This is a genomic window from Lysinibacillus mangiferihumi, assembly GCF_003049665.1.
Lineage (GTDB): Bacteria > Bacillota > Bacilli > Bacillales_A > Planococcaceae > Lysinibacillus > Lysinibacillus mangiferihumi.
Genome location: NZ_PYWM01000033.1, coordinates 1 through 48,200, shown reverse-complemented (window position 1 = coordinate 48,200; position 48,200 = coordinate 1). Strand labels below are relative to the sequence as shown.

The following is a 48,200-nucleotide window of genomic DNA, read 5'->3' as shown; positions in this document are numbered from 1 at the left end:
CACCTGTACACTTGGTACGGCTCAAAAACAAACGAAGACGCGACACCGTGTCGTGGAGTTTACTGATTATGAAGGGGCGATTGTACGTGTTGTCACAAATCTTCGCGATGTAACAGCCGAAGAAATCGCCGGCATGTACAAAGAACGCTGGGCAATTGAATCCTTTTTTCGCTGGATTAAACAGAACTTAAATGTACCCGTGTTATTTGGCACGACAAAAAATGCCGTATGTAAGCAGCTTTTTGCGGCTTTAATTGCCTACGTATTACTAAAGTTTCTTCATACAGAAGGACACAAGAAAAATAATTGACAATTAAATCGGTAGTGCTATACTTTGATTTATAATTTCATACAATAATTGCTAGGAGAGCTGGTGTTGCCAGCTGAGAGTAGAGCCGTAAGCTCATGATCCTTTTACCTGATCTAGATTATGCTAGCGTAGGGAAGCAGATAGGATATTGTCTATTATACAAGTCCTTGTTTCCTTATTGTGGAAGCAAGGGCTTTTTTATCCTTCATTAACGGGCAGTATAACCCCCAACTCAAGATTGAGAGAAGCGAAGAGAAAGATGGGGGATAACTGCCTGTAAAAGCCGATTGGTTCAACTAACCATTAGTGGGGATGAAGAACCTCCACTGATGGAAGTTTCACTTTATTTGCTATAACATTTTAATTGAATATTGAAAAGACCACTAGGGGTGCACGGATGTGCTGAGAGAGGAAACTCAACTCTTTGAACCTGATCTAGATCATACTAGCGAAGGGAAGTGGCTTACTTTTTGTACTTCATGTACAAGATTTATAGCCATTTCTCTATGCTTGAGAGGTGGCTTTTTGTATGGAATTATAATGAAAGGAAGTGAACAACAACTTAATCTCTATTTTAGATATGAAAGAATAGGATGATTTAAGAAATGAATAAAAAAATAGCGCTCCATATCATTACAGACGGCCAGCATTCACTTCATGAAGTGGTCCATTTTGTAACTAAGTTTGAACCCTATATAAGCTATTTGCATATTCGTGAGCCAAGTTGCACTGCTTCTGAACTCTTTGATTGTATAAAAAAATTAAAATATGCAGGTTTTCCATTACAAAAGATTGTAATCAATGATCGAATCGATGTTGCACTTGCTACGGATGTTTCTCATGTGCAAATAGGTTATCGTAGTATTCCTGTAGCTATCGCAAGTGAAAAGTTCTCAAATCTTAAAATTGGTGCATCTATTCACTCTCTTGAAGAGGCTACAAATACAAAAGCCAATTGGTTACTTTATGGACATATTTTTGATACAGCAAGTAAGAAAGGAATCGCTTGTCGTGGAACAAAATTATTACAACAGCTTGTAAGCAATGTATCTATTCCTGTGATTGCTATCGGTGGAATCACTCCGCAAAATACAAAAGAAGTATGTGCGTCAGGAGTTTCAGGAATTGCAGTGATGTCAGGAATTTGGCAGGCTAATGACCCTATTGAAAAGGTAAAAGAATATGCTAGTCAACTTAAGGAGTGGGAAGATGAAAAGTTTCGATAGTATCGTCATCGGCGGAGGTATCATCGGTAGTACAATCGCACATTGCCTTGCTGAACGCGGTCTACACGTAGCAATTCTTGAGAAAAAGGTAATTGCAGATGGTGCTTCACATGCAGCTGCTGGATTACTAGGGGTTCAGGCAGAATGGGATGAATACGATCCTTTATATGAAATGGCAAGAAAAAGTCGAACATTATTTCCAAATATAGCCGAAAAAATTCGTGCAAAAACAGGTGTTGATATAGGGTACGAAGTGAAAGGGATATACAGGATTGCAAATTCAAAAGAAGAATTTGAACGTATTCAACAAATTCGCTCTTGGCAAGTATCAGCTGGAGAAGAAGCATTGTTGCTTTCTTCAGAAGAATTAAGAAATTTTGAACCAAATGTTTCTTCTGATGTGATCGGTGCAGTCTATTATCCGACAGATGGACATGTATTGGCACCTGCGCTAACAAAGGGGCAAGCGTTATCTGCAGCAGCCAGTGGTGCGGAAATATTCGAATATACGACCGTTCAACAAATTGTTATAAAAGATGAAAAGGTAGTTGGTGTACAAACAACAGAAGGTTTTTTCTCATGTAAGCAAGTTTGCATTGCGATGGGGGCGTGGAGTACACCATTTCTTAAACTATTTAACGAGGAAAGTGGAACCTATCCAGTAAAGGGAGAAGTGATTTCCTTAAAAAGTAATCGCCCATTACTTAATGCTCCTATATTCTTAAAACGATTTTATATTGCACCAAAACGTTATGGTAAATACGTCATCGGTGCAACGATGACGCCAAATTCATATCAAGAGGATGTTAAAGCAATGAGTGTTGTAGACATATTACAAAAGGCATTTTCTATTGTTCCAGCCCTACAAGATGCGAGTTGGGACCGAACATGGGCAGGATTACGTCCGGAAGCGAATGGAGGCAGACCCTATATGGAAGCACATTCAACAGTTCAAGGGCTATTTGTATCCACAGGGTATTATCGAAATGGCATATTGCTAAGCCCATTTGTAGGAGAATATATGGCAGATTTAATGGTGAAAAACTATGTTTATTAATGGAAATAAGATGGAAGTTCCAGACCATGTGAAAACAATTGAGAGCTTATTGATTCACTTAGGGCTTCAGGGAAAAATAGTTGTTGTCGAACAAAACGGCGTAATTTTGAAAAAAGAAGATTATTCTGCAGTGGTTAAGTCTACTGATTCTATTGAGATTGTTACATTTGTAGGAGGCGGTTAACATGTATCAAATTGGACCATATACATTTACTTCAAGATTATTACTGGGAACAGGGAAATTTTCAGATTTTGATATTCAAAAAGGAGCAATAGAAGCATCAGAAGCTGAAATCTTAACATTTGCTGTGCGTCGTATGAATATTTTTGAACCATCCCAGCCTAATTTGCTAGATAAAATAAATTTATCAAACTATCGATTATTACCAAATACAGCTGGTGCGAAAACAGCTGAGGAAGCAGTACGTATTGCTAATCTAGCAAAAGCATCTGGGTTATGCGATATGGTGAAAGTTGAAGTAATTGGGTGTGATGATACGTTATTGCCTGATCCATTAGAAACGTATCGTGCATGTGAAATGCTCCTAGCAGAAGGGTTTATTGTACTACCATATACTTCAGATGATGTCGTTCTTGCTCGAAAATTACAAGAACTTGGGGTACATGCCATTATGCCAGGTGCTTCACCAATTGGTTCAGGACAAGGAATTTTAAATCCATATAATTTACAAGTCATCATTGAACAAGCGACAGTACCTGTTATTGTAGACGCAGGTATAGGTGCTCCGTCTGATGCAGCACTAGCTCTTGAACTAGGTGCGGATGCAGTGTTGCTAAATTCAGCAGTTTCTGGTGCGAAGAATCCAGTGCAAATGGCAGAAGCTATGAAACTAGCAATTCGTGCTGGTAGACTAGGTTCTGAAGCAGGAATCATCGAGAAAAAAGAGCGGGCTCAAGCTAGTAGTCCTTCACAGGGGATGAGTATTGTTGACTAATCGCTATTCAAGACAGGAACTATTTTCATTTATAGGACAAGTTGGTCAAAAAAAAATTCGACAAAAACACGTACTTATTGTTGGAGCAGGAGCATTAGGTAGTAGCAATGCCGAAATACTTGTACGTGCAGGAATAGGTAAGTTATCCATAGTGGATCGAGATTATGTAGATTGGTCAAATTTACAACGCCAACAACTATACAGTGAAGAAGATGTGTTTCAACATTTGCCAAAAGCTGTTGCTGCTAAACAAAGATTAGAGAAAATTAATCGTGATGTGCTGATTGAAGCGTTTGTTCAAGACATTTCGTCATCTGAACTTTTAGCGTTTCAAGATGTAGATCTAATCATCGATGCAACAGATAATTTTGAAACACGTTTCTTACTAAATGATTTTGCAGTCAAGTATGAAATTCCATGGATTTACGGAGCATGTGTAGGTAGCTATGGTATTACATATACCATTTTGCCGCATGAAACACCTTGCCTACACTGTTTGATGGAAATCATTCCATTATTTGGAGGGACAACTTGTGATACTGTAGGAATTATTGCACCTACAGTTACACAAGTTGTGTCACATCAAATGGTAGAAGCATTGAAAATCTTAGTGGAAGATTGTGAAGCACTCCGAAAAGAATTATTGGCATTTGATTTGTGGAAAAACGAGCAAACAAAGATCAATGTAAAAGGTTTAAAAAAGTCTACATGTTTGACTTGTGGATTAAACCCAACCTATCCATATTTAACGAAAGAATCAATAACAAAGGTTGCGGTACTATGCGGTCGTAATACAGTTCAAATTCGTCCTGCAAAACCAAAGTTAGTTAATATTATTGAGTTTGAAAAGAACCTGGCTCCACATGTTCAACATTTGAAGTCAAATCCATATTTAATTCATTTTCAAGTTAATCAAAATCAGATTATTCTTTTTCGGGATGGACGTGTATTAATTCATGGGACCAATGATATTGTAGAAGCGAAGAAAATCTATTATCAATATTTTGGATGAAGGATAGGTATAAAATGTTCCATATTTCCGAGGGCAAGTACGATTTTGCGTATTCGACCTCAATATCAAGATTTACCTGATTAAGAAAAATATCGTTTAAAAGAAAAAGCAGGTAATGCAATGATTGATACGAAAGTGAAAATTGTTGATGAGTTAGGTGATGGAGTATCACATGATGGTATATCTGTTGGGGGAAGTCATCGTCAGAGGTAAGGTGTGATGAAGGGCTATTGGAAAAACGAACAAGCAATAATATTGACGATAAAAGATGAAAGACGGCGACCTTAGCCGTGTATTTAAGCTAGTTTAAATTATTTTTAATACCTCTTTTAAGTTAGTATAAAAATGAAAACTTAGAGGAGGTTTTTTTATGTACAATCAACACAATTTGTATTTCAACGTTTTCGACTTTTTCAACCTAATAATTAAGACCAGCTAGCGAGGGAGACAGGTCAATTGAACAAATGCTAATAACGCAAAAAGAAATAAAAAAGAGATAATCGGAATAGGGGTGGGAGTTCATGAATTATTAGAATAGAAAGCGGTTGTGTAAGTATCTGCAAACTTAGGATTATTTTTAAAAAGATAGGTTACAGGATAAAATCAGAGTTCCAGTTGTTTGAAACAATGATGCAAATATAGCTACTATTGAAAAGCTGTGGAAAGGTTCTGCCCAGGAGCAAGTTAATGTGATGTTAATTACGTTAGTAACAGGAATAGGTAGTGGAAGTATAGCTGAAGGGTGTGTTATAAAAGGCGAAAATGGGCTTACGGGTAAAATGGGACATATAACCTTTATATAATTTCAAAATACATTATCTATTCCCATTTATACGCTGCCAAGCAAAATTTTTCAGCTCCAATTCGCCCCAAGATTAAGTAATTATATGCATTATCTTGCACAGTTTAAAAATACGATAAACCCTTTAAAGGATTGATATGATGGGATTTTCGTTCTACCTGTTGTTGTACTTTGCATCGTTTTCACAGTATATCAGCAACGTTTATCGTTCATTGATTTAATGATTAGCGCAGTTCTTGTCCCAGTTACCTATAATCATTAACTGAATAAAGATACAAAATCCATTTCTTTTTCTTCTAAAGCATATCCATCTACTCCTTCAAGCATATCAGCAGTATTTCTAAGTCTTTCCAAAATAACTCTAACATTCATTCTTTAATTTAATAGGATAGCGCAATGCGCGTGATGTAACCCGTACAAAGTTTACAAAGAAGAGTTGTTTTTTGAAATGGATCATTCCTTGATTTTAATTCAAATTATGGATATATTAGGTTATTATACGTTTTACACTATGTATATATTTTTTATTTAAATTAAAATAATTTAGAAATTTGATTCTATTTTTGTTACAATATTTTCTAGTTATTGAAATTTATTCAAAGGGGTGGGGGTACATGTGAAAGGCTGTGCTATCTTTTTAGAGGATTCAGATGAAATAGTAAGACAAGCTAAGTTGATAGAAGATTCCTCCGAATCAATTGTTGTAAGCATTCCTCTAACGGGAAGAGAAAGAGAGTCTGTAAAATTAAGAAGTAATGAGCTTGTTAAACCTATATTTACACTACCGTGGAATAATCATGAAAATATGCTAAATGAAGTGAAGCGGACCATTAAATATTTCAATCCAAGACTAATCATTTTTAAATTGGGTATTTGGGGACATGGAGAGAGTTACTTTGATCCTAAAGGAATAGAATTACCAGAAATCAATAATAATCAAGTGAAACGCGTAGAAGAGTTTGCTAATTTGAATGAGATAAAAATTGCATTTCATCCAATTAGAACTCCTTGGCTACCAATCGCAAACTACATTAAACTTCTTAAAAATCTAAGGAGTTTAACATCAAGCAAGATTTCAATAGACCTTGCTGAGATTATGTGTGATCTGAAAAATTCGAATCTTCAACAAAATATAAATAGTTTATCTTTTAAATCTATTAGTGAGATTGTAGATATTATATGGTTAGAATCTTATCGTTTTGATGAATCGGGTATTTATATGACTTGCGCATGTACTGAGATTAAGGAAGATGTTTGGTTAACATATAAAAAGTATTTTCGAAATACCTTTCCTATTTTGAAAACAGATCATCTATCATCAGATAACCAAATTATCAATGATTTAAGAAAGCTTAATAAAATTAGAGGTGATTTATAATGGAGAAATTGAAAAAGCAAGACATACTAGTACGTTTAAGTATTGATCCTCAATGGAAAATTGATGATCCTAATAGTCCTTTTACAGAAATGATAAAACAGAATAACTATGAAGAAATATTAAATATAAATGTAGATTCATTAAATGCTGAAAAAAGAGGGCGTTGGAAGCAAATATTAAAAATGGTTGCCCCTATATTCAAAAAAACTATTGAAAAATTGAATGAAATGAATCCGACAGATGAGTTTATTTATAATAAATTTTTTCAAGAGTATTTATCTTCAGATTATTTATGGGATGTAAATTGTAGTTTAGAGCATCCAGCTGGATTTGGAAAGGGTTCTGAGAAGGGGACTTCTTTTTATAATTATATTGTTAATAATGTTGATATTCCTATTTATATTAAAGAGTTAAGTGAATTGGAGTATTGTATTTTTAAAGCTTCTTATATTCCTTCGAATAAAAAAGTCTATGATTTTAGTAAACCACTATATCTTGCTCAAAATGTTTCGTTAATAAAAAGTGAGTATGGTGTGCTGAATATCCTTGAAAATAATAACAATATTAATCGCAATATTGAATATTATGTTGTAGGGTCGAAAGGCAAAGTTTACAGAATTGATGAATCTACATACAGAGTGTTAACTTTGTTGAAGAATGAAGGAAATAGGACTATAGATAGTAGCGAGTTACAATTTTTTGAACAAGCTAATAATATAGGAATATTAACTAATGATTTAAATGTAATTGACAAAGATTTATTAAATAAATTTTTTGGTATTAAATAATTCACTTTGTTATAGCCTCACTGGACAATAAAAAAGTTGAAGAAATACTAGAAGAGCTGGAAAAAGAGATTACACCATATTTTTTCAGAAAGTGATATAAAATGAGAAGTTCCGGATTTCATTTTAGGTCTTCATTCAAGAGACTGAGTAGATAGTTAAAATGTTTAATAAAGCTTTACAAATGAGGAGGAAATTTATGATGATGGACAATAAAAAAATTGAAGAAAAACTAAAAGAACTAGAAGAAGAGATTACACCGAATTTCTTTTCAGAAAGCGATGTAGAAAGTGAAATTCCAGATTCAATTTTAGGACCGCTTTTAAGAGATCGTGTAGATAATTAAAGTGCTTAATAAAACATTACGAGAAGGAGGGAAATCATGGATAATAAAAAAGTTGAAGAAAAACTAAAAGAATTAGAAGAAGAGATCACACCAAATTTCTTTTCAGAAAGCGATGTAGAAAGTGAAATTCCGGATTCAATTTTAGGACCTCTTCTAAGAGACCGTGTTGACAATTAATAGTTAGCACCAATCAACTGTTGTCCAGTGGGTTATATATATTCATGGAGGATAACTCTATATGTATTATATTAGTTCTAGGTTACATGCTATAAAACACGAAAATAACTTAGTTTTATTGAAAAATAATCAGAATAATTTGAAGTGTTGGTTTCTAAAAGACACTTGGTATTATTTACGAGAATTCTTAGGAAAAGAATTTCCAGATTTCCTTTTAGATAAATTGGATTCCAATGAAATAAAAAAACTAATGAAAATTAATGGGGTTTTTAGGGAGTTAGATAAACCAATACAAATTTTGAATCCCATTACAATGTTTGGAGATACAGTAAATGTCTCTAATCATTCAGTTGATGGATCAATAATACTAGTTGGTTATGATAGCGGGAATAACATATCACTAGGTTCGAGAAAAGGACCAGATGTTATAAGAAGGTTAAGTGAAGCGTATGAGACTAGTTTAAACTCGAATTTAAATGGTATAGAGGGTTGGTTAGTTAATGACCTTTGGAATAGTAAATATAAACTTTTGAATGGAACTAATTTAAATAGCTTTTATATAGATGACAAATTAACAGAAAAAAATTTCTTGGAGTTATTAGCAAGAAATATTGCTCAAAATAAAGAAGTTAGTGATAAATTTTGGATGATTGGGGGAGATCATTCAATTACATATGGGGGAATAAAATCACTCATAAATACAGGTAATACTAATATTACATTAGTTTATTTTGATGCACATGTTGATGCTGGGAATAATAAAGAGTTTATTGATAACTCTAACTTTATTGCCAGAATTTCAGAATTTGATGAGGTAAAAAATATATTTCAGGTTGGAAGAAGGGGTGTACTCTCTTTAAGTAACAGCAGTTTTAATATTAATAAAATTAAGTATGTAAATTCTGTAAAAGAAATAGCATCTTCAGTCTTTAAAAATACAATAGTATATTGCTCAATTGATTTAGATTATCTCGATTTTAGCATAGCTCCAGGAGTATCAACTCCTGTACCGAAAGGAAATACGTTAGAGAAACTTGAGGAAGAATTGTATGAATTAAACAAAATAACGAATATTTATTGTGGTGATATTACGGAATATAACCCTGATAAAGATGTAGGATTTATTACTGGACAAATAGTTTTAAGGTTATTATTAATTTGTCTTGGGTTATGTTTGCGAAAATACGAAGAAAGCAGAGAAGAAATATGTGCGGAATTTTTGGAATAATAGGAAATAATGTGAAAGAAAGTATTAATTCTGATTCGTTTATTAATCTTATTGAAGAAACTTTAGCACATAGGGGACCTGACTATCAGAATTATATAATTCAAAATCACCTTATTTTATATTCATCAAGGCTAGCTGTAAAAGACCATAGGGCTATTGCAAATCAACCTTATTTTTCTAATTCTAATAATTGGATTTTGGTATTTAATGGAGAAGTAACTAATCATGAATGGTTAAGGCAAAAGTTAAAATTTAAAGATTGGAATACACTGTCGGACACTGAAACTATTTCTGTAGGTTTAGAAGAAGAAGGAATAGACTTTTTAAAAAAATTAAATGGTATGTTTGCCATTGCTGCTTTTAATGTACTTGAAAATAAAATATATCTGTACAGAGATTATCCGGGAATCAAACCACTTTATTTCTCTTTATCAATGCATGGTAATTTAGTTTTTTCATCAGAATTCCCATCTTTATTAAATGTGCTAAAAAAATGTAGTGCGGACATTTATGTGAAATCAGAAGTTTTAATAGAATACTTATTGTATCGCAATACAATTTTAGAACCACAAACTTTAATAGGAAACATAAAGAAACTTAGCCCTGGGGAATTATTAGAGTACGATTTGAAAAGTAATACAATACAAACTATATACCAGCAACGTAAAGAATATAATAACGATTCTAACCCTAATAGTACTTTAGAAGAAATTTTTGCTAAATCTATAAATAATAATATTGAAAAAGGTACTAAAATGGGGATGCTTTTATCTGGTGGTGTCGATTCAAGTGCAGTTATGGCTAAATGCATTAATGAAGGGGCGACAATAGAGGCTTTTACTTTACAGTATGAAAGTTTCGGAGAATATTCATTTTCAGAGTTACCCTTCAGCAAATATGTATGTAATCATTTTTCAATCCCTTTGCATGAAATTACATTAACTGAAAAGGAATTTTTAGAAATTTTACCAACTGCTATTTCTAAGCAAGATGGAATGTCTATGGATCCTACTATAGTAGCGTATCATCGTTTAGGGAAAGAGATGCACTCCAAAGGAATAATTACCTCATTATCTGGTACAGGGAGTGACGAAGTATTCGGTAGTTATGAGTGGTTGCATGCATCCAGTGTAGAAGAATTTGATGAATGGATGAGAATGCCATTTGTTAGTGAATTTTTAAATTTTGAAAATTGTAATGTAGATGAGATTTCTTGTAAGGCTAAGAAAAAAAGAAAAAGAATAATAGAAGAATTCACTGGGAAGAAAGAACTTAGTCATGGATTAAGACATTTTGGTATGCTTCACTTAGAAGCGGATGCTCTACCAAGAGTAGATCTTGGTACTATGTACTCGGGTGTTGAATGTCGAGTACCTTTGTTAGACCAATCTTTAATTAAAAAAGCTTTTAGCGAATTACCTGATAAGAACAAAGAGCTAATTAGAAATCTAAGCAAAGAGTATTTACCATCTGTAATTAATAATCGAAAAAAATGTGGGTTCCCTCATCCAGTATTTTTTTGGATGAAATATGGTGAATTATCAAAGGTTGCATTGAACCAAATCATTAATGGTCCTCTTAAAGAGTATATCAATACAAAGGAAATAATTGATTGTTTTGAAAGTAAACAAAATTTAATGGATAAGTCTAAAGAAAGTATTGTTTTATATGCTAAATTTAAAACTATTTGGTATATATTTTCAGTATCTCTTTGGTGTGAAAAAAATTCAATTAGAATTGTATAAAAGGAAGGTCAATTATGAATAAAAAAATTATTGAAAAAGTAAATGCAATACCGTTTTTAGGTGTAGGAGTAGCTTGGGTAGAAGAAGATGAATTTATTCATTTTGCTAAAGAACTAGATCCAACATTAAATTATTTAGAAGTACATCCTCCTTCTAATTTTGATAATGTACCATTTAATATTCCTAAAGTTGCTCATAGTAGTTTACTACCACTTGCTGATGAAAAGCATTTAAATGAGAAGTTAGTGAATCACATTTTTCAACAAGCGAAGGATTTAAATTGTCATTGGCTAGGTGATCATGTAAGCATATTAGGTACTAGTACTGGTATTGATTTTAATTATATATTCCCTCCAGTTCTAGATAGCAGCTTATCAGATAGATTAGGCGAAAGGGTATTGAATTTTATTGAAAGATTTGAAATTCCTGTTGTAATGGAAATGGGACCTCGTTATTGGTCGTTAAATAATGAAGATGGTTTAAGTGATTATAAACTCTTAAAGGATGTATCTTTAAACACAGATGTACCAATTATCTTTGATATCCCACATTGTTTAACAACAGCTAAAAATACAGGAGTATCTTTTAAAGAAATTGTTGAACTCTTAAAGGATGTAAAAGTATTAGAACTCCATATAGGAGCAGAAGGTTTCACTGACACTAACAGAACAAAGATTGATGAATGGAATGCACTTGAATTATGTTTAAATACATTCCCTACAATTAAAGGAATAACAATGGAATATAGTAATAATGATTTTAAGTCATATAAAGAAAATGTCTTAAGGTTAAGTGAGTTAGTTGCCAAATATAAAAGTTCCGGAGTAATAGCCTAAGCCAAGTAAACTTAATAATTACTCATAACTTGAAATGACCCTAAAAATTTAGAATCGCACTACGTCAAGATGAAGTAACACCTATTTTTTGAGTGTTTTACATTCCAAGTAGTCCGTCAAAGTGCAAAGAGCCTTTGACCACCTATTCTGGATGTAAAACGGAAAATGCATAGATGTTACGCTCCCAAAATGTATGGGGGTGGATTTCTTGCCCCCATGTTTCCGTTTTTGCTGAAATATTTCTCTTCTAGGCAGCAGCTTTTTCAGCTGGCAGTTAACTCCCCAATTCCCTAAATAGGAGAAGAAGTTTAATTCATTTGTAAAACATGACTTTTGATACACCGTACAGTGGTGTATGAGTAGATTAAATTTATAGTATAGGAGAGATTTAGTGACAAAAGATAAAAATAAAGTAAGACTGTTAATCGCATCAGATTCTTTTTCAAAGCTAGGTGATATGGCTGAAGGTATTGCCTTAGCAACTTTTGTCTTTACCATTACCCAATCAGGTTTTCTTTTTGGCCTTTTTTTATTTTTACGGTTTGTCCCTGAATTAATAATAGGTCCCTTTTCTGGTTATTTAGCAGACAAAGTATCGAGAAGAACTATTACAGTTAGCGTAAATTTCTCTTTAGCTATAACTAGTATATTGCTATTAATCTCTCATGAGAATTATATATTTATCCTTATAATTGCAACAATTGCTAGTTTTATTAAGATGTTGTTTAGACCTGCTTTTTTGTCAAGTATTCCACTCATTGTTGAAGAGAAAGAATTACCAAATATCAATAGGTGGTTTGGATTTTTTGGTGGATTTGCAAGAGTGATAGGAGCAACTATAGCTGCGTATGGTATTTTCCTTAATAATATAGCATTAATTTTTTCATTAAACGCAGTATCATTTCTTGTATTTGGAATAGTTTGTTGGTTTGTAATTCCCAATAAAAAACGATTAATAAACCAAGATCATGAAGAAGAAAGTAGTACACTAATCGAAGCATTAAAATTTATGTGGCATAGCAAAAAGATATTTGGGTTAGTGATGGGATCCACATTATTATGGGGATGTTTAGCATTATCGGACACATTGTTAGTTCCAACTTTAGGAACAGCTAAAGATGGCGGTGAAGAATTTTATGGAATTTATAGAATTTTATCTGCAGTAGGAATGATGATTGGTTCATATTTTTCATACAAATGGTATAAGTTATTTTTTGATAAAGGGAAACATTTAGTTGGTTTTTTTATTCCTATAATAATTATGTGTATATCAACTCTATTAATTCCATTATCACCTTTCTTTTGGGGTTACATTTTGTATTTACTGATTTGGATATCCAAAGATTTGCCTGCTAATTTATTGGATGTTGAATTACAATCAGTTCCTAATCATATAAGGGGAAAAATTATTTCGTTAGCTGATGCAATTGATGGTATTTTATTCTCTTTGATCACTTTGGTGTTACCAATTCTAACAGAATTTTATGATCCTGGATTAATATTAATATTGGCACCTATTCCTTTTCTACTTTTAACTATTTGGTTACTTATAAATTCTATTTTTCAACAATATAACAAAAATTCCAAATCTAATTAATATATAATGAAAGGCTGTGAACCTTTGGATATAAAAGAAATTGTAAATAAATATTTACCTTTATTAAATGTTGAAATAACTAATTCTGAAAAATTAGAGAAAACTATATTAGAGTATTCTGAATTAAGAGAGAGTATTAATAGGCAGTTCAATTATTTATATCTAGAGGAACAGAGAAACAAAGGTTCAACAAAAGAGATTTTAATTGATAGTAATGTGATAAATATAATTAAAGTATTGAATTTAAAAATAGAAAAAAAAATTTTAGAATCACCATACTTAATTAACTTACCTCATTACTACAATAAATTTATTTTAGAATTAAATAGTGATCACTCTGCGGATAATAAACACTTTAATTCAATTAGAAAAACGATGAGAGAATATCAACTTCTACTAGAGGGAATAACCTATAAGTATAAGAATACTAGATTTATATATAAAGACTTGGAAGAGCTTTTGTATTCTAATTCCAAAGATATTAGGCGAGAGGCTTGGTTAGCAATAAATCAAGTAAGAAATAAGTATTTAGTTGATATAGAAAAACTTTTTAAAAAAATAATTATAGAAAGAAATAATTTAGCATCAAAAAAAGGTCATGAAAATTACAAGGAATATGTATTGTCAAATAAAGATAAGCCAATAGGATTAAGAAATATAACTTTAAATTTTGTTGAAACAAATATAGTTCCACTAAAAAAAATATATGAAGAAAAGCTATGTGAATTATTAAACCTTGAATCATTAAACCCTTGGGATGTAAGAGTAGATAGTACTAATTTAATTTATAGATTTGCGAATGAAAGTGATTTTATCAATGTAATTGGTGAATCGCTGAAGGGTATCGATTTGGATATTTATCACTTTTTTCAGGATGTATTAATTGACCTAGGTAATTATGATATAAATGTAAAAGAAAACAAAGAAAATTTGAATTATTGTACTATTATTGGTGAAAAAGAGGCTGTTCCATTTGTATTTATGAACTTAAATTATAGTTATCGAGATTTGATAAGTTTTATTCATGAAATTGGTCACGCTTTTCATTTTTATTCTGCTTATAAAAAAACACCTTTGAAATTTTATAGTAAACCTCAATTAGAAATAGCAGAAATAAGTAGTATGACGTTAGAATTAATATTTATCGATAATTTAAAAAAGAATAGTTTGCTAGAAAATAATATAATTAAAGCTGTGGAAAAGTATTATTACTCAGATGTGCTATATACATTAACAGCTTCATGTATGTTTGAAGAATTTGAAAGACATATATATACTGAGCCAGATTCTATATTTTCTGATAAATTTAATATATTAATGGATAAATATAACGGTATCATAGATATGGGAAAATATAAAACTGAAATGAATCATCAATGGAGATTTTCAAAACATATATGGTTAATTCCATTTTATTCATTAGAATATGCAATATCACAGTTGATAGGATGCTTAATACTTCTAGATTATAAAAATAATCCTATTAAAACCTTGGAAAAATTTAAATTTACTTTATCTAAAGGAAATATTAACATTAATGATTTTTTAACTAGCATGAATATAGAATTTACTAAAGAAAAATTGAAGAGTGTTAAGAATTTTTTAGAATCAAAATTAGAATAATTTAATAAACAAAGTGTTGATATAAAAGTTTGAGGGAGCTGATTTTGTGATAAATTTAAAAACATTTGGTTTATTGGATTCAATATATGATCAATTCCTTCACTTTGAAAGTCAAGGATATAGTTTAGGTAGGGTAGTCTCGGAACATAAGGGGCTTTATAAAGTAATTACTGAGTTTGGTGAAGTTATTGGAAACTTACCAGGTAGTTTTTTAAATGGGATTTCTGAAAGTTCAGATTATCCAACTGTTGGTGATTGGGTATTATGTACAATAAGAGAATATGAAATGAGAGCAACTATACATAAAGTATTTGAAAGATTTAGTAAGATTTCGCGAAATGCAGTTGGAAAAGCCAATCAAGAACAGGTTATTGCTACAAATATAAATACTGTGTTTATTACTGTATCTTTAAATAGTGATTTTAATTTAAGAAGAATAGAACGTTATTTAACGGCAACATATGATAGTGGTTGTAATCCAGTAATAGTACTTACCAAATGTGATCTAGTTAGTGAAGAAGAGTTACTAAAAAGATTTGGGGAAGTTCGAGATATTGCTTTTGGCACTTCAATATATAGTGTTAGTGTCGTAACTGGAAAAGGGATTGGGGAAATTGAAAAGTACTGTGGTGAGGGGCAAACAGTAGCTCTTTTAGGTTCTTCTGGGGCTGGCAAGTCTACTTTATGTAATTATTTAACTGGTATAGAACTTCAAAAAACGCAAGATATTAGAAATGATGACAAAGGAAGACATACAACAACTCACCGTCAATTAATTAACCTTCCTTCTGGAGGGAATTTAATAGATACACCAGGTATGAGAGAGTTGCAAGTATGGGATACAAATAATAGTGTTACTAACAGTTTCACAGACATTAAAGAGCTTGCGTCAACATGTTATTTTAATAATTGTACACATATAAATGAACCTGGGTGCTCAGTACTGAGTGCAATAGAGCAAAACATACTTAATAAAGATAGATTAGATAACTATTTTAAAGTTGAAAATGAAATTAAACATTTAGAAAGAAAAAATGATAAAATAAAACAAAGTCAATTTAAAAAATGTCAAAAGAAGGAAGCTCGTTACAGAAAAAAAGTAAATTTATTTAAATGACGTTATTTAAAAATGTTTGTTTAAGAAATCGTTAGCCAATGGGTATTGGTAAGGGCTTAAAGATGTGTCTATTTGTGATAAATTTAAAATGACATGAGAAGGATTTCCTCTTATAGCCTTTTTTATTTTTTAAACACTATAACTAGTGATATAAAATCCAGAGAGAAAAATAATTTGATTTAATGCGTACAAATTAGAAGGGAAGCGTGCCCTCAATCAATAACGATATAAGTTATCAGGCACACCGGTACTGAAGTGCTCACTGTGACAGTGGAAATAATTAAAATCCTTTATACGGCTTGATCCCAAATTTTAAGGGCTCAAGCCGTTTGATGTTTTTGGTAATGACCCATTGTTGTAAAATGAAACAAATGTCTCAATGGCTGTTTTTTGGTGCAACGTACGAGCATAATTGTATTAATACTATATAATACTTTTTAAAAAGGGATCCTTCAAGTTATTCAATAAAATAGTAAATTCGTTGGCTTCAAGTATGCCACAATGTGTTTTGAAAAATTGGATTTACCAGTTACTATTCTTTATATTGATAAATTATACCTTTTTGGAATTTGAGTAGTATACTTCAGCTTGTGATCGCTTTAATCCAGCAAGCGAGAGAAGATACAAACATGGTAAACTTTTATATGTACTACCCGATAAAATATTTTTGAAGTGGTAGGGAGCAATTTAATGCTCGAGGAGCGAAATTACATAACTTCGCCCTGAAGGAAGGTGAATATTTGTATAAAATTATGATTGTTGAAGATGACAAGGCATTGTCAAATGGGATTGCTCTTGCTTTGCAAGGGACTGAAATGGACGTTCTACCATTTCACAGTATTCAATCGGCCAAAAAGCAGTTATCTAATACTAACTTTGATTTGTTGATACTGGACATTAATTTGCCTGATGGTAACGGACTCGACTTGCTATGCGAAGTGAAAAGAAACAGTACTATACCCGTAATCATGCTCACAGCAAACGATATGGAAACAGACATTGTAGCAGGACTTGAAATGGGAGCAGATGATTACATTACTAAACCATTTAGTCTTGCCGTGCTGCGTGCAAGAGTAAATACGCAGCTCAGAAAACAAGTGGTCACAAAAGGAAATCAATTTAAACAAGATCATTTTGTTTTTGACTTTGACCGCATGGAATATTTTAAAAACGGAAAGGTAGTAGAGCTGAGTAAAACCGAGCAAAAACTGCTAAAAATTTTAACAGCCAACAAAGGCGTTACTTTAGAACGCAGCGTATTGGTTGAACGTATTTGGAGCGATGGCGCACATTATGTGGACGAAAATGCTTTGTCTGTTACGCTAAAGAGATTACGGGACAAGCTTGAGGATAACCCTACAAAACCCGTATATATAAAAACAGTGTATGGTATAGGTTATTTATGGGCGGTGAAATAAATGGCGTTTTTTAAAGCGAATAAGGTCATTGAACGATTAAACAAAATGATTGACAATGCAATAGAGGGAAGACCTATTGAAAACGGATTTGATGAAAGCAAGCTGTCTGCGCTGGAAACTAAATTATCCCACTATCTTACAGCAAACAGTGCCACAAAAATACAGTTAGCTGACGAAAAATCTCAAATCAATCAACTGATTTCCGACATATCACATCAAACCAAAACGCCTCTTGCCAACATTCTGCTCTATACCCAACTTTTAGCGGAAAGTGAGCTGTCTGACTATAATCAAAACTGTGTGGCAGCTTTAACGCAGCAGGCAGAAAAATTAAACTTTCTTATTTCTTCTCTTGTAAAAGCATCTCGGCTTGAAACGGGAATTATAACGGTTACTCCTACAAACAACAACGTAGCGAACATGCTTGAAACGGTTATAGAGCAGGCTACACCGAAAGCTATGGGAAAAAACATTGCTTTAACGGTAGATAGTAGGGATGTAGAGGCATTCTTTGATCCAAAATGGACAGTGGAGGCACTATACAACATCGTAGATAATGCCATTAAATATACACCAAGTGGCCGAAGTGTCCACATATCTGTCACTCCCTATCAGCTATTTTGCAGGATTGATGTGGCCGATACAGGACTTGGTATTTCAGAGGATGAAACGGCAAAGATTTTTTCTCGTTTTTATCGTTCACAGGAGGTAACCGACAAAGAAGGCGTCGGTCTTGGTCTTTACCTTGCAAGAGAAATCATTACAGCCCAAGGCGGATATATAAAGGTCAAGTCTAGGTTGGGAACTGGCTCTGTTTTCTCGGTGTTTCTTCCAATAATAAATTGAAATCTTTCAGCACTGTTAGAATTGATTTTGCTTCAGAAAGATTCTCGAAAGATTCGAAGTTTATAATATGAATTGCAGAGATGGAAGACATATTTTTTTGGAGGAAATTTAAATGATTATACTTGAAACAAAGGATTTAATGAAAATTTACGGGAAAGGGGATACTGCCGTTCATGCATTGGATGGCGTCAGTATGAAAGTGGAGAACGGTGAGTTTGTTTCGATTGTAGGTACTTCCGGTAGCGGCAAATCCACGTTGCTTCATATGCTTGGCGGTCTTGATCGCCCGACTAGCGGAAGGGTGATTGTGGATGGTCAAGAACTTTTTAAGTTAAAGGATGAAGAACTTACGATTTTCCGCCGCCGAAAAATAGGCTTCGTTTTTCAAAATTATAATCTTGTCCCTACTTTAAATGTCTATGAAAACATTGTTCTTCCTATTGGGTTAGATGGCAATACGCCTGATAAAGCATATGTGGATGCCATTATTCACACGCTTGGTCTTGAGCGTAAACTTCAAAATATGCCCAATAATTTATCTGGAGGGCAGCAGCAGCGAGTTGCTATTGCTAGAGCTTTGGCATCAAAGCCTGCCATTATTTTAGCCGATGAGCCAACGGGAAACTTGGATACTAAAACCAGTCAAGATGTTCTGTCTTTATTTAAAGTAACAAGTAGACAATTCAAGCAAACGATTGTCATGATTACCCATGATGAGGAAATCGCACAGCTTGCAGACAGAATTGTCCGTATAGAAGACGGACAGATTGTAGATGGTGGTATCCATGCTTAAAGTAAATAGTAAAAGAACCATTCATTTGCTTGCAAAAAGTTCGTTCAAAGCAAGTAGAATGAGAAACTTATTTGCTATCGTTGCAATTATTTTGACTTCGCTCATGTTTTCGGGGCTATTTACAGTAGCTACAAGCCTTGTTGCATCGATTGAGGAAAGTACTATGCGACAGGTGGGCGGCAGTGCACATGGTAGCTTTAAATATCTGTCAAAAGCGCAATATGACGCGCTGAAAACGCATCCTGATATTAAAGATATTTCTTTCTCTGTCGTTTTGGGCGTGGGTGAAAATAAAGAGCTAGCCAAACACCCTACTGAAATTCGATACACTAGCGGTGAAAACAATGCAAAGGGTATGTTTTCTATGCCGACAACAGGAAAACTTCCACAAAATGATGAGGAAATTGCCACAGACACACTCGTTTTAAAGCAACTTGGTGTTTCTGCGAAGCTAGGTCAGAAGGTTACCTTGGACTATTCTTTAGCAGGGGAAAAAATAAGCAAAACCTTTACACTGGTAGGTTATTGGACAGGTGATAAGGTTATGCAGGCAAGTCAAGCATGGGTGAGCAAAAGCTATGTGGAGAAGCAACTTGCCAATTACAAACCAAGTAAGCAGGGCTATGATGTAGGTCTTATCAACGCTGATGTCAATTTCAAGAACAGTTTTCGTATTGAAAGCAAGCTGCAAAAAGTGATTGTAGACAGTGGGTTCAGTCTGGACGACATTGATTATGGCGTCAACTGGGCTTATACCGGAAACGGTGAATCTCTAGACATAAGTACCATCGTTGCGACTGTTGGTGCCATTTTAATGATTGCTTTTAGTGGTTATTTAATGATTGCTAATGTATTTACAATTAGTGTGGCAAATGATGTACGGTATTATGGACTGATTAAAACAATTGGTACAACTCCAAAGCAAATTCGTAAATTGATACGTAGACAGGCGATGTGGCTCTGTTTCATCGGTTTGCCAATTGGGTTGCTAGTTGGATATCTTGTGGGAATGATGCTAGTTCCGATTGTCTTGTCTATTATGAACACCGATGTCATTAAAATATCAGCTCATCCACTTATCTTTATTTTGTCTAGTATTTTTTCAGCAGTCACTGTTTTTGTCAGTGTTTCAAAGCCGTCAAAAATTGCGGCAAAAGTCAGTCCGATTGAAGCGCTTCGTGTTACAGATAACAGTGCAGGGAGTAAACGGAAGATAAAGAAAGGGACTAAAGTAAATTTGTGGACGATGGCCTATTCAAATCTTGCTCGCAATAAAAAGAAGGTTGTGCTTGTCTCCATCTCACTTTCTTTAGGGCTAGTGATTTTAAATGCTACCTATTCGATTGCAAACAGCTTTGATATGGATGAATATTTAAGCCGTTCTATCATGAACGATTTTGCAGTGGGAGACGTGTCTAACTTTAATGTCAATCTCAACTATAGCAACCAAGACACGTTAAGCGAAGGCTTTTTCTCTGAGCTGTCCTTACAAGAAGGCATCGAAAGCATCAATAACATCTATTTTACAGAATATGAAGTGCCAACAGGGCCGCGCTTTGTCGATATTCCTAAACAATTGGCGAAGGAATATGGCGCAGATAGTAAGAGAGTTGAAGCACTTAAACGCTATGCTCAAGAACCAAAACAACTATTGCACCTGTATGGTCTTGATGAGGGTGCTTTGCAAAAGTTAATCTTACTGCATGGCAAAATAGAGGAGCAAAAGCTTTATTCGGGAAAATATGTGATAGCTGCACCATTTGATGCACAAGGCAATATTTTATACTATGCAATCGGTGACAAAATTCAGCTTCCCGATCCAACCGGACAAATGCGGGAATATGAAGTGCTTGCTGTTGCGGACATTCCAGAAAGCATAAGCGCAAGACACTCGCATCCGTTAACGCCAACATTTTATTTGCCAAGCCAAGTCTTTTTAGAGCAAATTGAACAAAAAGCCCCAATGCTAAGCACGATTGATGTGCAAGATAGCGCAATGGAAAAAATGGAGCGTTTTTTAGCGGACTATAGCACTAACACCGACCAAAACATGGAATTTGAATCCAAGGCGTCTTTAGCGGCAGAATTTGAAAACTTGCAAAAAACGTTGAAAATCGTTGGGATTACCATCAGCATTCTAGTGGCTTTCATTGGCATTATGAATTTCATTAATTCTGTCATTACCTCCATCAATGCACGTCGACGAGAGCTTGCGATGTTACAAAGTATCGGTATGCTAAATAAACAGGTAATTAAAATGCTTACACTGGAAAGTACCATGTATATTCTGCTAACTATAGCTGCAACGCTTACTATTGGAAGTGCAATTTGCTATCTGGGTCTAAATGCATTTACAGCAGGGGCAGCCTATATGAAGCTATATTTTACAGTTGTTCCATCACTGCTATGCCTTCCAATACTTCTTGTCATAGCGATAATAGTTCCTGTTATGTGCCAAAAGGTCATTTCAAAAAGCAGTATTGTAGAGCGATTACGTAAAATAGAGTAGGTACCTATTACCATCAAACCCTTGAGCTAGCCAATTATAGCTCCGAATTTACACGCAAAAAGGCAACTCTTTTGGGGTTGCCTTTTGTGTATCTACTAAAGGGATAGCGAAGGGAAGTGAATGCGAGATTGTTGTTTTGCAGCATATGTTGATTTTTTACTAGTATTTTGGTAAAGGCATTAAGATATCATTTTCACTAAGGCATTCACGTTGACTTATACAATTTATACATGGCCGTTTCGTTATCAATGGATTGAGCAATTTCAAAAGCTTCCTCTTGCGTTTTATGATTATTTATCATTTCATATAAAAACCTTATAACGAACATAAAATTAGCATTACCGTCTATGTAATCATCAGGACCTATATAAGAGTGACAACCACATGCAAGAAAAGCGTTTGCTAGCTGTTCCTTGCCTAATGTGCAACCAGAGCCTATCACTTTCACATCTTTTATATCCGTATATTGTTTAATCTCTTGCTGTCCAAAAAATTCACCTCTTGGCTCATTGCCTTCATAAACATCTTCACCAAGTTCAGGCATACATAATCTACCTTCATCTCCATGAAAATTTAAAATTAAATAATCTACTTTATTATCAAGCTCTTTACCGGATAGAACATCAATCAGATCATTGGGTCTACCTATCCAATGTATATTTACCCTTACGCCAAAATACTCTAGTGCTGATCGTATAGCATACGATTCCATATCACAATTCGGTCCCACGACTAAACTGACATACATTTCAGGTCTACTCATCTTACATCCTCCTTTTTACGTCAATTCACATGCCACAACTTTACAATTAAAGGGATATTGCAGCAAGTTGAACTGAACGAAACCGCCTGTATCCCTTTGACATGTCTTTTCAATTTCCGTTTGGTGAATCTATTCAATTTAGCTATCCGGAATAAATAGATTAGAGATTAAGCCATATTTTTGAGCTATTTGTAGTGCTTCAATTCTAGAATTTGCTTTTAATTTTGAAAAAATTTTAGTTAAGCTGTATTCGATTGTGCGTTGGCTGACATATAACTCTTCCGCAATCATTTTATTTGTGTATCCTTTCGAAATAAGCTCAAGGATATTTTGTTCCTTATTCGAAAGCGTGATAATACTATTCTCCTCAAAATTATTATTAGCAGAAATCGAATTTCTCCGGAGTTGGCGTAATAAAGATAGTGGAATGATTACTTCTTCATTCAATGCACAATAAATAGCATTTACGAGCTGTTCAGAGCTGGACATTTTGCTTACAAAACCAGAGATACCTGCATTAATTAATAAATCAAAATGTGTATTAATATCAAAACCTGTGTAAATGACAATTTTTGCCTCGGGATTTACTTGTAAAATTCTTTTAGACAGCTCCAATCCATTAATGTCAGGCATATACAAATCTACAAGAAAAATATCGAATGATGGGTTAGAGGCAGCTTGGATAATTTCATCGATATTTTTTAATATCGTTACTTCCATACCTGCCGTTTCTAAAATAGTTTTTGTACCCGTTCGTACCGCAGGATGATCGTCCACAATTAAAACTCTAATCAAAAATTTCACCTCTATTTCAAATAATGATGCAAATGTGAAGTCCTTTGTTCAATGAAGAATTAATTTCTATCGATCCATTTAAAATCCGAACACGTTCTTTAATGCTAAACATACCGATTTTATTCGTATCTATTTCAGATGTCTCGAGTAATCCAACACCATCATCATCGTATAGCAGAATGATGTGGCATTCATCGTAAAATATCGAAAGCTCTACTTCGTTTGCATTCGCATGCTTACGAGCATTGTTGAGTAGTTCTTGAACAATTCGATAAATATTAATTTCAAATTCATATGAAAGCCCTTCAAGCCTCCCATCATAATCAAAATAAATAGAAAAATCACACTGTTGTCGTGTTGATTCAATCATATGTCCTAAGGCTTGTTCTAATCCTTCTTCTTTTAAAAAGGGAGGACGAAGTTCAATGCATGTTTCTCGTACTAAATGAGCTATGTCGATGATATCTTCTTTTAAACAGTCTAACTCTTTACTTAACGATGATTTTTCAGCATTTTTAATAAGTCCTTCTATATTTCTTATTAATTGTAATAAGCCTTGTAAAACACTGTCATGTAAATCCATGGATAAATTAATACGCTCTTTTTCGGTCACATGCATGAGCAGTTTTGAATAGGAAGTAGGCATGATTACTTCATCAATATTATTTTTATAAGAGTCGAGTTGGCATTTCAACTCTTCAATTAAGTAATTATTTTCTAATACAATACTTGAAAAATAAGATAGCGACTCTAGCCACGCCTTTTCTTGTGGGTTCAGTTTTGCATTATTTTTCTTTTGTTCAAAATAGATAATTTCTTTGCTAATGCCGTTGCTCCCAATAACCGTTGCGAAGCCTTTATGTACTTTAAGCAAGGAACCATTTGAATACTGCGCCCAATTAATTTTTTGAATGGCATTATTTGCAAGGCTTTTGTGAGCCGTTTTAACAGTCCAATTGTCTACTGCGGGTCTTTTTTCAATTTGGATATAGTTTAAGTGATCAACAGAAAGTACATCTTTAATTTGTTTTTGAAGTGCGTCAATCAATGTAAAAGGATTGGTTTCAAATTTCACCTTTTGGAAAAAGCCATATAAACTAATGTCTAATCGATTATTTTTAGAAAATAAATGGGGATTTAATTTATAGTCTAAATAATCTTTGGTATAGAGCAAGCTGCAAGAAAGATAGAATATAAAGATGCCCAGTATGAGAATTTCAATCGATAATAGATGTACTTCAGTCATAAAACTTATTATTAGCGTGGTTAGTATAGAAAATGGTAAAGATAATAATGTAAAGTATTTAATCTTATTTAAAAAGAAGTCAATATCTATTAATTCATAGGTCAATTGCAGATAAACTAGAATAATAGGAATAATGAAAATGAAGAGTCCTGTTATTTCAGCAGAAATAATATAACTATCATGGAAAATAATGGGTAGTGCATAAAACAATATAAATGGTGAGAAGGCAATAAAATAACCTGAGAACATTATTTTTAGTTTAATTCGTACATTAGGTTCATGGTTAATATAGTAGTACCTTATAAGTAAAAATAGTAATAACAATATTAAAGATGAAAAAAACTTTAATTGAATAGTAGTATTCGAAATTTCTAGGTCTTTATTAACAAACGAGACAAATGATAATGTCATGATAAGAAAGTATAAAAGGTATAAAGCTTTAAGATAACAGGTTTTAATAAATGGAAGTTTAGAATAAGAGAAATGTAAATATAAAAAATGTATAAATAAAATAACGAATATTGGAAGCGTTATCGTATTGATGCTACGTCCGATTACATCACCTCTTGCAGAAATCGGGGCGCTACTATAACAAAGTGCTATCGTTAATAAAAAATAAGTGAGAACCTGTGATGAACTTTTTTCAGAATGTCTGGTATTCAATATGATTGCTAGCGCAATCGCAATGATGACAGATAAAATTTTAACGAATAGTTGTACTTCAAGCATTAAAATTTTATTTTCGTTTTCAACGATAAATGTAACAGGTTCATTAGCAGTATTAAGGATAGTTAGAGAATCAGCTAACTCTATTCGTTGGAAATAAACGATAGAGTGATGAAGTGAAGGATGAGCGTTATTGACTTTTAAGATTTGGTCACCTGGTTGGATATTTTGATTTATTCCCCATGAATTTTTATAAATAGTATCTACAAAGTATTGTTTATCTTTATTTAATACCTCTATTCCAATTAAAGGGTATTTCATTGTAAGATAAAAAAAATAAATGATTAATAGTATAGTAATAAAAATGGGGATCCCCATCCAAATAAATTTTTGCTTTTTCATCATTTCCTCCTTAGAAGTAAGTGACAATCCATAGGAGTGACATATTAATGTAGAGGGAAGCGTATTTCGTTTTATTGCCATTACAAATAAATTAAGAGTCGTAACCCTTAATTTATTTATGAGGTATAGTTCCTTTCAAAAGCTATTGGCAGGGATGGTGTGTGTATAGTTTTAATGTATTCAACTTGCTTTTTTAGTTTGCTTGTAATATTTTTGAGAAAAATGAGGAGAAGACTAGCTACAAGTATTATCGTAGTTTCCTTTTCTGCTTATCGTGGTGATAATCCCATTGTGTTATACTGTTACTTTGAAGTTATTTCCAGTAATATGCTTGCAACTGCGGCTTTTTATTTAAAACAACGTCTATAAGAGCCTTATTCTCTTCTGGAGAGATACCTATAATACAAATTTTATTATTTTTTAAGAGATGTAAAACTTCAGTGTCTTTCATTAGATAGTTAATGATGTTTTTCATATGAAGCTCTCCTTTTAAATGTATTTTAGTAGTGCTTTTTTATATTTTTTATTAATTGATAATGACATAATGCTGGATTCAGCCTTATTCCGATATAGTTGTTGGGTAACTTTTGAATAAAGAAAAGCGCCAGTTTCTTCTAATAGTGATTCGATCACTTTAGATAGCTTCAATATTTCGTGTTTTTCTACACTACCGTTGTAATAGTTTTGAATTTTTTCTATCGCCGTATGATTTTGTTCCACTGATAATAAATATAAAATGGGCAAAGTCCATTTTTTATTCAGCAAATCATTTTTTCCATCCCAACGTTTCATACCTTCCATATCATTTTGAATTTGACCGATTACCCCGATGTGACTACCGTATAATTGGACTTCAGTTGCTTTATCCGGATTCGCAAGTACAGTTCCTATTAAACAAGCTAGCGTTGTTAAGGAACCAGACTTTAAAACAACCATGTCAATATAGCGATCTTCACAAGTTATATTGTTTAGTAAATCGATATGTTGTCCTTCAATAGCACGCAAAGCGTTTGTCACCAAAAGTTCTAATGCTATATATTTATGTTTAAAATCGGATTCTTTAATGATTAACTGACATAAAAAGAGTAAGTAACTTGAAATATTTAACGATAAATTTTGCTGTTGAACCCAAGGAGGTGAAAAATTATCTTGGTCTTCAATATCATCTAATATATCAAAAGATAAAATAAGAAGTTCAATTGCCGCTGCTACTTTAAAAATGTGATTTTCTATTTTATTGTTATAAATCACATAATGTAGTACGACTAACTCCCCAAATAAATAACCTTCATCTTTCTTAAAGTCGATAAAATCAGATAACTGCGTTTTCATATCCTCATTCGATACATAAGTCTCTAAAATATCTACCATAGTTGAATACAATCGATTATTAACATCTAAACTCATCTATAACACCACCATCTTATAAATAATACCACATATTAACATTATGTTAAATTATATCCTATATAATGCAAAATAAGGAACTGCGAATATAGGTTGAATAAAAGTTTCAATAAGCATTTTCGTCATCATCATCGCTATCAAACTGAATGGATCTGTCGGTTTATTCAAATTATTTTCGGTATACCGAAATGTGATTTTCGGTGAATTGCAATAGAAAATATGTGAAGATTTAAATGTAAAAATTATTTTAATACCGGTTATATAAGTGATTTCTAGACTTTAAGTAATTATAGTAAGTAGCTTCATATAGATTTGCTGTGAATCAAAAAAATTTCAATTACATTGGAGGCTAATATAATGAGCAATATTAATTTTGATACGATTGTTGTAGGGAATGGAGCAATAGGATCTTCTATCGCATACGAACTTTCCTCTAGAGGTCAAAAGGTTGCAATTGTAGGGAAGGAAGCACGTGAATCAGCAGCATCTACAGCTGCTGGCGCGATGAACGGCTGTTATGGAGAAGTGACTGAAAGTCTTATGAAAAGTGAATTCGGTCGAAAAAAATTATTAATGGACATTAAAGCTAAAAATATGTGGGAAGGTTGGCTATCCAAACTGACGAAAGATTCAGGTGATGAAAGAGAAGTAATCATTGCCCACGGCACGGAAGTAATCCTTAACACGGCAGGAACAAGCGATGTAGATTCTGTAAACTTTATGAAAATTGAACAAGCGCTGAAAGAAAATTCGGAACGTTATGAAATAGTTGATCCAGATAACCACGTATGGCTAAAGGCTGATGAACAAGTAAGGCCTCTTAAAGCATTACTAATTCCAGAAGAAAATGCAGTTGATCCAAACATTTTATTAGCTAAACTTTCCAAAGCCATTCGCAATCTTGGAGGAACTCTCTTCAATGAACATGCTCTATCAGTGATGACAGAAGGAAATCAAGTTTGTGGAATTGAACTGAGCGAACAGAAAATTTATGCAAAAAATATTATTATCGCTGCAGGGGTTCAGTCGTTAGATTTATTAGATTTCGATTTAGAATTGAAAAATAAAATACCGCCAATGTTTTCAGGATACGGTGTATCAATACTTTTAGAATTGGATGACATAGAAAATTATAACAGGGTCATTCGAACGCCAAATAGAGCATTTGCATGCGGTTTACATTGCGTTCCTCGAAATGGGAAAGAGCTTTACATCGGTGCAACCAATATACTATCGGATATTCCAAGGAAAAATGCTTATGTATCGGATGTACAATTTTTATTAGATTGTGCAGTAGAACAATTACACTTAGATCTTTTTAATGCCGATATTAAAAAAATTCAAGTTGGAAATAGACCGATACCAGCTGATGGATTCCCGTTAATCGGCCAAATTAAATATGATGGCCTTTGGTTGGCTACAGGAACATATAGAGATGGGTTACATCAATCTCCTTTAATCGCTGAACACTTAGCTAACGCAATAAGTGGGATTGAAAACGATATTGACCTTTCTGATTTTCATCCAATTCGAAAGCCTCTCTATAATACACCAAGACATGAATTGATTGCTAAAACGACATCAGAAATGTTCGCCACTGGTTACGAATATCGTTGGGACGTGCAACCTTATTGGCATCCTATTTTAGAAAAAGGAATGCTTCATAGTTTTGAAGAAATTTTAGACGAGCTACATAAGGAATTTGCTCCACCACCTGAAATTCTTTCTCTTTACCTGACACATCCTAAATCTTCTAAAGAACAGCTAAGAACATACTACAATGCGTGGAGTGAATGATGAAGACAAAAGATGATTATATTAACCTGTTAAAAAACGCAGGAGTTTGGGACCCTGTAGGAGACTACGAAAAAATATACAGTCAATATTATTTTACAGAAGCGGGACAAGATGACCTAAAAGCAGTACAGGAATTTGAGGCAGACATTCATGAAAGATGTAATAGAATTCCGTTGGAGCATATTGTAGGCTACGCAGAACTGAACGCTAATAGATATGTTGTTGGAACAGGTGTCTTTATACCGAGAATTCAAAGTTTGGGGATCGTTGATTGGCTTAAAGAAAATAAAGCAATTGCTCCGAGTTCTTTAGTATATGACTTATGTTCTGGTTCGGGTGCAATCGGGATAGAAATTTGGAAAATGACGAATGCAAACATTGTCTGTATAGAAAAATCAGATTTAGCTACAAAGTATCTCAAGAGAAACATCTTGCGTCATAATGCCGAGAAGGTTGCCGTTTATCAAGGAGACATCAAAGAATATTTTGATAAAATGCCGCTAAAACCAGTCGAAGCAGAGATTGTTATATCCAATCCCCCATATGTACCGAAAGAAATGGCGCAACCCCCTGAGTGGGGGGTGCATCATCCAGAAGAATCGGTCTATGCAGAACAGGAGGGCCTAGATATTATCAATGCTTCAGCTTTATTTGCCAATAGAGTATTAAAAAAAGACGGCGTTGTATTAATCGAACATGATGAAAATCAAGGAGAAAGCGTCAGTGCGATATTAGCAAGCAATAATTTTTATAACATCCAAACAATCGTAAGCGAGAAATATTCTGACGAGACAGGTCTCTCCATCTTTACTATAGGTTATAAGCTATAAATAAATATCCAAGAAATAAATCAAATCATAAGGGTACAATCTTTTATCTTTCCTAAATCGTTCTAAATTTCAGATATTTGTTTACTATTTGCTATCACGCTATATCAAAGGCATTTTAATCAGATGCTCATCTTTAGCTAGAAATTTGTAGTAACGAAATTATTTAACTATAGAAGGGGGATTAAATAATGAAAGAGGAATTACTTGAAGCATGGAGAGCAGAAATTGATACGATCAACACTAAAATTGTTGCACTGTTATCGGAAAGAATGGAAGTATGCACAGAAATAGCAAAATATAAATACAAATACAATGTGAATATGATGCAGCCAAAAAGGATTGAAGAAGTATTAAAGAAAACAAGCATCGTAGCAAAAGAAAACAATTTAAACCCAAAATATATTGAGGATGTATTTAAAATTATTATTAATGAAACGTGTGCGGTAGAAGATAAGTTAATCAAAGGAATGAAAGCAAACCAATGAAAACACTAATAATAGACAATTATGATTCTTTTACTAATAATATTGCCCAATATGTTTATAGAGTAACGAATGTTTCTCCTGTTGTCGTAACGAATGATTATCCTTTTCATAAAATTAATCTAGCGGAATTTAATAATATCATTCTATCTCCTGGACCTGGAACGCCAGAAAAGGACGAAGATTTTGGTATATGTAAAAGGATGATTAAAGAAGTGAATATGCCTATTTTAGGTATTTGTTTAGGGCATCAAGGGATTAATCATTGTTTTGGTGGCGAGGTTGGCAAAGCTCCAAAACCAGTTCATGGTTACAAAGAGCTTATTGTCAATAGTGGTGAAAATATATTTAAAGGCTTACCAAATAGTTTTTTTGCAGTTAGATATCACTCTTTAATCTGTACTAAACTTGCACCTTCCCTTGAAGCAACTGCTTATACTCAAGATGGTTTGATTATGGGGATTGCCCATAAAGAGTTACCTATTTATGGCGTCCAATTTCATCCTGAGTCGATTGATTCGGAGTTTGGCGTTGAATTAATTAAAAATTTTATTGATATTTCTGCGGAAAAATCCTACGGGAGGCCATTACATGTACGAGATTTCGCTTAAAGAAAAGCTAGAGGGTGTAGGGTGCCCAATGCTTGTAGCGCCAAAGAATATTGAAATAGAGTTGGCGTCCTCTCCTATTGATATCTATGAAAAATTATTTTATGGTTCAAAAGATAGTTTTTGGTTAGATGGAGAGTTATCAAGTGAGTTTGGCAGTCGGTTTTCGGTTATGGGAAATTGTAATTTAGATGCTGCAATTTCCTTCATGTATTATGTGAAAGATTCAAGGTTGGATATAACTGGCCCTAAAGGACAAGAGTCGGTTTATGGAGATTTTTACGAAGTTATGGACTGCATATTTTCTTTAATAACCAATGAAATGCCTAAAGAAGTGTTACATCCATTTAATGGAGGAGTCATTGGCTATTTAGGATACGAGTTAAAAGCACTTCGAGGGATACCGAATAAACATAGTTCAGATTTGCCAGATGCTGTTCTTTATTTACCTAAAAATATCGTAGTGTTTGATCATCTAAATCAGAAGCGTTATGTGTGCAACTTGTGGGGTGAAATTTTAACTGTATCAGAAGCTCTACTGCAGAAAAGTGAAGAGTCTATACAAAGAAAAACGGTCGAATTTTTAATGCCTCCAACAGAAGATGAGATTGACTTAGAAATATCGAGTAATGACTACAAGGATAAGATAAAACAGTGTCAAACATACATTACTGAAGGTGAATCTTACGAAATATGTTTAACAAACCGTGCTTCCATGCCATATAGTTTTGATCCATTACTGCTTTACAAAGAAATGAGACTTTTGAGCCCCGTAAGATATAGCGCTTTTTTCAATACCGAACGTTTTTCAATCGTAAGTTCTTCTCCAGAAATGTTTATAAGCATTGACGAAAACGGAAAAATGGCATCGAAACCTATTAAGGGAACTAGAGCAAGAGGTACAACGGAAGAGCAAGATCGTTTGGAGAAAGAAAGTTTAATGACTTCCCCAAAGGATAGAGCAGAGAATTTAATGATTGTCGACTTAGTAAGGCATGATTTTAATGAAGTTTGCCATCCTGATACGGTGAGTGTACCAGAAGCTTTTGTTGTTGAAACCTATTCATCTGTACATCAGTTAGTTTCCACAGTCGTTGGTGAATTAAATTGGGATAATGGCATTTTTAAATCGATAGGTAAATGCTTCCCGGGGGGCTCAATGACTGGAGCACCAAAACTAAGAACGATGAGAATAATAGATGAGCTGGAAGAGTCTCCACGAGGCATTTATTCTGGATCTATTGGTTGGGTTGGCTTTAACGGTTATACAGATTTAAGTATTGTTATTAGAACGGTCGTCATTAAAGATCAAGTTGCAACTTTTGGGGTTGGAGGAGCTATTATAGAGGCATCAGATGCAGAGGAAGAGTTCCGTGAGACATTAATTAAGGCATGTGTTCCGTTTCAAAGTATAAGGAGGGTTCAAAAGAACAATGAAATATGAGACAATAATAGTATTGGGGGGAAATGGGTTAATTGGTAAGTTTTTATCATCTTTATTATTGAAGTCTGGGCATCATCTAGTCATTATAGATAAAGAGCCGTGTGAAGGTGATTCCTTAAGGGCTGCGTGTGGGAATCTTTACTCGAACCTAGAAATTATCGTATCTGATGTATTATCTGACGATATAAATGATATTTACTCTTCGGGGGATGCAATTATTTTTGCATTACCCGAATCTTCTTGTTTAGATGTATTATCATCAAAAGCTCATTTAATGAAGGAAGAAGTAAAAATCATTAATACATGTTCGATACAAAGTTCTTTTTTCAAGCTTGCTAAAACCTTTTTACCGAATAACCCTATGGTAGGGATTAATTTTATGTTTTCACCTACTTTACCTTATCAAGGAAGAGCGGTAGCGATTGTAAAAGAGGAAGAGTCAGAGGCATATACGATGATGAAAACTCTAATTGAATACAATGATATGGTAGTATTTGAGTTTGACCCACATGGACATGATGAGAAAGTTTCACTTGTGCAAGCACTTCCTCATATTTTAACGCTTTCATTAATTAGTGTATTAGGGGAGAAACATGATTTATCAATAAAAGAAATGATGCAGCTTTCCCCACCGCCTATGCAGATGATGTTATGCTTATCAGCCAGGCTAACACAAAATTCACCCGATGTGTATTGGGACATTCAAAAGTATAATCCTTATTCCGAGAAAATTAGAAATGATGTAATTAATTCTATAACGAATCTTAATCACATCATCAAAGAGGATTACTTTAAAGACTTTTCTGTTTTGTTGAAAAACCATGAAGAGGTTTTAGGTGAATCGTTAAATGAGCTGAAAGTAAAGTGCAACCGCTATTTTAATAGTAATTAATCTTATGCTTACAGTAAAAGGAGGCATATTATGGAAGAGAAGTCTGTTAGTCCTTTTGTCACCATTATTAAAAGTAAACCAAAACTATTGGCACTTTTAATCATTTTATTGCCTGTTTTGAGTGTTACAATTGATAATACGATACTGTCATTTGCCTTACCACAGCTTACATATGCATTATCTCCGAGTGCCGCTCAACAGCTTTGGATAATTGATGCTTACGCTTTAGTGCTAGCAAGTTTACTTGTTACGATGGGTGGTATTGGTGACCGTAAAGGACACAAAAAAGTACTTTTTATCGGTAGTCTTGGATTTTCGATTATATCTTTTATTATCATTTTTTCGCAAAATGCAGGCCAAATTATTGCTGGTAGAGCGGCGCTAGGTTTTTTTGGCGCAATGATTCTACCTGCTACATTAGCCTTAATCCGTTCAACTTTTCTTGACCGAGAGGAAAGAAGATTAGTAGTAGCGGCTTGGGCTACTTGCTTAACAATTGGTTCTGTACTTGGACCAATTATTGGTGGTGTATTACTTACTTTCTTTTCTTGGCACGCAATCTTTTTAATTTCAATTCCTTTCTTTATTCCTGTCATATTCTTTATTCACAATTTTATTACCGAATCACAAGAAAAGTTAACTGGCAGAGTAGATTTCTTCAGTATTGGCATGTCTTTCATTGCCATGTTTGGTATTATGTTTGGATTAAAACAAGTTGCCACTGGTGGAGAATGGGAAGGAAGCTTACTAAGCATGGGGATTGGCGCTATTTTTGCTGTGCTGTTTGTAAAACGACAGCTTGTATTACCTAATCCTTTGTTAGATATGAGTCTGTTTAGAAATAAAAGCTTTTCGTCGCTTGTCTTTATCAATATGGTCAGCTTAGGTTCCTTAATAGGATTTATCTTCTTTGCAACACAATTACTACAAATATCTCATAGAATATCGCCATTAATTAGTAGCTTTATCCTCGTACCAGGTGAAATATTAGCGATTATTTCTGGAATAGGTATCGTTGTCATTGCGCAAAAGGTTAAGCCTAATTTTATTATTAGTGGGTCCCTTATTCTTATTGCGATTTCTTTTTTAGCCGTCTATAGTTTAACACTTACACCTCTAATTATTGGTTTAGCTTTTCTGTTCATCAGTAGTGGTGTGGGCATCATTACTACCGTCTCGAATGACCTCATTATTTCATCAGTTATTCCTGAAAAAGCTGGTGGGGCCTCGTCGGTAAGTGAAACGGCCTATGAAGTTGGCGTTGTCCTTGGTACGACGTTAATTGGGGGAGCGATTACATGGTGGTATAGACAATCGTTTTTATTACCAGATTATCTTCAGGCTAAGATTTCAGAAGGTTCGACAGATACGCTTGCAGGTACTTTAGCCGTAAGTGAGTCGTTACCAAAAGATTTATCGACTGATTTGCTCAATATTGCAAACTCTGCCTTTCTAAAGGGCGTTGAATATACGAGCTTAGCAGCATTTTGTTTCATTTTACTTACTGCTATTTTAACTTTCTTTTTTATTAAAGAAGAGCATCCCTCTAATCATTGAAATTAGGGGGATTTTTTAGTGGAGAACGAATGATTTGTAGGGTGACCAACAATAATTGCTAAGATTGATGCTAAAATCATGGCACTTGCTGAACAACTTAAAATGAAGGAATGATGATATATGAAAAACAATATCGATAACATAATTGAAATAGAAGAGACAATGATGAACTTTATAAGAAAATTTTTATTAGATCAGCAAAATTTGCATAGTCAAAAAGTCATTGAATTCTCAAATGACAATGTATTTCAACTATTGGATGATTTAGCGATACCAAGTGAAGGTAGACCGATGTGCGACGTTCTATCTGATGCAGTAGAATATATTTATAAATATAGAGCTAAGCTAAATCATCCACGCTATTTTGGTTTTGTACCAGGCCCTGCATCACTCATATCTTGGGTAGCTGATGTCGTAACCAATGCTTACAATATGCATGCAGGAAGTTGGATGTCAACACCTACGGCTAGTTATATTGAAAAGGAACTCATCGCTTGGTTAAATAATAAAATTGGTTACACCGAACAATCCGGAGGAATTTTTGTATCAGGTGGTTCGATTGCAAATATTACTGCGTTAACAGTAGCGCGCGATAACAAATTAAATGGCGACCTTGCCAAAGGAATAGCCTATATTTCCGATCAAACACATTCATCCGTAATGAAAGGTCTAAAAATAATTGGTATAAGCGACCGTAATATTAGAATTATTCAAACTGATAATTTTAAATTCAATACAATGATGTTGCATGAACAAATAAAAGCAGACTTATCATTAGGCTTAAAGCCATTTATAGTGATTGCCAGTGCTGGTTCCACTAATACAGGAAGTATTGATCAGATGGAAGATATTCATCGCATTTGCCAAAAGTTTAACCTTTGGATGCATGTTGATGGGGCTTATGGAGCGACTGTCCTTCTGTCAAAAAAGCATAAAAGTAAGTTAAAAGGGATTGAAAAAGCTGATAGCGTCAGTTGGGATGCCCATAAATGGTTATTTCAGACATATGGTTGTGGCATGATTTTGGTGAAAAATAAAAACTTATTATTTCATAGTTTTCATACTAATCCTGAATATTTAAGAGATGCACAAATAAATAATGAAGAAATCAATTTTTGGGACTTTGGTATGGAACTGACACGCCCAGCTAGAGCGCTAAAGCTGTGGTTCACGTTGCAAGTTCTAGGGTCGGATAAGATGGAGGAATTGATTAATCATGGTATACGTCTAGCAGAATATGCAGAAAGTGAAGTTTTAAAGTACAAGGATTGGAGCATTATAACGAAAGCGAACTTGGCAATCGTCAATTTTCGATTTTCACCACCGAATTTTGACGATGAAATTATAAATAAAGTGAATACAGAAATTTCGAGAAAAATGATAAGTAGTGCTTATGCCGGGGTCTTTACGACAATATTAAACGGCCAAGTAGTTTTAAGAATTTGTACGATTAATCCTGAAACAACCTATATGGAAATAAAGAAGACGATTGCACTTTTGGATAAGTACGCAAGAGCCCTTTCTGTCAAAATACTTTCCGATGTAAATAAAGAAAAAGTATTTGTTTAACATACAAAGAACATGTTTTGATCAAGGGTTTTCAAAACATGTTCTTTTCTTATTCAAGACTCATCAAAACAGCCCATCTGCTGTAGGCTATATACTTACAAAGGTAGGTATATTATTTTAATAATTAAACAAATAATGGTACTATAAAAAGATATATAATATATAATTGGTAATATTTACTTTGGTATAATCTAGGTGTAAAACTTTTACAAGCGAAAGAATACTTTCATTATAGGAGGATGAACAATGGAGACAAAAGAACAAATATTACACTTGTTATTGCAAAAGGGCTTTAAATTTAGATTTTATGAAGAGCAAAATTTACTTTTCTATACAAAAGAGATTACGGAACCTGTATTCGTTAAATGGTTTGCTGAAGAGCACTGTCATTTACCTGACTGTGATTTGACGCATGTTTCGATTTCCCTTGAAATCACGAATAATCTCGAACGTGCGCAATATACTTTCTTTAATGGCATTGATAAACAATATATTTTTAAAGACTTACTAGAGTTTAGAGAAGTATTGGAAAAGCTACCTAATTTAATTGAATTACGTTAATAGATATCCGCATTTTTTAAATGAAGAAGTGAGCTTGAATGTCAGTAGAAAAATTTGACATTGTCCATCGTTCGCTTTAAACCAAATCAACGTTGACTTGAAGGATATAATCATGTAAAATATTCCAAAATTAATAATTGTACATTCTGTGAAAAAGACAGTAATTCATTTTGAACTGCCAAGCGAGTTAGGGATGGTGTGAGCCTAATGCAGATCGTTTGAATGAAACGCACTTTGGAGAAGTTTCCCGAAATATTAGTAGGGAATACCGGGGCGTCACCCCGTTATCAATTGAAAGTGGTCATAATAATGGCAACTAGAGTGGTACCACGGGAATGCAATGCTCTCGTCTCTTATTGGAGACGGGGGCTTTTTTATTTTGTAGAGGAGGGAATGGATATGATAACAGAAATTGCGAAAAGTTTAGCGATCGCATTACATCAGCAAGTAGCAGCCGAGGAGATTGAAACATTACTTGAAAAACCTAAAAATATAGCTTTGGGTGATTTTGCCCTGCCGTGTTTTAAACTGTCTAAACAGCTAAGTAAATCTCCACAAACCATTGCAGCTGAAATTCAAAAAAATGTAACGTGTGAATTAATTCAATCCGTCGAGCTAGTTGGCGGATATGTCAATTTATTTTTAAATCAACACCACATCACGCAACAAGTATTAAGTAAAATGATGATAGAGCAAAAATTATATGGAACAAGTCCGATAAGTAAAGGCAATGTTGTATTCGACTTTTCTTCCCCTAATATCGCCAAGCCTTTCTCAATGGGCCATTTACGTTCAACAGTTATAGGGAATGCGCTTGCCAATTTAGCAGAGAAAAATGGCTATAAGGCTATTCGTATCAATCATTTAGGCGATTGGGGTACTCAGTTTGGAAAGTTAATTGTCGCTTATCATCTATGGGGAAACCAACAAGCAATTGAAGCAGCACCAATTAAAGAATTATTGAAAATTTATGTAAAATTTCATGAAGAAGCACAACAAGATGCAACGTTAATTGTACAAGCGCGAGCGGCATTTAAAGCGTTAGAAGATCAAGATGAAGAGGCGCTTGCTCTCTGGCAATGGTTTAGAGAGGTATCATTAGAAGAATTCAAGGGACTATACCAGCTGTTAGGTATTCAATTTGATCGTTACGAAGGAGAAGCGTTTTATAATGATAAAATGGAAGCAGTTGTAAGTGAATTACAAGCAAAAGAACTACTAACACTATCAGAAGGTGCATATGTGGTTGAACTTGAGGATATGCCTCCTTGTATCATCAAGAAAACAGACGGAGCTACACTGTATGCTACGCGTGATTTAGCAGCCGCCTTTTATCGAAAGCAACAGTATAATCCTGAAAAAATTTACTATGTCGTGGGCAATGAACAAACATTACATTTCCAACAGTTATTTCACGTTATAAAAAAAATGGGTTATGATTGGGCACAAGATTTACGTCATGTGGCTTTTGGAATGATGCTTCAAGAGGGAAAAAAGATGTCAACGCGAAAAGGGAAAATTGTTCTTCTTCATGATGTATTGACAGAAGCGATTGAGACCGCAAAACAAAGTATTCAATTGAAAAATCCACATTTACAAAATAAAGAAGAAGTAGCGAGGCAGGTTGGTGTAGGTGCCGTTATTTTCAATGACTTAAAAAATAATCGCATTCATGATATTGAATTTTCTATAAAAGACATGATGCAGTTTGAAGGGGAAACGGGACCATATATCCAATATACGTATGCACGCATTCACTCCATTTTAGACAAAGCAGATGGACCACTTGAGGAAGTGTCTTTCCAACCGTTAGGACAACAGGCATGGCAGGTCTTGCTGTTACTTGAACAATTCCCACGTGCAATTGCGAACGCGTATGAGCAAGTTGATCCTTCCATCGTAGCTAAATATGCTTTACAATTAGCTCGTGCGTTTAATAAATATTATGCAACGAATAAAATTCTAGCAAAAGATTGCTTACAAAGTTGCCGTTTAACATTATGTCATTGTGTAGCCATGATTCTAAACGAAGCATTAGCTTTATTAGGAATCGATGCACCGAAAAAAATGTAATGATGCTTCTCCAAGTTCATTGTGCAAAAAGCACAAATAAAGCAGGATGCATATAAAAATAATGAAATATTGACGGTAAGTAGAGAAAATGCTAAAAGAAGAATAGAAGACTGACAACACTATTTATCAAGGACAATGACATAGTAGTGAACTTGGCATTAGAAAGGTATTCAACGTTATGAATAATAAACAATGGACAGCTTCGACAATCGTTGTTGTCAGTATTTTTTTCGTCGCCCTCAATATGCGACCAGCTGTAACTAGCATAGGGCCACTATTTAATGTGCTAATGGAGTCTCTCCAAGTATCCAATACCCAAATGAGTTTATTAACCTCCATTCCCGTCTTTTGTATGGGGCTTTTTGCACCAGTGGCTGTTCCGTTACAACGACGTCTTGGTACGAAGTTTGCGATTGCACTACTATTAACAATTATTGCGTTAGCCAATGGACTCCGATTGTTACAAGAAAGCTATGTTTTGCTTGTGGTCACTAGTTTTGCTGCTGGTCTTGCTATCGCTATTATTGGGCCGATGTTAAATGCATTTATTAAAGAAAAATTTCCTAATCGTTTCGCAACGGTAGTTGGCGTATATTCTTTTGGCATTGGGACAGGTGCAACATTAAGTGCGGCATTAACGGTATCATTTTATAATGGGTTTCATAAAGATTGGACCATTGCCCTTGGTAGCTGGACAGTGCTGGCTGTGCTTGCTCTTATAATTTGGTTGCTTGTTATCCCAAATCAGGTAGAGAAGTCGTCTATACAAAAGGAAGAACTAACGAAGGAAGCCGTACGTAATCCGTGGAAAAACAGTCGTGCGTGGACGATTTTACTTTATTTTGGTTTCCAAACATCGCTATTTTTCTCGATGATGTCTTGGTTAACGCCTATTTTACAAGACAAAGGTTTAACACTCGTTGCTGCGAGTTCGATGTTAACTTTTCTGTCAATCGTTCAGATGATAGGGAATATTGTTGTCCCAATGCTAATGGAAAAATGGTCAAATCGTATTCGATGGCTATTGTCATTAGGAATCATCGGTGTCAGCGGTTTTGTACTTTTGTGGTTCGGGACGGGATGGCTATTATGGATTGGCGTTCTAATTATTGGGATTGTGCTAAGTGGATTGTTTCCTATTGGTTTATTATTACCATTGGATGAGGCACGCACGCATGAAGAGGCAAATAGCTGGTCATCAATGGTCATGTCTGGTGGATTTATGATGAGCGCAATTATTCCTACACTAATCGGTTATTGCTATGATGTAACAGGCAACCATTCGTTTACCTTCGTTATCTTTTTGTTATTAATGTTTGGGATTATTGCTACAGCACTTGTATTAAGGAAGCAATAACTAGCATGTCTTTTGTATGATTCACAAAGTTTTAATGGAAAAGGCAGTAACGGCAAGCAAGTCCCCATGTCGATACTGCCTTTGCTCGTTTAAAGAGTACTTCTTATAACACTTCGCAAAAGTGTGACAATATGCTATGTTTCTTTAAAATAAGTAGATAAATTATTATAAATGAGTTAATTTCATAAATGCCTCTTCCATTAAAAAATACGAACAATGCGGTATAAAAATAACTAATAATAATATATCGTTCGTTTTATTTGATTTTAATCAGGAACCACGAAACTCAAAGTTCGTGTGTATTAATGGGGAATTGAATTATGAAATTGATTCAAATACCTTTGATTTAATTAATATAAAAAATAATCATATTATGTAAACTTGAAACAAATGACGTCGTTGTTTATGATAGTAAAGAAAGAAGTTCGATAGAAAGTATTGGTGAACAAATGCGAAAAAAGATGCTTATCGTTGGAGCGGCAACCCTCCTGTTAACAGGCTGTGGCGATCAATCCGTTGCGGAAATGTTTAACAAGGAAAAAACAGCAATTAAATCTGACAAACCCGTCGAGAAACAGGAGGAAAAGCTCATTCCAGAGGTGAAGGTTATAGGAGAGAGCGCTATTGGTGCGGGTATTATTGTGAAGAAAGACCCTTCGATGCTCTATATTGTAACAAACGGAGCGTTGGTCGCATCAAAACCTACTGCCCTTGTGCAATTTAGTAACGATAAACTTGTAGAAGCTGATGTACGCTATATATCTACTGCTTATAATATTGCTATTTTACAAGTGAAATATAATGCGTCGGTCAATGTTCCAACTGTTTTCAATGGCAAGTTGGATCACTTAGCAGTGTATGTCGATGGCTTACCCCATACAATCAAAAGATATAGTGACAAGGTCGCTGCTTATTATATAGATGTAGATCAAGCTTTACCACCCGGTAGCCCTGTGATGGAGGCAGAGAATGGTCAAATTGTGGGCGTTTATTTTAATCGACAGCAACAGGGCGTTTCACAACCATACATATTGCCACTTCAAGATATAGTACAGTTACTTGATCAATGGATTACTGATGGCATGAAGGCAAAGGACCGTTTGTCTCAATCTAAAAATTTGTATGCCTATAGTGAAGTCGGTGACAAAGAAGCGGTGCAAAAAATGCTTGAAAAATACGGGAAGAATATTTTTGCCTATAATGAGGACGAGGTAAAAATATTTATTGATGCATTTCATGAGCATTTAAAGGCAGCTGTTGCGCTTAATGATGCCAGTGTGATGAAATCTGTTACTGGGGCAGAAGATTTACAGAGTACGCTTGAAGAGATGGTTGCTTATTATGCGTCTAAGCAAGCCAAAATCCATTTTTCTAATACGACGATTAAACGGATAGAGAAAGTAGGGCAAAATATTGTTGTGCGAGCAAAAACGGAATACGTGCTGAACAATTCAGCGGGACAGGAAGCACTTGCACATTCCATCATGACCTATGAGATTTTCAAAAATGATCAAGGCGAATACAAACTAATTCGTCTTACAGCTGAGGAGTGAGAAAAAGAATGGAGCAAGCAAGACAAATGCTACAGCACCACTTTGGTTACGATTCGTTTCGCACCGGACAAGCACAAATTATTGAGCAAACATTAAGTGGACAGTCGAGCCTTTGCGTGATGCCAACAGGTGGAGGAAAATCGATATGCTATCAAATTCCGGCATTAATGCTTGATGGTTTAACGATTGTGATTTCACCGTTAATCTCCCTTATGCAAGATCAAGTCGAGTCATTGCGAGCAGCGAATATACCGGCAGCATATATCAATAGTACATTATCAGCACAAGAAGTGGATGAAACGATGCAGCTAGCGAGTGGAGGTTATTTGAAGCTGCTCTATATTGCACCGGAAAGATTAGAAAGTGCTACCTTTTTACAAGCATTATCACAATTATATGTACCATTGCTAGCTGTAGATGAGGCGCATTGTATTTCGCAGTGGGGACATGATTTTCGCCCCAGCTATCGCGCCATTCAAAAACTGTTTACATTATGGGCTCAACAGCCGACTGTGCTTGCCTTAACTGCTACAGCAACTCCTGCCGTCTGTGAGGATATCCGTCAATTATTATCGATTGACGAAAAGGCAACACTCATTACAGGTTTTGAACGTGAAAACTTAGCTTTTACGGTGTTAATCGGTGAAAATAAAGAGCGCTATATTAAAAATTATATTGAAAAAAATAAATCAGAAGTCGGCATTATTTATGCGGCGACACGTAAATCAGTCGACGCATTGTATGACTTACTGACACGTGCGGGTGTGTCGGTCGCAAAATATCATGCTGGACTATCAGAGAACTTGCGTATGGCTGAACAAGAACGATTTTTAAAAGATGAGGCTCGCATTATGATTGCAACCAATGCGTTTGGTATGGGAATAGATAAAAGTAATGTTCGCTTTGTCATTCATTATCAAATGCCACGTAATATGGAAAGTTATTATCAAGAAGCGGGACGCGCAGGGCGTGATGGCTTGCCAAGTGCTTGTATTTTGCTCTACGCTTCAGGGGATGTACAAACACAACGTTTTTTAATTGAGCAGACACGTGATGAAGCGCGTATCGCACAAGAATTAGAAAAATTACAAACGATGGTCGATTACTGTCATACAGAAGGCTGCCTACAAAATGCGATTTTAACATATTTCGGTGAACAGCCAGGTGCACCATGTAAACGTTGCAGTAATTGTCAAGATAACCGGGAAGTAAAAGATGTCACGGAAGACGCACAAAAGGTATTAGCTTGTGTTGTAAGAATGGGACAAAAATTTGGCAAAACAATGGTTGCGCAAGTATTAATTGGCTCCAAGAATCAAAAAGTCCTTGAATTTGGATTTTCTAGACTTTCAACCTATGGCATTTTAAAAGGGCAATCTTCGAAGGAGGTTTCTAACTTTATCGAATTTTTAATTGCGGAAGGATTATTAGCTGTTAAGCATGGCACATTTCCAACGATTTACGTATCGGAGGAAGGGAAATCTGTTTTGTTAGGCAAGCGAACAGTTATGCGAAAACAAGCCGTGACAGTTCGTCTACTTGCAGACAATGATCCATTATTTGAACACTTACGCATATTACGCAAAGAGATTGCCGATGAAGAAAAGGTACCACCATTCGTCGTGTTCTCTGATAAAACATTGCGTGAATTATGCGATAAAAAGCCTTCAGAGCTGGAAGGGCTGAGACAAGTGAGTGGTATCGGTGAAGTGAAATTCGAGAAGTATGGCAAGCGTTTCTTTGATGCAATGCAGTCATTTAGCCTAAAGTAATGAAAAAAGAATCCATCTAGTGTTTTTCACACGATGGATTCTTTTTGTCTGATTTAGAGGAAACTGTATTTGATTTATTGAGAGAATCTATTATTTTTTCCAATGTTGCGCAATAAATTCATCACGTCCTGATACTGCTCGATCTTGTTTATAGTGATCTGGTTCTTTTTTGTAATAGTCTTGATGGTAATCTTCTGCTGGATAAAAGTGTTGAGCATCACGAATTGTGGTTACAATAGGTTTATCGAAGCGCCCGCTATTTGCAAGCTTTTCTTTTGATGCCTGCGCAATTCTTTTTTGTTCTTCGGAATAAGTAAAAATGGCCGTTGCATAGGATTCGCCTCTGTCGTGAAACTGACCGTAGGCATCTGTAGGGTCGATTTGCATCCAATAAATATCAAGTAACTGTTCATAACTAAAAATTGAGGAATCAAATTCAATTTCGACTACTTCTAAATGACCTGAGTTGCCTTTTTTAACGTCTTCATATGTTGGATTTTCTAAATGGCCACCCATATAGCCTGATGTAACCTTATGTATGCCGTCCCACTCTACAAATGGCTTTACCATACACCAAAAACAGCCGCCTGCAAACGTCGCTTTTTCTATCATATTCATCATCCTTTCTTTTGTGAAAATATTATAGCATTATTTTGTTCATTACTGGCTAATAGGGTGTAAAATAACGAATAGATAGATGCTGACGAGGATAGTAGGAGAAAAATGAAACTTTCCTTACTTTCAATCGTTACATTAACTATAAAAAATAGAGGAGTTATTTCGTTATGGAAGAGCAAGACTATACAAGACGCTCGCAACGTCCTAAGAAACGTCGATTGCGTAAAGGGAGAGCACTGTTTACGTTCTTATTACTCTGTGTCATTGTCATTGCTGGATACAGCATTATGCAATATCGAAGTGGCTTGCAATTAGCCACAGACAAGTTGGTACCCCAAGAAGACTTTAGTGGAGACCAAGTAAAGGGCGATATTGAGAACTATTTATTATTAGGAATCGATACACGCGGTGAAGAGAAATCACGAACAGATACAATGATGGTATTATCTTGGAATAAGAAAACAAACGATGTGAAACTCGTATCATTTATGCGGGATATTTATGCAGACATTCCCGGCTATCAATCCTATAAACTAAACACGGCGTATTATTTAGGTGGTGTTCAACTGTTAAAAGACACATTAAGTAATATGTTTGGTTTACCAATTCATCATTACGCACTTGTCGATTTTAAAAATTTTGAATCACTTGTAGACATTTTAGCACCTAATGGTGTGGAAATGGATGTAGAAAAGGATATGTCTGAAAAAATTGGTGTTACCCTTACAAAAGGTACGCATAATCTAAATGGACAGGAATTGCTTGGCTATGCAAGATTCCGCCATGATGCTGAAGGAGATTTTGGGCGTGTTGCTCGTCAGCAAAAAGTAATTGAAGCATTAAAAAATGAAATATTAGCACCGCAAAATCTATTGAATTTACCTAAATTCATCGGTGCCGCACAAGGCTATGTGACGACTGATTATTCGTCAGCAGGAGAAATCCAACAAGTTTTAAAAATGGTGTCTAAAGGGAAAGTATCGATAGAGAAAGCGACAATCCCCATTGAAGGTAGCTATGATTTCCAAAACTTTAGCCATGCAGGATCTGCTATTGTGATTGATGAAAAGGCAAACAAAGCTTTTTTAAGTAAATTTTTAGGAATTTCCTTAGAGTGATACTTCGCAAAAGCTAACATTATCCTGTAAAATATAGGTGAGCATTCGGATTGGGGTGAGTAGATGAGTGAAAAAAGACCGAGGGAGCATTCAAACTTCTTTTCAACAAAGTTTATCCGCTTTTTAGGTGGTAAAAATTTATTATTTACGTTAATTATTTTATTATTACTCGCATGTGTAATTTACATGTTTGGAAAAGTTTCCTTTATATTTACCCCGCTACAAGTATTATTTGAGGTTGTTATTTTACCAGGGGTACTAGCCGTAATCGGGTATTATTTATTACGACCATTATTAGGAATACTTGAAAAGTGGCGTATCCCAAGAATTTGGGGCATTTTAATTTTATATATTGGTGTAGTTGGCGTCATTACTTTACTTGTCGTGCTGGTCTATCCATTTTTACGAGATCAATTTACGAATTTAGCGCAGGAATTCCCTGTCTATTTTATGGCCCTAACACAAAATATAGTGGAATACTTAAATAACTCACGTGTTAATGAGTATTTAGCCAATACGGATTTTAATTATGAAAAAGTCGTGATGAATTTTACAACAGATATTATTGAAACAGTAAAAGATACAGCGGCCAATTTAGCACAAGGTGTTGCAACAGGGATAACTGGTTTTCTTTCAACTTTAACAGGCATTATTTTATCGCTTGTAACGGTACCATTTATATTATTTTATTTATTAAAAGATGGCGAGAAATTACCGAAATTTGTTATGAAAATATGCCCACCTCGCATGCGTCCAGGTTTACATGATGTTTTACACGATATGGACAAGCAAATTAGTTCTTACATACAAGGGCAAATTTTAGTTTCAATGTGTATCGGGGCAATGGTCACAATTGGCTTCTTAATTATCGGCATGAAGTATGCATTGCTACTTGGTTTTTTAGCTATGATAACAAGTGTGGTCCCTTATTTAGGACCAGTTATTGCAATTACACCAGCAGCTATTATTGCGCTTGTTAATTCGCCATTTATGCTTGTTAAACTAGCCATCGTCTGGACGATTGTGCAGTTAATAGAAGGGAAGTTTATTTCTCCGCAAATTATGGGGAAATCTTTGAGCATCCATCCCATTTCAATTATTTTCGTATTGTTAACAGCAGGTTCATTATTTGGTGTACCAGGTGTAATTTTAGGGATTCCAGGCTATGCGATTTTAAAAGTACTCGTCACACATTTATTTAAGCTATTTAAGCAACGATATAATCGCTACGAAGATGAAGTAGTACAAAAATATGATGTGTAACAAAAAACAGCTACTGCGAGCATTCAGTAGCTGTTTTTTTTATGATATAAACAAAGCATGTAATAAGGATACCTCCTGTTCACATGCTTCGTTAAATGTTAGGAGATGGAAACGTTTTTTAGACGATCTACTGCTTCTTGTAAAACCTCTTTTGGCTGAACAAGTGCTAGTCGTAGGTAGCCTTGTCCTGCTGTGCCAAACACTGTTCCCGGTACTGTTACAACACCAATTTGCTCAATTAGCTTAAATGCTAAATCTGTACAGTCAATATCGTACGGATATTTTGCCCACACGAACATACCACCATCTGAAGGGGCTGCATCCCAACCAAGCTCACGTAAGCCATTCATTAACGTTTTATGACGTACTGAGAATGTTGCACGTAAGTTCTCTGTAATTTCTTCCGCATGGTCTAAAGCAACTACTGCTGCATCTTGAATTGGTTCAAAAATACCGAAGTCTAAATTCGATTTAAGTTGTTTTAAGACAGCAATCATGTCAGCATTACCAGCAATATAGGCAATTCGTGTACCAGCTAGGCTGAAGCTTTTTGATAAAGAATTGATCTCCATCCCTACTTCTTTTGCACCTGGTGCCGCTAAAAAGCTTATCGGACCGTCACCAGTAAAGTAAAACTCTGAATACGCCGCATCATGAAGCACAATCACGTTATATTTTTTAGCAAAAGCAATGACCTTTTCGAAATAGGCAAGAGAAGGCATAGCTGGTACAGGATTGCCTGGTAGATTTAAGATAAGTAGCTTGGCCTTTTGTGCAACTTCTTCTGGCACTGCGTCTAAATCAGGTAAATAATCGTTATCTGCTGTTTGCGGCATATAGTAGGGTGTGGCACCCGCTAGATGAATGCCTGCATCGTAAGCGACGTAAGCTGGATTTGTTGAGAGAACGATGTCTCCTGGATCACAAAAGGCGATTGGTAAATGGACTAAGCCTTCTTGAGAGCCGATTGTTTGAATGATTTCAGTTGTAGGGTCTAAATCGACATTGCTACGACGTTTATAATAACGGCTAACTGCATCATAAAAACGTTGTGTGCCAGTTAATGTGTAGCCATATGATTCTGCCAAGCCCGCTCTGTAAGATAAATGCTCACGGATTTTTGCATGTGGTGGAAGATCAGGGCTCCCTAAACTTAAATCGATTAAAGACATACCTTTTGCTTGTTGTTGTTTAGCAAAGTGCTTTAAATCGCCGAAAATTGCTGGGGTAAATAGAGACATTTTTTTTGATGGTACGATTTTCAAACTAGTACACTCCTTATAGTTGTATAACAGAATAGTAGTACACATTTTATCATACTAAAGCACAGAAAGGGGAAGTTATTCTGAAAAAAGAATATATTCTTGTAATGGAGAAGATGCTTGCATAGGCTAGCGGAAAAAATTAAGCTTAAATGACAATATTTTTGCACGAAATAATAATGGGTAACGATGCTAAATGATAGTAGCGATATATTTTTGCTATTATTAAGCAAGGAAGGTGGTTTTTTAGATGAAGGTATATTCTTTAAGTGGACCAAGTGGAACAGGAAAAAGTACAAGCGCGCTCGTTTTTGCACATAAAATAGGAGTGGAAGCCATTATCGATGACGGTTTACTCATTGTCAATGGCGTGAAAGTAGCAGGGATTTCTGCGAAGTTTGAAA

42 protein-coding genes, 1 pseudogene, 2 riboswitches and 1 other annotated feature are annotated in these 48,200 nt (G+C 34.6%); of the genes and pseudogenes, 36 read left to right on the top strand and 7 right to left on the bottom strand.

The features are described 5' to 3' along the window. The 21 genes and pseudogenes from C9J37_RS22670 to C9J37_RS22580 all read left to right on the top strand — a co-directional run. Positions 1-307, top strand: a pseudogene (locus C9J37_RS22670) (transposase); the annotation flags it as partial. 46 nt (positions 308-353) lie between these two features. Beyond that, a riboswitch (TPP riboswitch) is annotated at positions 354-462 on the top strand. A gap of 223 nt (positions 463-685) precedes the next feature. Continuing rightward, positions 686-784: riboswitch (TPP riboswitch) on the top strand. A 131-nt stretch (positions 785-915) separates the two neighbouring features. Beyond that, on the top strand, positions 916-1,536 hold the full coding sequence (locus C9J37_RS22665; RefSeq protein WP_107897200.1) for a thiamine phosphate synthase: 621 nt from the start codon (positions 916-918) through the stop codon (positions 1,534-1,536). Continuing rightward, a complete protein-coding gene (gene thiO / locus C9J37_RS22660; RefSeq protein WP_107897199.1) occupies positions 1,520-2,593 on the top strand; it encodes a glycine oxidase ThiO in 1,074 nt (357 codons plus the stop codon). The genes C9J37_RS22665 and thiO overlap by 17 nt, the downstream gene beginning before the upstream one ends. Next, positions 2,583-2,777: a sulfur carrier protein ThiS gene (gene thiS, locus C9J37_RS22655; protein WP_107897198.1), complete on the top strand. Its 195-nt coding sequence runs from the start codon at positions 2,583-2,585 to the stop codon at positions 2,775-2,777. The genes thiO and thiS overlap by 11 nt, the downstream gene beginning before the upstream one ends. Position 2,778: 1 nt before the next feature. Then, positions 2,779-3,549 carry a thiazole synthase gene (locus C9J37_RS22650; RefSeq protein ID WP_107897197.1) on the top strand — a complete coding sequence of 257 codons (771 nt, stop codon included), beginning with the start codon at positions 2,779-2,781 and terminating at the stop codon, positions 3,547-3,549. Next, positions 3,542-4,561: a MoeB/ThiF family adenylyltransferase gene (locus C9J37_RS22645; protein WP_107897196.1), complete on the top strand. Its 1,020-nt coding sequence runs from the start codon at positions 3,542-3,544 to the stop codon at positions 4,559-4,561. The genes C9J37_RS22650 and C9J37_RS22645 overlap by 8 nt, the downstream gene beginning before the upstream one ends. Before the next feature lie 638 nt (positions 4,562-5,199). Continuing rightward, positions 5,200-5,364: an ROK family protein gene (locus tag C9J37_RS22640; protein WP_107897195.1), complete on the top strand. Its 165-nt coding sequence runs from the start codon at positions 5,200-5,202 to the stop codon at positions 5,362-5,364. A gap of 615 nt (positions 5,365-5,979) precedes the next feature. After that, on the top strand, positions 5,980-6,741 hold the full coding sequence (locus C9J37_RS22635) for a hypothetical protein (RefSeq protein WP_107897194.1): 762 nt from the start codon (positions 5,980-5,982) through the stop codon (positions 6,739-6,741). Continuing rightward, a complete protein-coding gene (locus C9J37_RS22630; protein WP_107897193.1) occupies positions 6,741-7,529 on the top strand; it encodes a hypothetical protein in 789 nt (262 codons plus the stop codon). The genes C9J37_RS22635 and C9J37_RS22630 overlap by 1 nt, the downstream gene beginning before the upstream one ends. 196 nt (positions 7,530-7,725) lie before the next feature. Next, positions 7,726-7,872 (top strand): hypothetical protein, encoded by a 147-nt coding sequence (locus C9J37_RS28520; protein WP_167397405.1) that lies wholly within the window; start codon positions 7,726-7,728, stop codon positions 7,870-7,872. Positions 7,873-7,908: 36 nt separating this feature from the next. After that, positions 7,909-8,049, top strand: a complete 141-nt coding sequence (locus C9J37_RS28515) for a hypothetical protein (RefSeq protein ID WP_167395987.1) — start codon at positions 7,909-7,911, stop codon at positions 8,047-8,049. A gap of 61 nt (positions 8,050-8,110) precedes the next feature. Then, positions 8,111-9,277: an arginase family protein gene (locus tag C9J37_RS22625; protein WP_107897192.1), complete on the top strand. Its 1,167-nt coding sequence runs from the start codon at positions 8,111-8,113 to the stop codon at positions 9,275-9,277. Continuing rightward, the gene (gene asnB / locus C9J37_RS22620) at positions 9,256-11,022 is read left to right on the top strand and encodes an asparagine synthase (glutamine-hydrolyzing) (protein ID WP_167397404.1); all 1,767 of its coding nucleotides are present in this window, start codon (positions 9,256-9,258) and stop codon (positions 11,020-11,022) included. Before C9J37_RS22625 ends, asnB begins: the two co-directional genes overlap by 22 nt. 14 nt (positions 11,023-11,036) lie before the next feature. Further along, positions 11,037-11,858, top strand: a complete 822-nt coding sequence (locus C9J37_RS22615; RefSeq protein WP_107897190.1) for a multinuclear nonheme iron-dependent oxidase — start codon at positions 11,037-11,039, stop codon at positions 11,856-11,858. A 391-nt stretch (positions 11,859-12,249) separates the two neighbouring features. Beyond that, complete coding sequence (locus C9J37_RS22610) at positions 12,250-13,455, top strand: MFS transporter (RefSeq protein WP_107897189.1); 1,206 nt, start codon at positions 12,250-12,252, stop codon at positions 13,453-13,455. 24 nt (positions 13,456-13,479) lie between these two features. Continuing rightward, the gene (locus tag C9J37_RS22605; RefSeq protein WP_167397403.1) at positions 13,480-15,078 is read left to right on the top strand and encodes a M3 family metallopeptidase; all 1,599 of its coding nucleotides are present in this window, start codon (positions 13,480-13,482) and stop codon (positions 15,076-15,078) included. A 46-nt stretch (positions 15,079-15,124) separates the two neighbouring features. Beyond that, entirely contained in the window at positions 15,125-16,195 is a 1,071-nt protein-coding gene (gene rsgA, locus C9J37_RS22600) for a ribosome small subunit-dependent GTPase A (RefSeq protein ID WP_235617207.1), read from the top strand. A 740-nt stretch (positions 16,196-16,935) separates the two neighbouring features. Continuing rightward, positions 16,936-17,613, top strand: a complete 678-nt coding sequence (locus C9J37_RS22595; protein ID WP_107897187.1) for a response regulator transcription factor — start codon at positions 16,936-16,938, stop codon at positions 17,611-17,613. Next, on the top strand, positions 17,614-18,459 hold the full coding sequence (locus tag C9J37_RS22590) for a sensor histidine kinase (RefSeq protein WP_235617206.1): 846 nt from the start codon (positions 17,614-17,616) through the stop codon (positions 18,457-18,459). It abuts the gene before it with no gap. Positions 18,460-18,571: 112 nt separating this feature from the next. Next, positions 18,572-19,252, top strand: a complete 681-nt coding sequence (locus tag C9J37_RS22585) for an ABC transporter ATP-binding protein (RefSeq protein ID WP_024361665.1) — start codon at positions 18,572-18,574, stop codon at positions 19,250-19,252. Then, positions 19,245-21,761: an ABC transporter permease gene (locus C9J37_RS22580; RefSeq protein WP_167397402.1), complete on the top strand. Its 2,517-nt coding sequence runs from the start codon at positions 19,245-19,247 to the stop codon at positions 21,759-21,761. Before C9J37_RS22585 ends, C9J37_RS22580 begins: the two co-directional genes overlap by 8 nt. 205 nt (positions 21,762-21,966) lie before the next feature. Here C9J37_RS22580 and C9J37_RS22575 read toward each other — a convergent pair whose 3' ends face one another. The 5 genes from C9J37_RS22575 to C9J37_RS22555 form a co-directional block, all read right to left on the bottom strand. After that, a complete protein-coding gene (locus C9J37_RS22575; protein ID WP_107897185.1) occupies positions 21,967-22,524 on the bottom strand; it encodes a delta-aminolevulinic acid dehydratase in 558 nt (185 codons plus the stop codon). 138 nt (positions 22,525-22,662) lie between these two features. Beyond that, the gene (locus C9J37_RS22570) at positions 22,663-23,319 is read right to left on the bottom strand and encodes a response regulator transcription factor (RefSeq protein WP_107897184.1); all 657 of its coding nucleotides are present in this window, start codon (positions 23,317-23,319) and stop codon (positions 22,663-22,665) included. Positions 23,320-23,335: 16 nt separating this feature from the next. Further along, a complete protein-coding gene (locus tag C9J37_RS22565; RefSeq protein WP_167397401.1) occupies positions 23,336-25,633 on the bottom strand; it encodes a sensor histidine kinase in 2,298 nt (765 codons plus the stop codon). A 313-nt stretch (positions 25,634-25,946) separates the two neighbouring features. Next, complete coding sequence (gene comX / locus C9J37_RS22560; protein ID WP_107897182.1) at positions 25,947-26,108, bottom strand: competence pheromone ComX; 162 nt, start codon at positions 26,106-26,108, stop codon at positions 25,947-25,949. A 14-nt stretch (positions 26,109-26,122) separates the two neighbouring features. Further along, positions 26,123-27,040: a polyprenyl synthetase family protein gene (locus C9J37_RS22555; protein WP_107897181.1), complete on the bottom strand. Its 918-nt coding sequence runs from the start codon at positions 27,038-27,040 to the stop codon at positions 26,123-26,125. A gap of 357 nt (positions 27,041-27,397) precedes the next feature. Between C9J37_RS22555 and C9J37_RS22550 the strand changes: the two genes are divergently transcribed. The 13 genes from C9J37_RS22550 to recQ all read left to right on the top strand — a co-directional run bounded on the left by C9J37_RS22550 (position 27,398) and on the right by recQ (position 43,535). Continuing rightward, the gene (locus tag C9J37_RS22550) at positions 27,398-28,837 is read left to right on the top strand and encodes an NAD(P)/FAD-dependent oxidoreductase (protein ID WP_107897180.1); all 1,440 of its coding nucleotides are present in this window, start codon (positions 27,398-27,400) and stop codon (positions 28,835-28,837) included. After that, a complete protein-coding gene (locus C9J37_RS22545; protein ID WP_107897179.1) occupies positions 28,837-29,667 on the top strand; it encodes a N5-glutamine methyltransferase family protein in 831 nt (276 codons plus the stop codon). The genes C9J37_RS22550 and C9J37_RS22545 overlap by 1 nt, the downstream gene beginning before the upstream one ends. Before the next feature lie 188 nt (positions 29,668-29,855). Beyond that, entirely contained in the window at positions 29,856-30,152 is a 297-nt protein-coding gene (locus C9J37_RS22540; RefSeq protein WP_107897178.1) for a chorismate mutase, read from the top strand. Beyond that, a complete protein-coding gene (locus C9J37_RS22535) occupies positions 30,149-30,760 on the top strand; it encodes an anthranilate synthase component II (RefSeq protein ID WP_107897177.1) in 612 nt (203 codons plus the stop codon). Before C9J37_RS22540 ends, C9J37_RS22535 begins: the two co-directional genes overlap by 4 nt. Further along, positions 30,741-32,201: an aminodeoxychorismate synthase component I gene (pabB, locus tag C9J37_RS22530; RefSeq protein ID WP_107897176.1), complete on the top strand. Its 1,461-nt coding sequence runs from the start codon at positions 30,741-30,743 to the stop codon at positions 32,199-32,201. The genes C9J37_RS22535 and pabB overlap by 20 nt, the downstream gene beginning before the upstream one ends. Beyond that, positions 32,191-33,093 carry a prephenate dehydrogenase dimerization domain-containing protein gene (locus tag C9J37_RS22525; protein ID WP_107897175.1) on the top strand — a complete coding sequence of 301 codons (903 nt, stop codon included), beginning with the start codon at positions 32,191-32,193 and terminating at the stop codon, positions 33,091-33,093. Before pabB ends, C9J37_RS22525 begins: the two co-directional genes overlap by 11 nt. Positions 33,094-33,123: 30 nt before the next feature. After that, positions 33,124-34,650, top strand: coding sequence for an MFS transporter (locus C9J37_RS22520; RefSeq protein ID WP_107897174.1), 1,527 nt, complete (start codon positions 33,124-33,126; stop codon positions 34,648-34,650). Between the two features lie 120 nt (positions 34,651-34,770). Further along, positions 34,771-36,219 carry a pyridoxal phosphate-dependent decarboxylase family protein gene (locus C9J37_RS22515; RefSeq protein ID WP_107897173.1) on the top strand — a complete coding sequence of 483 codons (1,449 nt, stop codon included), beginning with the start codon at positions 34,771-34,773 and terminating at the stop codon, positions 36,217-36,219. A gap of 246 nt (positions 36,220-36,465) precedes the next feature. Further along, positions 36,466-36,780 (top strand): hypothetical protein, encoded by a 315-nt coding sequence (locus tag C9J37_RS22510; protein ID WP_107897172.1) that lies wholly within the window; start codon positions 36,466-36,468, stop codon positions 36,778-36,780. A gap of 139 nt (positions 36,781-36,919) precedes the next feature. After that, positions 36,920-37,137 (top strand) — a binding site (T-box leader). Positions 37,138-37,173: 36 nt separating this feature from the next. Beyond that, positions 37,174-38,853 (top strand): arginine--tRNA ligase, encoded by a 1,680-nt coding sequence (gene argS / locus C9J37_RS22505; RefSeq protein WP_201262205.1) that lies wholly within the window; start codon positions 37,174-37,176, stop codon positions 38,851-38,853. A gap of 178 nt (positions 38,854-39,031) precedes the next feature. Beyond that, complete coding sequence (locus C9J37_RS22500; RefSeq protein ID WP_107897170.1) at positions 39,032-40,210, top strand: MFS transporter; 1,179 nt, start codon at positions 39,032-39,034, stop codon at positions 40,208-40,210. A gap of 449 nt (positions 40,211-40,659) precedes the next feature. Continuing rightward, entirely contained in the window at positions 40,660-41,763 is a 1,104-nt protein-coding gene (locus C9J37_RS22495; protein WP_107897169.1) for a TcaA NTF2-like domain-containing protein, read from the top strand. A gap of 8 nt (positions 41,764-41,771) precedes the next feature. Beyond that, complete coding sequence (gene recQ / locus C9J37_RS22490; protein WP_107897168.1) at positions 41,772-43,535, top strand: DNA helicase RecQ; 1,764 nt, start codon at positions 41,772-41,774, stop codon at positions 43,533-43,535. A gap of 90 nt (positions 43,536-43,625) precedes the next feature. On the opposite strand, the gene msrA is transcribed toward recQ, so the two are convergent. Beyond that, positions 43,626-44,147, bottom strand: coding sequence for a peptide-methionine (S)-S-oxide reductase MsrA (msrA, locus tag C9J37_RS22485; protein ID WP_107897167.1), 522 nt, complete (start codon positions 44,145-44,147; stop codon positions 43,626-43,628). Between the two features lie 173 nt (positions 44,148-44,320). Between msrA and C9J37_RS22480 the strand changes: the two genes are divergently transcribed. Together C9J37_RS22480 and C9J37_RS22475 are read left to right on the top strand one after the other, a co-directional pair. Next, positions 44,321-45,271 carry an LCP family protein gene (locus C9J37_RS22480; RefSeq protein WP_107897166.1) on the top strand — a complete coding sequence of 317 codons (951 nt, stop codon included), beginning with the start codon at positions 44,321-44,323 and terminating at the stop codon, positions 45,269-45,271. Between the two features lie 63 nt (positions 45,272-45,334). After that, positions 45,335-46,534, top strand: a complete 1,200-nt coding sequence (locus tag C9J37_RS22475) for an AI-2E family transporter (protein ID WP_107897165.1) — start codon at positions 45,335-45,337, stop codon at positions 46,532-46,534. Between the two features lie 98 nt (positions 46,535-46,632). On the opposite strand, the gene C9J37_RS22470 is transcribed toward C9J37_RS22475, so the two are convergent. Further along, positions 46,633-47,799 (bottom strand): aminotransferase class I/II-fold pyridoxal phosphate-dependent enzyme, encoded by a 1,167-nt coding sequence (locus C9J37_RS22470; RefSeq protein WP_107897164.1) that lies wholly within the window; start codon positions 47,797-47,799, stop codon positions 46,633-46,635. Between the last annotated feature and the right edge of the window lie 401 nt (positions 47,800-48,200).

What these genes read in the sequence shown, in the direction of transcription:
- C9J37_RS22665 (WP_107897200.1), top strand. Translation starts at nt 916, where the DNA reads ATGAATAAAAAAATAGCGCTCCATATCATTACAGACGGCCAGCATTCA.
- thiO (WP_107897199.1), top strand. Translation starts at nt 1,520, where the DNA reads ATGAAAAGTTTCGATAGTATCGTCATCGGCGGAGGTATCATCGGTAGT.
- thiS (WP_107897198.1), top strand. Translation starts at nt 2,583, where the DNA reads ATGTTTATTAATGGAAATAAGATGGAAGTTCCAGACCATGTGAAAACA.
- C9J37_RS22650 (WP_107897197.1), top strand. Translation starts at nt 2,779, where the DNA reads ATGTATCAAATTGGACCATATACATTTACTTCAAGATTATTACTGGGA.
- C9J37_RS22630 (WP_107897193.1), top strand. Translation starts at nt 6,741, where the DNA reads ATGGAGAAATTGAAAAAGCAAGACATACTAGTACGTTTAAGTATTGAT.
- C9J37_RS28520 (WP_167397405.1), top strand. Translation starts at nt 7,726, where the DNA reads ATGATGATGGACAATAAAAAAATTGAAGAAAAACTAAAAGAACTAGAA.
- C9J37_RS28515 (WP_167395987.1), top strand. Translation starts at nt 7,909, where the DNA reads ATGGATAATAAAAAAGTTGAAGAAAAACTAAAAGAATTAGAAGAAGAG.
- C9J37_RS22625 (WP_107897192.1), top strand. Translation starts at nt 8,111, where the DNA reads ATGTATTATATTAGTTCTAGGTTACATGCTATAAAACACGAAAATAAC.
- asnB (WP_167397404.1), top strand. Translation starts at nt 9,256, where the DNA reads ATGTGCGGAATTTTTGGAATAATAGGAAATAATGTGAAAGAAAGTATT.
- C9J37_RS22615 (WP_107897190.1), top strand. Translation starts at nt 11,037, where the DNA reads ATGAATAAAAAAATTATTGAAAAAGTAAATGCAATACCGTTTTTAGGT.
- C9J37_RS22590 (WP_235617206.1), top strand. Translation starts at nt 17,614, where the DNA reads ATGGCGTTTTTTAAAGCGAATAAGGTCATTGAACGATTAAACAAAATG.
- C9J37_RS22585 (WP_024361665.1), top strand. Translation starts at nt 18,572, where the DNA reads ATGATTATACTTGAAACAAAGGATTTAATGAAAATTTACGGGAAAGGG.
- C9J37_RS22580 (WP_167397402.1), top strand. Translation starts at nt 19,245, where the DNA reads ATGCTTAAAGTAAATAGTAAAAGAACCATTCATTTGCTTGCAAAAAGT.
- C9J37_RS22575 (WP_107897185.1), bottom strand. Translation starts at nt 22,524, where the DNA reads ATGAGTAGACCTGAAATGTATGTCAGTTTAGTCGTGGGACCGAATTGT.
- C9J37_RS22565 (WP_167397401.1), bottom strand. Translation starts at nt 25,633, where the DNA reads ATGAAAAAGCAAAAATTTATTTGGATGGGGATCCCCATTTTTATTACT.
- comX (WP_107897182.1), bottom strand. Translation starts at nt 26,108, where the DNA reads ATGAAAAACATCATTAACTATCTAATGAAAGACACTGAAGTTTTACAT.
- C9J37_RS22555 (WP_107897181.1), bottom strand. Translation starts at nt 27,040, where the DNA reads ATGAGTTTAGATGTTAATAATCGATTGTATTCAACTATGGTAGATATT.
- C9J37_RS22550 (WP_107897180.1), top strand. Translation starts at nt 27,398, where the DNA reads ATGAGCAATATTAATTTTGATACGATTGTTGTAGGGAATGGAGCAATA.
- C9J37_RS22545 (WP_107897179.1), top strand. Translation starts at nt 28,837, where the DNA reads ATGAAGACAAAAGATGATTATATTAACCTGTTAAAAAACGCAGGAGTT.
- C9J37_RS22540 (WP_107897178.1), top strand. Translation starts at nt 29,856, where the DNA reads ATGAAAGAGGAATTACTTGAAGCATGGAGAGCAGAAATTGATACGATC.
- C9J37_RS22535 (WP_107897177.1), top strand. Translation starts at nt 30,149, where the DNA reads ATGAAAACACTAATAATAGACAATTATGATTCTTTTACTAATAATATT.
- pabB (WP_107897176.1), top strand. Translation starts at nt 30,741, where the DNA reads ATGTACGAGATTTCGCTTAAAGAAAAGCTAGAGGGTGTAGGGTGCCCA.
- C9J37_RS22525 (WP_107897175.1), top strand. Translation starts at nt 32,191, where the DNA reads ATGAAATATGAGACAATAATAGTATTGGGGGGAAATGGGTTAATTGGT.
- C9J37_RS22520 (WP_107897174.1), top strand. Translation starts at nt 33,124, where the DNA reads ATGGAAGAGAAGTCTGTTAGTCCTTTTGTCACCATTATTAAAAGTAAA.
- C9J37_RS22515 (WP_107897173.1), top strand. Translation starts at nt 34,771, where the DNA reads ATGAAAAACAATATCGATAACATAATTGAAATAGAAGAGACAATGATG.
- C9J37_RS22510 (WP_107897172.1), top strand. Translation starts at nt 36,466, where the DNA reads ATGGAGACAAAAGAACAAATATTACACTTGTTATTGCAAAAGGGCTTT.
- argS (WP_201262205.1), top strand. Translation starts at nt 37,174, where the DNA reads ATGGATATGATAACAGAAATTGCGAAAAGTTTAGCGATCGCATTACAT.
- C9J37_RS22500 (WP_107897170.1), top strand. Translation starts at nt 39,032, where the DNA reads ATGAATAATAAACAATGGACAGCTTCGACAATCGTTGTTGTCAGTATT.
- C9J37_RS22495 (WP_107897169.1), top strand. Translation starts at nt 40,660, where the DNA reads ATGCGAAAAAAGATGCTTATCGTTGGAGCGGCAACCCTCCTGTTAACA.
- recQ (WP_107897168.1), top strand. Translation starts at nt 41,772, where the DNA reads ATGGAGCAAGCAAGACAAATGCTACAGCACCACTTTGGTTACGATTCG.
- msrA (WP_107897167.1), bottom strand. Translation starts at nt 44,147, where the DNA reads ATGATAGAAAAAGCGACGTTTGCAGGCGGCTGTTTTTGGTGTATGGTA.
- C9J37_RS22480 (WP_107897166.1), top strand. Translation starts at nt 44,321, where the DNA reads ATGGAAGAGCAAGACTATACAAGACGCTCGCAACGTCCTAAGAAACGT.
- C9J37_RS22475 (WP_107897165.1), top strand. Translation starts at nt 45,335, where the DNA reads ATGAGTGAAAAAAGACCGAGGGAGCATTCAAACTTCTTTTCAACAAAG.